Here is a 56,755-nt window from a genome sequence, read left to right as displayed (position 1 = left end):
GCCTTTGGGTTCAGCGCATTGGCGGCAAAGCCGAGGCCGAATGCCTTGGCAAAGCTCTGCTGCTTGCGCGGTTCCTTCGGCGTTGCGTCCACGTCGATCTTTGTGGTTCCAGCCCGCAGCGCCTTGATGCCGATATAGAACAGATAGGCCACACCGCACCATTTGACGATATTGAACAGATAGATCGACTTGGAAATGATGAGCCCGAGGCCCAAAACCGTGTAAGTCACATGCATCATCAGGGCGGCGCCGATGCCGAAGCTCGTGATGATCGCCTCGCGGCGGCCATGCAGCAGCGATTGCCGGATGACCATGGCGAGATCGGCGCCGGGGGAAACAATGGCAAAGACGAAAATCGCCATCAGGGATGCAAGTTCGAACAGATAGGGATGCATCGTGTTTCCTTCATTGCGCGTGTTTCACGCGCAGGCTGTCATCACAGAACCAAAGCCAGAAGCATGATACCGAGCCCCACCAGACTAATGAGCCAGACGAAGGAACGGAAATAGGGAATGCCCGCCAGATAAAGCGGGATATAGACGATGCGACCGAAAAACCAGAGCCACGCCCCGAGAATACCCCAGCCGGACGGATCGCCTTTCAGCACGAGCGCCAGCGCCAGACCGATGAAAGCCGGATAGGTCTCGCGAAAATTGGCGGAGGCCCGTTCCGCGCGCCCGGCAAATTTGCCGGAGGGTTTCAAACCCTCGTCGCGCGGACCGGCATTCCATCGAGAGCCAAGTTCCTTCGTCGCCGCAAAGCCCTGCAGGAGGATATGAACCACCAGCAGGACAACGCTCAAGCCGACCAACGGCAGAAACGGGGATGCGGAGAAGACGCCCTGCTCCATCGTTCGTCCTTAGAGATCGAGAACCAGACGTTCCGGATCTTCCAGGCTTTCCTTGACGCGCACGAGGAATGTCACCGCTTCCTTGCCGTCCACAATGCGGTGATCGTAGGAAAGCGCCAGATACATCATCGGACGGATGACAATCTGACCGCCCACGACAACCGGACGTTCCTGAATCTTGTGCATGCCGAGGATACCCGACTGCGGAGCGTTCAGGATCGGTGAGGACATCAGCGAACCGTACACACCGCCATTGGTGATGGTGAACGTGCCGCCCTGCATGTCAGCGACCGAAAGCGTGCCGTCGCGTGCTGCCTTGGCAAGACGTCCCAGTTCCTTTTCAACGCCTGCAATCGAAAGCTGGTCGGCGTCACGGATGACCGGAACCACAAGGCCCTTGTCCGTGCCGACGGCCATGCCGACATGGGCGAAGTTCTTGTAGATGATGTCTGTACCGTCGATCTCGGCATTAACAGCCGGGATTTCCTTCAGCGCATGGGTTACGGCCTTGGTGAAAAAGCCCATGAAGCCGAGCTTCACGCCATGCTTCTTTTCGAAGACGTCCTTGTACTTGGTGCGCAGTTCCATCACCGCAGACATGTCGACTTCGTTATAAGTCGTCAGCATGGCGGCGGTGTTCTGGGCATCCTTCAGACGCTTGGCGATGGTCTGGCGCAAACGGGTCATCTTCACGCGTTCTTCGCGCGATACGTCGCCAGCCGACGATGCCGGACGGGCAGCGGCCGGTGCGGCCGGAGCCGGAGCAGCGGAAACACCCTTGGCGATAGCGTCGAGCACGTCGCCCTTCAGCACCTGACCGCGCTTGCCGGAACCGTCCACCTGATCGGCGGAGAGGTTATTTTCAGCAAGCAGCTTGGAGGCAGCCGGGGCAGGCTGCATAGCCGGGCCCGACGAAGCCGAAGCGACAGGTGCTGCTGCCGGTGCGGCAGCAGGCTTGGCTTCTTCCTTCTTCGCAGCAGGAGCCGCAGCGACGGCAGCGCCATCGGTGGAAATCTGGCCGAGAAGCGCATTGACCTCGACAGTGTCGCCTTCCTTGGCCGTGATTTCAGCCAATACGCCAGCAGCAGCAGCCGGAACTTCCACTGTCACCTTGTCGGTTTCCAGTTCCACCAGCGGTTCATCGATGGCGATGGCGTCGCCGACCTTCTTGAACCATTTTCCGATGGTTGCCTCAGTAACGGACTCCCCAAGCGTGGGAACGCGAATTTCGGTGGCCATGGTTTCTTCTTCCGTTGATCTTCAAACTTTAGATTTTGTGTTCAATTCAGGTTGGAGCAGTTCCGAAAAACTGCTCCAGAACTCTAACCCGGATCAGTTACCGAGCGCATCCTCAAGGAAAGCGGCGAGCTGCGCAAGATGCTTCGACATCAGACCCGTTGCAGGCGATGCTGCCGCCGGACGGCCTGCATAGCGCACGCGCTGATGCTTGGCGTCGATATGAGCCAGCACCCATTCCAGATACGGGTCGATGAACGACCATGCGCCCATGTTCTTCGGCTCTTCCTGACACCAGACCATTTCCGCATGGCGGAAGCGTGACAGCTCATTGATGAGTGCCTTGGCCGGAAACGGATAAAGCTGTTCGACACGCAGCAGGTAGACGTCATCGATGCCACGCTTTTCACGCTCTTCGTAAAGATCGTAATAGACCTTGCCCGAGCAGAGAACGACGCGACGGATCTTTGCATCCTTCTGGAGCTTGATGCCTTCGTCCTTGTTGTACTGCGCATCGTCCCACAGCAGACGGTGGAACGAGGATTCGCCCGACAGTTCGTTGAGGGTCGAAACGGCACGCTTGTGACGCAGCAGCGACTTCGGCGTCATCATGATGAGCGGCTTGCGGAAGTCGCGCTTCATCTGGCGGCGCAGAATATGGAAGTAGTTAGCCGGCGTCGTAACGTTGGCCACCTGCATGTTGTCTTCCGCACACATCTGCAACCAGCGTTCCAGACGAGCCGAGGAGTGTTCCGGACCCTGACCTTCATAGCCGTGCGGCAGAAGGCAGACGAGACCGGACATGCGCAGCCACTTGCGTTCGCCCGACGAGATGAACTGGTCGAACACGACCTGTGCACCATTGGCGAAATCGCCGAACTGGGCTTCCCACAGAACCAGAGCGCGCGGGTCGGACAGCGAATAGCCGTATTCGTAGCCCAGCACTGCTTCTTCCGAGAGCATCGAGTTGATGGCCTCGTAGATCGCCTGACCCTTCTGGATATTGTTGAGCGGAATGTAGCGGTTCTGGGTTTCCTGATCGTAGAGAACCGTGTGACGCTGCGAGAAGGTGCCGCGTTCGACGTCCTGACCGGACAGGCGGATCGGGCTGCCTTCAGCAACCAGCGAACCGAATGCCAGCGATTCAGCCGTCGCCCAATCGATCCCTTCGCCCGTTTCCATCATCTTGGCACGGTTGTCGAGGAAGCGCTGGATCGTGCGATGGACGTGGAAGTCCTTCGGTACTTCAACCAGCTTCTTGCCGATTTCCTTGAGCGTCTTCATCGGTACGGCAGTCTTGCCGCGACGCTGTTCGTCGGCATTGTCCGCGGTGCGCAGGCCAGCCCAAGCGCCGTCCAGCCAGTCGGCCTTGTTTGGCTTGTAGCTCTGTCCGGCGTCGAATTCGGTTTCCAGATTTTCGCGCCACTGCGCTTTCATCTGGTCGATTTCTTCCTGCTTGATCAGGCCTTCAGCAATCAGCTTGTCGCTGTAGAGCTGAACCGTGGTCTTGTGTGCACGGATCGCCTTGTACATCAACGGCTGGGTGAAGGACGGCTCGTCGCCTTCGTTGTGACCGAAGCGGCGATAGCAGAACATGTCGATGACCACCGGCTTGTGGAAGGTCATGCGGAATTCGGTCGCAACCTTGGCAGCGAACACCACGGCTTCCGGATCGTCGCCATTGACGTGGAAGATCGGCGCTTCGATCATCTTCGCAACATCCGACGGATAAGGCGACGAACGCGAGAAGGCCGGATTGGTGGTGAAACCGATCTGGTTGTTGATGATGAAATGCAGCGTACCGGCGACGCGGTGCCCCTTCAGGCCCGAAAGGCCAAGGCACTCGGCCACAACACCCTGACCGGCAAAGGCAGCATCGCCATGCAGGAGCAGCGGCAAAACCTTGGCGCGCGTTGCAAGCGGAACCATGTCGTCACGGGTGCGACCAGCCAGCAGGTCCTGCTTGGCACGGGCCTTGCCCATCACGACGGGGTTGACGATTTCGAGGTGCGACGGGTTGGCGGTCAGCGACAGGTGGACCTTGTTGCCGTCGAATTCACGGTCCGACGAAGCGCCCAGATGATACTTCACGTCGCCCGAGCCTTCCACGTCGTCCGGTGCATAGGAGCCGCCCTTGAATTCGTGGAAGATGGCGCGGTGCGGCTTGCCCATGACCTGGCTAAGCACGTTCAGACGGCCACGATGGGCCATGCCGAAGATGATTTCCTTGACGCCCATGGCGCCGCCGCGCTTGACGATCTGCTCAAGGGCCGGGATCAGCGATTCACCGCCATCGAGGCCGAAACGCTTGGTGCCCTTGTATTTGACGTCGATGAACTGCTCGAAGCCTTCCGCTTCGATCAGCTTCGACAGGATGGCCTTCTTGCCTTCCGGCGTGAAAGCAACCTTTTTATCCGGACCTTCGATGCGTTCCTGAATCCAGGCTTTTTCAGCCGGATCGGAGATATGCATGAATTCGACGCCGATCGTGCCACAGTAGGTACGCTTCAGAATGTCGAGCATTTCCGGCACGGTCGCATATTCGAGGCCGAGCACGTTGTCGATAAAGATCTTGCGGTTGTAGTCGGCAGGCGTGAAACCGTAGTTTTCCGGCTCCAGCTCATTATAGTCGTTCGGCTTTTCGGAGAGACCGAGCGGATCGAGATTGGCGTGCAGATGGCCACGCATGCGGTAGGCGCGGATCATCATGATGGCGCGAACGCTGTCGCGTGCAGCCTGCGTAATCTCTTCGCTGGTAAGAGCCGCGCCGGTAGCACCCTTCGCTTCGCCCTTTGCAGCCTTACCTTTCAGCTTGTCGGTGACGTGCTTTTCAACTTCAGCCCAGTTGCCATCGAGCGCGGAAATCAGTTCGCCATTGGCTGCAATCGGCCAGTTTTTCCTGGTCCAGGACGCGCCTTCAGCGTTTTTCTTCACATCGTCGGCATTGTCGCCCAGCTTCGCGAAGAAATCGCGCCACTGCGGATCGACCGAATTCGGATCGTCCTCATACTTGGCGTACAGCTCCTCAATATAGTCGGCATTGCCGCCATAGAGGAATGAGGTAAGGGCGAAAACGTCGTTGGCTTGTTCTTGCCTTGCCATAGCCTATCCGGAGCAGCGCTCCGTCTCCTTGTCAGTGGCTCATCTTGCGCGGGCCGGAAGTTCGAAACTTCATCCCTCACGCCGCCGGGGAGGAACCGCTACAGACCCCGGCATGACTAAACTCTACGCGTCGGAACGGATATCCGTCCCTCTAAGCCGGATCACATGACCCGTTGTTATGCTAAACCCGGCAGCGGCTTTCGCCGCCGCCGGGATATTCAGACCGATACGCGATCTCAGCCCTTGAGGACTTCGACCAGCGTCTTGCCGAGCTGCGCCGGCGACGGCGACACGCGAATGCCGGCCGATTCCATGGCAGCAATCTTGTCTTCCGCGCCGCCCTTGCCGCCGGAGATCACGGCGCCAGCATGGCCCATGGTGCGTCCGGCAGGAGCTGTACGGCCAGCGATGAAGCCGACCATCGGCTTCTTGCGACCGCGCTTGGCTTCGTCCTTGAGGAACTGGGCCGCATCTTCTTCAGCCGAACCACCGATTTCACCGATCATGACGATCGACTTGGTTTCGTCGTCAGCCAGGAACATTTCCAGCACGTCGATGAACTCGGTGCCCTTCACCGGATCACCGCCGATACCGACAGCAGTGGTCTGGCCGAGGCCTTCGTTCGAGGTCTGGAACACTGCTTCATAGGTAAGCGTGCCGGAGCGGGAAACAACACCCACCGAACCCTTCTTGAAGATATTGCCCGGCATGATGCCGATCTTGCATTCTTCAGGGGTCAGGATGCCCGGGCAGTTCGGTCCGAGCAGGCGCGACTTCGAGCGTTCCAGACGCTCCTTGACGCGAACCATGTCCATGACCGGAATGCCTTCGGTGATGCAGACGATGAACGGGATTTCAGCTTCGATGGCTTCGATGATCGCATCGGCAGCACCTGCTGGCGGAACGTAGATCACCGATGCGTCTGCACCTGTGCGTTCCTTGGCTTCGGCAACGGTTGCGAAGATCGGAAGCTTTTCGCCCTTCTGGCCTTCCCAGGTTTCGCCACCCTTCTTCGGATGGATACCGCCGACCATCTGCGTGCCGTAGTAGGCAAGCGCCTGTTCGGTGTGGAAGGTGCCGGTCTTGCCGGTCAGGCCCTGTACGAGAACCTTGGTGTCCTTGTTGACGAGAATGGACATGCCTTAATTCCCCTTCACTGCAGCGACGATCTTCTGCGCCGCATCGTCGAGATCGTCGGCCGAAATGACGTTCAGGCCGCTCTCGTTGATGATCTTCTTGCCGAGTTCGACATTGGTGCCTTCGAGACGGACAACCAGAGGAACCTTGAGGCCGACTTCCTTGACCGCAGCGATCACGCCTTCGGCAATGACGTCGCACTTCATGATGCCACCGAAGATGTTGACCAGAATGCCCTGGACAGCCGGATCAGCGGTGATGATCTTGAACGCAGCCGTCACCTTCTCCTTGGAAGCGCCGCCACCAACGTCGAGGAAGTTGGCAGGTTCTGCACCGTAGAGCTTGATGATGTCCATCGTTGCCATGGCAAGGCCTGCGCCGTTGACCATGCAGCCGATATTGCCGTCGAGAGCCACGTAAGCGAGATCGTACTTGGAAGCTTCGATCTCTTTTTCGTCTTCTTCCGACAGATCGCGCAGTTCCTGAATGTCAGGATGACGGAACAGCGCATTGCCGTCGAACGATACCTTGGCGTCGAGAACGCGCACGCGGCCATCGGTCATGACGATCAGCGGGTTGATCTCGAGAAGGCTCATGTCCTTTTCGGTGAACGCCTTGTAGAGGATCGGGAACAGCTTGACGCCGTCTTCGCGAGCCTGACCTTCAAGCTTCAGCGCGTCGGCGAGCTTGCTGGCGTCTTCGTCCGTTACGCCCTTGGCCGGATCGATGGCGACAGTCACGATCTTTTCAGGGGTTTCTTCGGCAACGGCTTCGATGTCCATGCCGCCTTCGGTCGAAACGACGAAAGCCGGACGACCAACGGTGCGGTCGATCAGGATCGAGAGATAGAGTTCGCGATCGATGTCGGCGCCGTCCTCGATGTAAAGACGGTTGACCTGCTTGCCGGCAGGGCCGGTCTGCTTGGTGACGAGCGTGTTGCCGAGCATTTCCTTCGCATTGGCAACCACTTCCTCAACCGACTTGGCGAGGCGCACGCCGCCCTTTGCATCGGCTGGCAGTTCCTTGAACTTGCCCTTGCCGCGTCCACCAGCATGGATCTGGCTCTTGACGACATAAAGCGGTCCGGGAAGCGTCTTTGCCCATTCTTCCGCCTGTTCGACGGAATAGACAGCCACACCATTGGCGATCGGTGCGCCGTAGGTGTGAAGCAGGCGCTTGGCCTGGTATTCGTGAATATTCATCTGGTTGTCCTCTACGGATTCCCGACCGATTCAGCGAGCCGGTACGACCCGAATCTTCGACCGATAATTGACAGCCGGAAAAGGCCGGAGCCGCACAAATGCGACAATCCGGCCTTGCCTGGAATTTTACTTCAGCGACGGAGCGATGCCGATGCAGGCTTCGCAAAGACCGGCGACCGAAGCCACCGACTTGTCGAATTCAGCCTTTTCGTTCTTGTCGAGATCAATTTCAATGATGCGCTCGACGCCATTGGCACCGATCACGGTCGGCACGCCGACATACATGTCCTTGACGCCGTACTGGCCCGTAAGCTGGGCAGCAACCGGCAGGACGCGCTTCTTGTCCTTGAGGTAGGATTCAGCCATCTGGATGGCCGATGCAGCCGGAGCGTAGAAAGCCGAGCCGGTCTTGAGCAGGCCGACGATTTCCGCGCCGCCGTCACGGGTGCGCTGGATGATCTTGTCGAGCTTGTCCTGGCTGGTCCAGCCCATCTTGACGAGATCCGGCAGCGGGATACCGGCAACGGTCGAGTAACGGGCCAGCGGAACCATGCTGTCGCCGTGGCCGCCCAGCACGAATGCCGTGACGTCTTCAACCGAAACGTTGAACTCTTCCGAGAGGAAATAACGGAAGCGGGCGCTGTCGAGAACGCCAGCCATGCCGACAACCTTGTGCGCCGGAAGACCGGAGAACTTCTGCAGCGCCCAGACCATGGCGTCCAGCGGGTTGGTGATGCAGATGACGAAAGCTTCAGGGGCGTATTTCTTGATACCTGCGCCAACCTGTTCCATCACCTTGAGGTTGATGCCCAGAAGGTCGTCGCGGCTCATGCCCGGCTTGCGCGGCACGCCTGCGGTCACGATGACAACGTCTGCGCCTTCAATTGCTGCGTAGTCGTTGGCGCCGGTGTATTTCGCATCAAAACCGTCAACCGGAGAAGATTCGGCGATATCCAGTCCCTTACCCTGCGGGATGCCTTCCGCAATGTCGAAAAGGACGACGTCGCCGAGTTCCTTCAGACCAGCCAGATGGGCGAGCGTGCCGCCGATCATGCCGGAGCCGATGAGGGCAATCTTGTTGCGTGCCATGATTGTTTCTTTCCTCACTTTTGATCCAGAGACGCATCAAGCCATCCGGAATCCTCGCCGGAAACGCTCAAGCGTTGGAACTGCGAGATAGGACTCTTTGGCGATAAACTCAACTCATTATTTTGCGACTAATGTTTTCAATCGGTTAGAATTAATAGTTCTTACGTAAACGTAAGATAATTTGTCAATATCAAGGCAAAACCACCCTCTCCTACCGCCGCGAACCATCCCCGGCGAAGCGGTGAAGGAGCGACTGGCAAGCTGCCAATTCCAACAACGTTGTGCACCTGTTCAAAACCGGCCCCGATTTAAAACTGATGCCGTATCAGAAGTCCGGCACGAACGCGCCACCGCCTTCCGCATGAATTGCGTGAGCAACATAGCCCACCGGGCTTATAAGTCCAGTCTGTGGCAGTCTGATGATGGGGCAGTCTGATGATGATAGCGGGAAGGGTCGACTTCAACCGGCCTTGCCGGGTGGCTCCGCCAGATAGTCCGCGCTCTGCATCTCGAAAAGACGGGAAGCGGTACGATCGAACTCGAAGGCCTCCGTGCCCTTGCTGGCGAGATAGAGCTTTTCCGGTTGGGCTTCAGCCGAAATGAACACCCGCGCGTGGTGATCGTAGAGTACGTCGACCAGCAGAATGAAGCGCTTGGCCTCGTTGCGGCGTGAATAGTCCAACACCGGAACATCATCGATGAACAAGGTCGGATAGTGCTTCACGATGGCGATATAGTCCGAGGCACCAAGCGGCTTCGAACAGAGCGCATCGAAAGTGAAGCGCGCCGCACCATGCACGGCACGGGCGACCTCGATGTCGCGTCCCTTGATGCGGATGACATCCGGCTTTTCATGCGCACCGTCCTTTTGCGCCACCCAAGCCGCCTCCATGCGCTTGGTCGTCTCAGAACCCAGCGGTGACAGATAGACCGGCTGGCGGTCGAGCTTTTCGAGGCGGTAATCGGTGCGCGAATCGAGATTGATCACATCGACATGCTGCTTGAGAATATCGATGAAGGGCAGGAAAAGCTGCCGGTTCAGTCCGTCGCGATAAAGATTGTCCGGCGCAACGTTGGACGTCGCCACCAACACCACTCCACGCGCGAACAAGGCACTGAACAGGCGCGACAGGATCATCGCATCGGCAATATCCGTCACGGTGAATTCGTCGAAACACAGCACCCACGCCTGTTGGCTCAAGGCATCGGCGACCGGCGGGATCGGATCGTCATGCTTGGTCTCGCCACGCTTCAACGCCTGACGATGCGCATAGATGCGCTCGTGCACATCGGCCATAAAATCATTGAAATGTGCACGGCGTTTGCGTTCCACCGGAAGAAGCGAAAAGAACATGTCCATCAGCATGGTCTTGCCGCGCCCGACCTCGCCGTGCACGTAAAGCCCCTTGATGACGCTCGTTGCCTCCTTGCGCTTGCCAAACAGCCAGCCGAGCGCGCTCGACTTGCGTGACAGGCGTTTGGTGCAGATTTCCTCGATCAGCCGGTCATAACGGACGGTGAGTTCGAGTTGAGCAGGATCGGCTTCCACATCACCCGCCACGACCATCGCATCGTAATGTTCGCGGACGGAGGGGAAGGCTTTCAGATTACCGTCGAAAGACATGATTGCTTCCGTTCAACCTTTCAATTGCAAAAACGGCGGACCATCTCGCGATGATCCGCCTGTCTTTAAGCGAAAGAATGTCTTAGCGCGAAAGCGACACGGCCTGCCCGCCTGAAGTCTGTCCGTCGAAGCGGCTCTGTCCCGAAGAATAGAGCGACGCGACGGTGCCGCCATTCGCATCATAGAGAACGAGTTGCTTGCCGTTGACGGCCCAGGAAGCGAGATTGCCGAGTTCGCCCGGGCAACGCAGCGGACCAGCGCGATAGCCCTGACCATACTTGGTCTGCGGCGTCGCGATCTTGCAGCTCTGGCCGCCAAGCGATGCGTTCCAGACACCGGCGACGGAGCCTGGCGTCAGATCAGGCGCGGATGCCGGCGGCAGGCTTGCAACCTGTGTGCCGGGCTGTGCATTCGGGTCCGTGGTCGGAGCCGTCGGGAACTGCGAAGCATTAGGAGAATTAAGGTTGCCCTTCTGCACCGAGCCTGCCGGAGCCGCATTCACGGGCGGCGGTGGCGGTGGTGGCGAAACCGTATCGAGATTGCCGAACCGGGAGCTCTGGCACCCGGCCAGGACAATGCCAGCCGCCGCGAGGCTGAGCAGACTTGCTTTCGAAATTCCCATCTGGTTCTCCATTTCCGCATTTCTCATCAGGGGTGGGGATGCCCCGGACTTCCTACCGAAGCCCTGCAATGTGACAATATTGGACCGATAAAATGGCTATATGGTTAAAAAAGCAACACCGGCACCTGTCATTTTTGCCCCCCAAACCCTTCAAGAATGCTTGAAACCGCTTAATAATCTTGAAACTGGGACAGGAAGGCCACAGTTTCTCCGATATTGGCGCCTGTCCTGCACGAACATCCGAGCCGCAACTTTTCGCAATCTGTCGCGGGTACTGGCAATTTGCGGGCTTTTCCGCCATATAGACGCTAATTGTCCCATAGGCTTTATCGACCAAAGCCACAGGAAAACGGAACCACGATAGTTATGGCCACCAAGGCAGCCTTCGCCAAGATGAACGGGCTCGGCAATCAGATCATCGTTGCCGACATGCGCGGTCGCGCGGACCGGATAACGCCTGAAGCTGCGATCCGTCTTGCAGGCGACAGCGAAACCGCCTTCGATCAGATCATGGCGATCCACGATCCGCGCACGGCGGGAACCGACAACTATATTGCGATCATCAATTGCGACGGCACGGAAGCGCAGGCTTGCGGCAACGGCACACGCTGCGTCGTTCAGGCGCTGGCGGCCGAGACCGGTCGGCAGGCCTTTACTTTTGAGACCCGCGCCGGAATTCTGACCGCGACCGAACACGAAGACGGCCTGATTTCAGTCGATATGGGCAAGCCGCGCTTCGATTGGCAGGACATTCCGCTTGCCGAGGAATTTCGCGATACGCGCATGATCGAACTGCAGGTCGGCCCCATCGACGCGCCGGTTCTGCATTCGCCGTCGGTTGCATCCATGGGCAACCCGCATGCAATCTTCTGGGTCGACCGTGATGTCTGGTCCTATGAGCTGGAAAAATTCGGACCGCTTCTGGAACATCATCCGATCTTTCCGGAGCGCGCCAATATCTCCATAGCCCATGTCACCTCGCCCGAGACAATCGATCTGCGCACATGGGAGCGCGGTGCAGGTCTGACCCGCGCCTGTGGTTCCGCCGCCTGCGCCGCCGCCGTATCGGCAGTGCGCACGCGCCGCACCGGGCGCACAGTCACCGTCAATGTTCCCGGTGGCCCGCTCAGGATCGAATGGCGCGACGACGATCATGTCATGATGACCGGCCCCGCCGAATGGGAATTTTCAGGCACTTTCGATCCTGCGTCCGGCGAATGGAGCCGCGACGCCCAGAATGACAAGCCAACTGACAGGGGTGCAGCCTGATGTCGGTGGAAGTCGTAACATTCGGATGCCGTCTCAACACCTATGAATCAGAGGTGATGAAACGCGAAGCCGATGCCGCCGGACTTGGCGAATTGAAGGATGGCGCGATCATCTTCAACACCTGCGCCGTGACGGCAGAAGCCGTGCGACAGGCGCGTCAGGCGATCCGCAAGGCCCGCCGTGAAAACCCGGAAGCCCGCATCATCGTCACCGGATGCGCAGCACAGACCGAAGCGGACAATTTTGCCGCCATGGACGAAGTCGACCTCATTCTTGGCAATGAGGAAAAACTGAAATCCAATTCCTACCGGATGCTGCCGGATTTCGGCGTCAACCAGTTCGAGAAAGTGCGTGTCAACGACATTATGGAAGTGCGCGAAACCGCAAGCCATATGGTCGATGCCATCGAAGGTCGCGCGCGCGCTTTCGTGCAGGTGCAGAATGGCTGCGATCATCGCTGCACCTTCTGCATTATTCCCTATGGTCGTGGTAATTCCCGCTCCGTTCCGATGGGCGCGGTGGTGGATCAAGTCAAGCGCCTTGTCGGCAACGGTTATGCCGAAGTGGTGCTGACCGGCGTGGACATGACCTCCTACGGTCCCGATCTTCCGGGAAGCCTGCGTCTCGGCAAGCTGGTGAAGACTGTTCTCAACCAAGTGCCGGATTTGCGGCGCCTGCGTCTTTCCTCCATCGATTCCATCGAAGCCGATGACGATCTGATGGATGCGATTGCCAATGAAAAGCGCCTGATGCCGCATCTGCACCTGTCGCTGCAGGCGGGCGACGACATGATCCTGAAGCGCATGAAGCGTCGCCACTTACGCGACGATTCGATCCGCTTCTGCGAAACAGTACGTGGGCTTCGTCCTGACATCGTCTTCGGCGCGGACATCATCGCCGGTTTCCCCACCGAAACCGAAGACATGTTCCGGAATTCGCTGAAGATCGTCGAGGAATGCGGACTGTCCCACCTGCACGTCTTCCCCTACAGCGCACGCGAAGGCACCCCCGCCGCCCGTATGCCGCAGGTGCGGCGCGAAATCGTCAAGGAACGTGCGGCACGCCTGCGCGCGGAAGGCGACCGCGCTTATGAAAAACACCTCGGCGCGCTGAATGGCACCTTGCAGCGCCTTCTCGTCGAGAAGGAAGGTATTGCGCGCACCGAAGGCTTTACACTGGCATCGGTGGACAGCGGTGCACCGGGCGAAATCATCGAACGTATCGTGACAGGGCATGACGGTGAAAAACTCCTCACCCGTCAGGCAGAGCCGCAAGCGGCTTAAAGCTTAAGGGCATCAGATTTCATGGCAATGGGTTTCATCAAGAAAATGTTCTCCTTCGGCAAGAAGGAGGTCGAAGAAAAACCAGTCGAACAACCGGCTCCCGATGCCGTGGAAACGGCTTTAGAAACGCAACTTCCTGAAACCGTCGAAGCGCCCAAAGAAATCGAAACAGCCGTCGTTGAAGTGGTCGTTTCCGAACCGGAAGTGCCAGTGATCGCCAGCGAGCCTGAGCCGATTGAAGCGCCTGCGTCTGAAACGGTTGAGGAAGAAAAGACTGAACCGGAGCATCCGGTTGCCGAGATCGAAATCCCGATTGAACAGCCTCCGGTGATGGAACCAATCGCGGTCGAAGCACCTGCGCCAGAGCCTGTTATTGAACCCGTTGTCGAGCCTGTTGTCGAGCCCGAGGCGGAACCCGCTGTCGAACTCGAACAGCCCGAAGTCGCAAAAGCTCCTGACGCACCTGTAGTAGAGGAAGCGGTCGAACCAACACCTCAGCCGGAGCCGGTGAAGCCCAAGAAGGTGAAAGTCGCCAAGGCCGTCGAGGAACATAAGGAAGAAGCGCCGGTTGAGGCAGCGCCTGAGCCAAAGCTGTCCTGGTTCGAGCGTCTGCGTCGCGGCCTGCTCCGTTCATCGAATTCATTGAGCGAATCCATCGGCGGCATTTTCACCAAGCGCAAGCTCGATGATGACACGCTGCAGGATCTCGAAGACGTGCTGATCCAGGCTGATCTCGGTCTTGAAACCGCCATGCGCGTGACCGATGCACTTGCCTCGGGTCGCTACGGCAAGGACGTGACGGGCGAGGAAGTGCGCACCATCATGGGCGCGGAAATCGAAAAGGTTCTAGGCCCGGTGGCAAAGCCGCTGGAGCTTGACCTGTCACACAAGCCGCATGTCATCCTCGTGGTCGGCGTCAACGGCACCGGCAAGACCACCACCATCGGCAAGCTTGCCGCAAAGCTTACCGCAGGTGGCCTCAAGGTCATGCTGGCGGCAGGCGACACATTCCGCGCAGCAGCCATCGAGCAGTTGCACATCTGGGGCGAACGCACCGGTTCGCCGGTCGTGTCCTCCAAGCTCGGCGCCGATGCGGCAGGGCTTGCCTATGATGCATGGGAAAAGGCCAAGGAAGCCGGCAGCGACGTTCTCATCATCGATACGGCAGGGCGGTTGCAGAACAAGGCCGAACTGATGGACGAGCTTGCAAAAATCGTGCGCGTGCTGGGCAAGCATGATCCGGAAGCGCCGCATACGGTGCTGCAGACACTTGATGCCACCACCGGCCAGAATGCCCTTAATCAGGTCGAAATCTTCAAGAATATTGCCGGTGTCAACGGTCTGGTCATGACCAAGCTTGACGGCACGGCACGGGGCGGCATTCTTGTCGCCATCTCGGCCAAGCATAAACTGCCGATCTATTTCATCGGTGTCGGCGAAGGTGTCGACGATCTGGAACCCTTTGCGGCCAAGGATTTTGCCCGCGCCATCGCAGGAGTTGCCTGATGGAGCATCCCGTTTTCGAACGCGATCCGTCACAGAAAAGCGAAGCCGAACGCCGGGAAGTCCCGCCGCTGCTCAAGCTGGCGCTGGAACTGGGACCGCTTCTGGTGTTCTTCTTTGCCAATGCGCGTGGCGAAATGCTGATCGAGCGTTTTCCGGTGCTGGCGTCCATCGGCGCACCGATCTTTCTGGCAACGGCACTATTCATGGGCGCGACCGTAATCGCGCTCGCCATTTCATGGACAATGACGCGCACCCTGCCCATCATGCCGCTTGTCTCCGGCATCGTCGTGCTGGTGTTCGGAGCGCTGACGCTCTGGCTGCACAACGACACCTTCATCAAGATGAAGCCCACCATCGTCAACACGCTGTTTGGTGCGATCCTGCTCGGCGGGCTCTTCTTCGGCAAGTCCCTGCTCGGCTATGTGTTTGATTCGGCCTTCCGTCTCGATGCCGAAGGCTGGCGAAAACTGACGCTGCGCTGGGGGCTGTTCTTCATCTTCCTCGCCGTGGTCAACGAGGTTGTCTGGCGGAATTTCACGACCGATGCCTGGGTATCGTTCAAGGTGTGGGGCATTATGCCCATCACCATTGTCTTCACGCTTTTACAAATGCCGCTTATCCAGAAGCATTCACTGACGGAAGACAACAAGACCGCATCATAACGGGAGGACGGACACCATGAACGGGATCGCAGCACGGCTTGAAATCGAACAGTTCATCTGCCGCAGCGACAATTACGGCGTCCTCATCCACGATCCCCAAAGTGCACTGACAGCATCCATCGATGCGCCCGATGCAGCGGCGATCGAGGCCGCGCTGAAACGGCGCGGCTGGACGCTCGATTTCATCTTCACAACGCATCACCATCTCGATCACGTCGAGGGCAATGATGCGCTGAAGGCGAAATACGGCGTCAGCATCATCGGCCCCAAGGCCGAAGAAACAAAGATTCCCGGCATCGACCGCACGGTGAAGGACGGCGACGAATTCACCTTCGGGCTCTTCCGCGTCAAGACCATCGCGACGCCCGGCCATACGGCGGGCGAAGTGTCCTATTACCTTCCCGATGCGAAAGCCGTCTTCACGGGCGATACGCTGTTCGCGCTTGGTTGCGGGCGGCTTTTCGAGGGAACGCCGCTCACCATGTTCCAGTCGTTGCAGAAGCTGGTTGCGCTTCCCGGCGACACGGCGGTTTATTGCGGTCATGAATATACCGAAAGCAATGCCCGATTTGCGCTGACCATCGACCCCGCCAATTCCGCCCTCAAGGAGCGTGCCGCCGAGATTGCGCGGCTTCGCGCCGCCGATCGCATGACATTGCCATCAAGCATTGCGCTTGAAATGGCGACCAATCCCTTCCTGCGCTGGCATGATGCAGGCATTCGCAGCCGCCTCGGCCTGCAGGATGCACCCGACGAAGCCGTGTTTGCCGAAATCCGCAAGCGCAAGGATATGTTCTGACATATGCTATTGCTATTTGAGAGCGCGAATCGTTCCACAGTTCGAGGATAGAAGAATGACGGTGTTTTCCCGTTTCCAGATTGCAGGCTGCGCCGTTTTCCTCGGCCTTTTCCCCATTGGCCTTTCTCTTGTCGCCCTGCCCGTTTCCACAAGCGTCGCGTTTGCCGACGACCTGCTTGATGTCGCACCGAAGCAGACGCCTGCCGAAATCAACAATTTCAAGCTGAGCGAAGATTTCCTGTCGCGCATGGAAAAAGTGCAGGAACAGCTGGGTGGCATGGAACTTTCAGCGACCGAAGAGGAAGGACAGGATGCCACGCCTTCCTTCGACAAGATGGTGAAGAGCGTCGAATCCCGTCCGCAGGTCGTGGAAGTACTCAAGGCCCAGAACATCACGCCGTCCGATTATATTCTCGGCTATTTCGCCCTGATGAGCAGCCTTGCAGCAGCTGATGCCGAAAGCGAGCCGCAGTTGGTGGATGAGTTGAAGGACATCAATCCCGAACATCTTGCTTTCGGCAAGCAATATAGTGAACGCATCCGCGTTCTGATCGGCGAGTAACACGGCTCGAAGGAAGAGACGCGAACCGGCGGTTTCGCCGGTTCTTTTGTTTTATCGCACCGGTTGTCTAAGAAGCCGTAACGCATTGATCGTCACGAGAACGGTGGCACCTGTATCGGCCAGAATTGCGGGCCAGAGGCCTGTAATACCCAGCACGGTGGTCACCAGAAAGACAGCCTTCAATCCGAGCGCTATGGCAATATTCTGATGGATATTGCGCATGGTTCGCTTGGAAAGGTCCACCATCGCTGCCACATCGCCAACCCGGCCATGCAGAACCGCAGCGTCGGCCGTTTCCAGCGCCACATCCGTGCCGCCACCCATGGCGATGCCGACATCGGCTGCAGCAAGGGCTGGCGCATCGTTGATGCCGTCACCAACCTTGGCGACGATCAGACCTTCTTTACGCAACTCGCCGACAATACGCTGCTTGTCTTCCGGCAGAAGCTCAGCCCGCACTTCGATCCCGAGATCGCGTCCGATTGCTTCCGCCGTGCGGCGATTGTCACCGGTCAGCATGACGGTGCGAATATTGGCCGCTTTCAATTCCTGCAAACCGGCAATGGCATCAGCGCGCGGTTCATCACGCATGGCGATTGCACCGGCAATCTTGCCATTGGCGACAAGGACAGAAACGGTCTTGCCTTCGTCGTTGCAGGCAGCGATGCGGCTCGCCAGTGCATCCGGAATGGCCGCAATATCATTGGCGGCGCGGCGCGACCCCAGAAACAGGTCCATTTCGCCAACCGCCCCAGACACACCCTTGCCGCCATGGGCCTTGCCCTGCGTGATGGCAGACAGTTTCAGGCTGCGCTGTTCTGCAGCACCGACAATCGCCAGCGCCAGCGGATGGCTTGAGCCCGCATCCAGGGACGCGGCAAGACGCAGCACTTCATCCTCGGACAAGTCGCCTGCAAGAACATCTGTCACCTTCGGCTTGCCTTCGGTCAGCGTGCCGGTCTTGTCGAAACAGGCCGCCGTGATCTTGCCGATGGTTTCCAGCACAGCGCCGCCCTTCATGAGAAGGCCGCGCCGGGCACCCGACGACAGAGCCGCTGCAATTGCAGCAGGCGTGGAAATGACCAGCGCACAGGGGCAACCGATCAGAAGGATCGCAAGACCCTTGTAAACCCATTCATTCCAGTCACCACCCGCAACAAGCGGCGGCAGAATGGCGACGAGCGCCGCCACAACCACAACGCCCGGCGTGTAATAGGTCGAGAAACGATTGATGAAACGTTCGGTCGGCGCCTTGGCTTCCTGCGCTTCCTCGACCAGCCGCACAACCCGGGCGATGGTGTTGTCCTGCGCGGCAGCCGTGACCCGGACCCGCAACACACCATCACCATTGATCGTGCCAGCAAAAACCGTGTCGCCTTCGGCCTTCCCGACCGGGGTGCTTTCACCGGTGACCGGCGCTTCATCGACAGCGCTCTCGCCCGTCAGGATTTCACCATCCGCAGGCATACGGTCGCCGGGGCGCACGGAAATCACATCGCCGACCGCCAGACTGTCGGCGGCAACTTCCGTGGTCGCACCATTTCTCTCAAGGAAGGCAGTCTTCGGCACCAGCGCAGTCAGGGATTGAATGCTGGCACGCGCCTTACCTGCAGCAACGCCTTCCAGAAGCTCACCGACCAGAAACAGAAAAACGACGGCTGCAGCTTCCTCGGTTGCGCCGATAAACATTGCGCCGATGGCGGCAATCGTCATCAGCATCTCGATGGAGAATGGCGTGCCGTTGATGGCCGCCATATAGGCACGCTTGGCAATCGGCACGAGACCGATCAGCATCGCAGCCGTGAAGGCCCAAAGCGCGATGGACGGATAAAGATGTCCGACAATATAGGCCGCGACCAGCCCGCCGCCACAGGCCAGCATCATCTGGCCCTTTTTCGAACGCCACCACGGCTGTGGCTTTGTCAGCCCGGTCGCCTTTGGTGCAGAACCGGCACCGGGGACAACGGTTTTGGCAAGGGCAGTCTTGTAGCCCAGTGCCGTCACTTTGCCGGCGATTTCGTCGCTCTTCGCCGTTCCATCATGATTGACGGTCATTGCGCCATTGGTCACGGAAACGGACACATCCGTCACGCCGGACAGGCGCCGTACGGCAGTATCGATCTTGGCCGCACAGGATGCACAATCCATGCCATCGACCTGAAAGCGGAAACTGTTGGAGGTTACGGCAATAACCTCGTCGTGGGCTTCATGATTGTGTTCATGGGCGTGATCGTGATGATCATGATGGCCGCCGCACGCACTGTGGTCGTGGTCGTGGTCGTGGTCGTGGTCGTGGTCGTGGTCGTGGTCGTGGTCGTGGTCGTGGTCGTGGTCGTGGTGAGAATGATCGTGCGAATGCTCATGCTTCGCCAGTGCTTTTTCCTTGACGGTTTTTTCGGGAGCCATCGGCTCCACACTATAGCCGAGGCTACGCACCTTGCTTGCGATCTTGTCAAGATCGCCTGTTCCATCATGGCTGACGGTCATCGTGCCTGCCGTGACAGAGACGGACACATCCTCGATACCGCGCACGCGCCGCACGGCAGTATCGATCTTGGCTGCGCAGGATGCGCAATCCATACCGTCGATGCGAAAGCGAATCTGGTTCAATGTTTCACTCATGATCTGCTCTTTTCAGCACTGCTCTTGAATTGTGTTGAGCAAGGTCTACATCCTCTAGTGACTAGAGGAGCAAGCGGAAAATGATCATGAATGTATCGATCGGAGAAGCATCGAAAGCGAGCGGCGTCAAAGTGCCGACGATTCGTTATTACGAGCAGATCGGCCTGCTACCCTCACCGCCGCGCACTGATGGCAATCGCCGCCTCTATGACCGGCAGGATGTCCAGCGGCTGCTTTTCATTCGCCACGCACGCGATCTGGGTTTCGAGGTGGATGCGATCCGCACGCTTCTTGATCTTCAGGATAATCCCGACCAGTCATGTTCGGCGGCCGATGCCATTGCACGCGCACGCTTGAGCGATGTCGAACACCGCATCGCAAAACTGCTATCGCTTAAAACCGAACTGCAGCGCATGCTGGAATGCACTGCACATGGCCGCATCGACCAGTGCCGCGTGATCGAAATCCTCGGCAACCATGAGGAATGCGTGCACCCGAAACATTAACTGGGACCGGCTGCCGGTCAGTTCACCTTGGAAAAACGGGTGGCTTCGATCTTGAGCGTGCCGATCTGCGTGCCGATTCGCGCCACGACGGGCGCATAGATGCCCGAATTGCCGAGCGATGCGAAGGAAATCGTGATCCGGCTGCGATTGCTCAGATAATCGATAGCCTTCTTGCCCTTCTGATATCCGGAAATCGGAACGAACTTTGCCGAGCAGACGACCGATTCGCCGGTAAAGCCGTCGGTCGTGAACGATTCGGTGCCATTGAAGGAAAGCTTGATCTCCGCGCGGGTCTGACCGTCGAAAACGCTCAGCGACCGGTCACAGACCGCCCGACCGCTCTTTGCAGGTATCATGAGCGCGCTCAGCGGATCGCTCACATTGAGAAGGTCCTGCGGTGATGTTTCCACCCACGGGTCGCGCTTTTTCACCGGAGGCTGGTTTTCCGCCGCGACGACATCGCCATTGGCGAAGCGGATCGTCGTGCTCTTGTTCTTGCGGCCATGCTTATAGGCGAGATCGAAGCTCTTCGGCACGACCTTGCCCCCAACGGCGCTCCCGGTAACGTGCACGGTGCCGTCCGTATCGTCGAACACACGCGCCAGACCGGAAGTCAGAAAACGGCCATTGAGATTGTAATTGGCGCCATTGACCGTGGTTTCTATGGCAGACCGCGCAATCGAAAGTCCGAAAATGGAAATATCGTATTCGGTCCGATAAAGATCGTTGGCCCTGGCCGGCCCGCTAGCAATCGTTAATCCCGCAAGGATCAGGCCCGCAAAGGTCAACACACCATAATGCGCCAGCCGCTGCCAGACGGGCTTCAACTCATGCGACGGTTCGATCATGCGCGCATTCCTTTCGCTAAAGCACGTCGTGGAAGAGAGAGACCGTTTTCCATAAAGACATGCGTAAAGACAAAAACTCAAAGCAAATTCGCTTTATCCTATCTTGCGACCTGTTTTTCGCCTGGTCGTCTCCTGATGGTTTTCAACCACATTGAAACGCCCAAAAGTTGCGTGGGATTCTTCGATACAGTATCTGTGTAAGCCAAGCAAAACTGGCGAAGTTATGATCGCAAGCTTTCGTGAAGACCGTGCGAAAGCCGGAAAACCGCGTCTTTGCGCGATGGATACGGAATCTCACTTGACTGCAACGGCTGCTGTCACTATAGAAACGCGACTTTCCCAATAGGCCGCCTGTCCGAGATCGCGCGCCAGCAGCATCAAACTGCGTTGATTGCTTGAATTCGGACATTCGGGTCGGGGCCTGAAGAACGTAATTGAAGGTGAGACCAAAATGTCCCGCGCTTGTGAATTGACCGGCAAGTCGGTCCAGTACGGCAACAATGTCAGCCACGCGAACAACAAGACGCGTCGCCGCTTTCTGCCGAACCTCTGCAATGTTACGCTGATGTCCGAAACGCTCGGCCAGAGCTATCGCCTGCGCGTTTCCGCCAACGCTCTGCGTTCGGTTGAACATCGCGGCGGTCTCGATGCGTTCCTCGTCAAGTCTGACGACAAGGAACTTTCGCAGCGCGCTCGCCTGCTGAAGCGTCAGATCGCAAAGAAGCAGGCTGAAGCAGCAGTCGCTGCCTAAGCTTCCGGCCAAAAATTTCGACAAAAAAGGCCGGCTTTTGTCGGCCTTTTTTGCTGGTTCCATCACCCAGGATAAAAAAATGTCAATCAAGACACCTTCTTATTCCCGGCTTATGCCTGCGATACTGGCAATGTGCGTGGCGGTTGCCGCGTCGAACATACTTGTCCAATATCCATTCCAGCATTTTGGCCTCGGTGAAGTGCTGACCTACGGCGCCTTCACCTACCCCATCGCCTTTCTGGTCAATGACCTGACGAATCGCCGCTTCGGCCCCGCTGCCGCGCGCAAGGTCGTCTATGCCGGTTTCGTGCTTGGCGTCATCATGTCGGTCTGGCTCGCCACGCCGCGTATCGCGATTGCCTCCGGCTCCGCTTTCCTTCTCGCACAGCTGATGGACATCACAGTCTTCGACCGCCTGCGTCGCAAGACCTGGTGGAAGGCTCCCTTTGCTGCCGCCATGTTCGGTTCGGTGCTCGATACAATCCTGTTCTTCTCGATTGCCTTCGCAGCCGGCTTCGCCTGGATCGACAAGCTGACCGGAATGCCCGATTCGTCGCTTGCCGAACCAGCATCCTTCCTCGGCCTTGGCGTGCCGCTCTGGGCCTCGCTTGCTTTCGGCGACTTCTTCGTGAAAGTCATTATGGGAACGCTGATGCTGATCCCCTATGGCGCAATCCTCGCCGTCTTTGCCCCGACGCTTTACGCGCCAAACCGGACAAACGCTGGCTGATATTCTCGAGGATTCACGATCCGTTGAACGCAACGAAAACCGGTTTTCCTCAATAAATATCCCCTGTATGAACCGCTCTCCGACAGACCGCAGGTTTTTCCTGCGGTCTTTCTTTATCGGAACGGATTTCTATATTACGTATAGAAAGCAAAAGACGCCTGAAATTATTCAAGCGTCGGCTTTCCTCTTTCGGTTTGACTATATTTATATTTAGGTAAGGATTGATTAGATGTCCTTGAATAAGGAAAAACTTCCACTCGTCATTATTACCGGCGCAAGCTCGGGCATTGGCCTTGCCACTGCAAAAATGTTTGCCCATCGCGGTCATCCATTGTTGCTTCTGGCGCGCCGCCTGGACGCGATGGAAAAGCTCAACCTGCCAGACACGCTCTGCAAATCCGTCGACGTCACTGACCGGAAGGCGCTTGTGGCAGCCGTCCGGGAAGCCGAAGCCAAGTTCGGTCCTGCCGATGCTATCATCAATAATGCCGGTGTGATGTTGCTGGGTGAAGTGAACAAGCAGAACCCGGATGAATGGGACCGGATGCTGGAGGTCAATGTCAAAGGCCTTCTCAACGGCATTCATGCTGTCTCGGCTGGCATGGCTGCGCGCAAGCACGGCACAATCATCAACATCAGCTCGGTGGCTGGCCGCAAGACCTTCGCCAATCATGTCGCCTATGTTGGCACGAAGTTCGCCGTGCACGGCATGTCGGAAAACCTGCGCGAAGAACTTTCGCCACATAATGTCCGTGTCGTGACGATCGCGCCGGGTGCCGTGGAAACGGAACTTCTGAGCCATACCAGCGACGCCGGTATCAAGGCCGGTTACGAAGCATGGAAGAAAGAAATGGGCGCGCCTGTGCTTTCAGCCGACGATGTGGCTCGCGCCATTCTCTATGCCTATGAACAGCCCCAGGGCGTGTGCATACGCGAAATCGTTCTGGCTGCAACCAAACAGCAGGCATGAAAAAGGGCGCTTCAAGCGCCCTTTTTCATGCCTGATTTTTATCGTCCGCCAGCGCGGCGCTGTCGCCCGCCCGAGGCTACAGCACCCTGCTCCTCGAACAGCGAGGCGAGCTGCTCCGTCATCGCGCCTGCCAGTTCTTCCGCATCAACGATGGTGACAGCACGCTGATAATAGCGCGTGACATCATGGCCGATACCGATTGCAATCAACTCCACCGGAGAGCGTGTTTCGATCTCTTCAATCACGGCGCGCAGATGGCGTTCGAGATAGTTGCCCGGATTGACGGAAAGTGTCGAATCGTCGACGGGGGCGCCGTCCGAGATCATCATCAGGATCTTGCGTTGCTCGGGACGCGCCAGCAGCCGCTGATGCGCCCAGATCAGCGCCTCACCGTCGATATTTTCCTTGAGCAGGCCTTCGCGCATCATCAGGCCGAGATTGCGCCGTGCCCGCCGCCAGGGCGCATCGGCGCTCTTGTAGACGATATGGCGCAGATCATTGAGGCGACCCGGATTGGCAGGCTTGCCGCGTCCAAGCCACGCTTCGCGTGACTGGCCACCCTTCCACGCCTTGGTGGTGAAACCGAGAATCTCCACCTTCACACCGCAACGCTCCAGCGTGCGGGCCAGAATGTCCGCACAGGTCGCGGCGACCGTGATCGGACGACCACGCATGGAGCCGGAATTGTCCAGAACCAGCGTCACGACCGTATCGCGAAAATCCGTATCGCGCTCCTGCTTGTAGGAAAGCGGCTGCGTCGGATCAATGACGATGCGCACCAGACGGGCCGAATCGAGATAGCCCTCTTCCAGATCGAAATCCCAGGAGCGATTCTGCTGCGCCATCAGGCGGCGCTGCAAGCGGTTGGCCAGACGCCCCACCACACCTTGCAGATTGGCAAGCTGCTTGTCGAGGAAGCTGCGAAGGCGGTCTAGTTCCGCCTCGTCGCAAAGATCAACCGCTTCAACCTCTTCATCGAACTCTCGCGTGAAGACCTTGTAGTCGACATGTTCGGCAAAATTGGCGAAAGGCTGGTTCGGACGGCGTGTATCGCCCGGCGTTTCCGCGTCGATATCGTCGCTGTCATCCATGTCGTCGGCAGAAGCATCGGCGGCGTCCATTTCGCCCTGCTCGCCTTCATCGCTCGAACTGTCGGATTCTTCGCTTTCAGCGGAATCGGAACCTTCCTGGCTCTCGTCGCCACCTTCCTCGTTCTCGTCGGAATCCGGCGTCTGCTCGTCGTTCTGCTCTTCTTCGTCGCTCGGTTCTTCCTGCGACAGCTCCTCCGCCATATCCATGGAGGCGAGCATGTCACGCACCGTGCGCGCAAAGGCCTGCTGGTCTTCGAGATTGTCGCCAAGCCGCGCAATGTCGGCTGCGGCCTTCTGCTCGATCCACTCCCGCCACAGCTCGAGCACCTGTCCGGCTTCCGCAGGTGCGGACCGTCCGGTCAGCTTTTCACGCAGCAGAAGCGATACGGCTTCCTCAAGCGGCGCATCTTCCTTGGCGGTAACTGCGGAGAAATTGGCTTTCGAATATTTGTCCGCAAGCATGGTGGTGAGATTATCCGCCATGCCTGCCATGGCGCGGGCGCCGATGGCTTCCACACGCGCCTGCTCGACAGCGTCGTAAATCGCGCGCGCCTGCTTTCCTTCCGGGGCAAGGGCCGCGTGAATGCGCGGATTGTGACGTGCCTGACGCAGCGCCATGGAATCGCCGAGGCCACGGGTGACGGCGATATCGTGCGCAGTCGGGCGCTTCGGCAGATCGGGAAGACGGGCGCGATTTGCGCTCAACGCCGGGCGGTCGTTGGTGAACGCCACTTCCAGCTCATGCTCACCGGAAATGGCACGGACGCAAGCCGTTAGAGCGCGCTTGAATGGTTCGGAATCCACCGGCCCCGGTTTACGCTCGCGCGAATTATCGCCTATTCCTGACTTCTGGCCCGACATATGCCTATCCTGACTTCGCTTTCAAGCAAGGGCGAAGCTCATCGCCCCCGCATCAGACAGTGCGCTGCCGCCGGACACGCTCAGGCGGCAGGCTTCTTCCGCATCAAGCGAGAACGATATTCGCTGCCGATTCGGGCAGCTCAACGCCGAAAGCGCGCTGATAGAACTCGGCCACAATCGGGCGTTCCAGTTCGTCGCACTTGTTGAGGAAGGTCAGGCGGAAGGCAAAGCCGACATCGTTGAAGATCGCGGCATTTTCGGACCATGTGATGACCGTACGCGGGCTCATGACGGTCGAGAGATCGCCATTGATGAAGGCCTGACGGGTCATGTCGGCCACGCGCACCATCTTGTTCACGATCTCGCGGCCTTCGGCATTCTGGTAATGCTTGGCCTTGGCGAGAACGATGTTCACTTCATTGTCGTGCGGCAGATAGTTCAGCGTCGTCACGATGGACCAGCGGTCCATCTGCGCCTGGTTGATCTGCTGGGTGCCGTGATAGAGGCCGGTCGTGTCACCGAGGCCAACGGTGTTGGCGGTGGCGAACAGACGGAAAGCCGGATGCGGATGGATAACGCGGCTCTGGTCGAGCAGGGTCAGACGGCCCGAAGTTTCCAGAATGCGCTGGATCACGAACATCACGTCCGGACGACCCGCATCATATTCGTCGAAAACGAGAGCCACATTGTGCTGATAGGCCCAGGGCAGGATGCCGTCCTTGAATTCGGTGACCTGCATGCCGTCTTTCACGACGATGGCATCCTTGCCGACGAGATCGATACGGCTGACATGGCTGTCGAGGTTGACGCGCACGCAAGGCCAGTTGAGGCGGGCTGCGACCTGTTCAATATGGGTCGACTTACCGGTGCCGTGATAACCGGAAACCATCACGCGGCGGTTATAGGCAAAGCCTGCAAGGATCGCGAGCGTCGTCTGACGGTCGAAAAGATAATCCGGATCAAGCTCCGGCACATAGGAATCGCCTGCCGCATAGGCTGGCACCGTCATGTCGGAATCGATCCCGAACACTTCGCGCACCGAAACCGTTGTATCCGGCAAATTGGCTATATCCCGCTCAACCTTGTTCATCATGCCTCCAGAGCGGCAGGCAGCGACCGGCCGCGAATTAATACCGGCAAGCTACCGACCGGCAACTTTCACCCGTGGGCATGTTTTTCCGGCGAGCCGGACGGTATGCCCCTTCCGTAATTCGTTGCGGGCATCCGTGCTTGCGTCCACGCAATCGCGCGGCAGAAGAATGTCCGTCGGAGCTGTCGGCGACAGCCCCATAGTCGGCCTTTCAGACCCAAACAGGCTTTAGCAAAAACCTGCCTGCTTGAGCAATTGATAAGCCTGAATAACATCGCGAAATCTTTCTTCCGATCCGCGATCACCACCATTCGCATCGGGATGGTGCTGTTTTACCAGCTCTTTATAGCGCGCCTTGATCTTATCGCCAGTCGAATTTGGTTCAAGACCGAGTGTCGCCAGCGCCTTTATCTCGAGCGTACGCGGCTTGCGCTGCGCTTTCTGGCCCGGCGCATGTCCCTTGGCTTCCTTGAAAAGGTTGAAGGGATCGCGGATGCGGTTGTGATAGGAAGCCGAACCGGAACGTACCTTCGCCATGTCCGGCGACGTGCGCGGCTTGGCGGTGGAGTTCGCCGTCGTCGACCATGTCGGCCTATGACCCGTGATCGCATCCTTCTGGAATTTCGCGATGTCGCCATCCGAAAGACCAGAGAAGTAATTGAAATTCTTGTTATATTCCCGCACGTGATCAACACAGAAGCGGAAATATTCACCTTCGCGCATGCGTCCGACAGGCGCGCGATGCGTGCCTGGCTTGTCGCACCCGTCCCACTGGCAGCAAGGCCCCGAAGCCTTCGCTTCCGCGGTCTTCTTGGGCTTGATGCGGATACTGTCGAAAAATTTTGAGTTCGTTGTCATCGAATCGAATTATGCGGATTATGAGTTGCTGAACAAGAATTGACATTTCGTCCGGTCTGGCTTTTGGCCATTTCAACTGGGCGAAATTTTGAAGCAGGTTGCTTTCCTGTGCGGATTTGCCCCACCTTTTGCTGCCGAAGCAACGTTATATGAGGCACAGCGTCTATATGGGGAGAAGTGGTCCAAATGTCCATTCACAATAGCAAACAAAGCGCGATGGAAGCGAAACTGACCACGGCTTTCGCTCCCGAACGGCTTGAAGTCATTAATGAAAGCCATCTCCACGCCGGACATCATCACGAAGAGCGCGGCCATCATGAAGTCTATGACGGCACCGGCGAAACACACTTTCGCATCCGTATCGTTGCCCAAGCTTTTGCCGGAATGAGTCGCATTCAGCGCCACCGCGCCATTAACGAACTTTTGAAGGAAGAACTGGATAGCGGCGTCCATGCACTTGCACTGGAGCCTTCCGCTCCTGGCGAAGCAACGCGGCGCTGAGCAGCTTCACGACTACCCATCACTTGGCATCCGAACTCGACATGCCGTCCCAGACGGGAACGTCTCTTCCCCTGATCAGATCCGGCGTAAACCCTGGTCTATATTACAAAGGCGCCCTTTCGGGCGCCTTTGTAATATAGACCAGATAGATCGAACTTTGCGGAGAAAAGAAATTCCAGGATAGTATCTAGTGCAAGTACCAATAGACCAAGACTGTATTTCTCTAATTATAAAGTAGGTCGTAGGCGATTTTCTCCGTAGTTTTCGTATCCAAACATAAGTCATATATAATGTATGCTACCGGATTATTAGTAGCCTTATTGTTGCGAAAAACAATGTTATAGAAGCGTATATTCTCAATAATTTCAAATGAATTTTTTTCTATTACTAGTAGTTGCATCCGAGATATATTAGACTAGAATAATATCATAATATTATGTCGTTTTATTATTACTTATATTTAATACTGAAACGCGCACAAGAAACCGGAAAAGACAACGCCAGCCCGGCCAGATTTTCCGGCCGAAAACTGGCTTTAGTCTGGGATTAAAATATTCAGAAACAAAGTGTTAGGTGGAAACTGCTCCCGCGATAGCTTTCAGCGCGGCAGCGCGGCAACTATGGGCGCAGGCTTTCCATCGGCATCAAGTGGCACGATGCGCAGCCGTGTCAGGCGATTCTTTTCCTTCTTCAGGACGGAAAAGCGCTTCCCGTAAAAGGTGAAAGCCTGTTTCACTTCGGGAATGGTCTGGGTCTCATGAATGACCAGACCGGCAATCGTTGTCGCTTCCTCATCCGGCAAAGACCAGTCAAGCGCGCGGTTAATATCGCGAATCGGCAGCGATCCGTCGACAATCACCGAACCATCCGGCTGCAGGCGGACACCCTGGATTTCGATGTCGTGTTCGTCGGCAATATCGCCGACGATTTCTTCCAGAATATCCTCAAGCGTCACCAGCCCCTGCACGTCACCATACTCGTCGACGACGATGGCAATATGCGCCTTCCGGCGGAGAAACGCGTCGAGCTGGTCCTGCAACGTGGTCGTGTCGGGCACGAACCACGGCTTGCGCGCAACCTTCATGATGTCGATGCGCTTGAAATCATTGTCGACGTCGTAAAGCGCGCGCAGCAGGTCCTTGGTGTGGATAATGCCGACAATATTATCGATATCGTCGCGCCAGAGCGGCATACGTGTATGCGGGCTGGCCAGAATATCGCGCACGATCTCATCCGCCGGAGCATCGGCATTGACGGTGCCCATCGAGGTCCGGTGCACCATGACGTCGCTGACTTCCAGCTCCTTGAGGTCGAGCAGGCCGCCCAGCTGGTCACGATCTTCCTTGATGAGCGACTTGTCGCGATGCAGCACCTCGACCGCACCGCGCAATTCCTCCTGCGGGCTCAACATGGACCGACCGGCGGCAAGATTGATGCCGCAAAGCTTCAGGATCGCGCGCACAATGCGGTTCACCGCACTGGAAATCGGGCCGAGGATCAGGACGACCAGCGACACGCCGCGTGCAACGGCAAGCGAAAACCGGTCTGGACCGGAAATCGCCCAGGATTTCGGCAGCACTTCCGCGAAGATGACCAGAATGACCGTCATTGCCAGCGTGGCATAAGCAACGCCCGCATCGCCGAACAGGTTCAAAAAGATGCTGGTGGCAATGGAGGACGCCAGAATATTGGCGAGGTTGTTGCCGATCAGAAGCGCACCGATCAGCCGGTCGCGGCGACTGATGAGGCGCTGGACCAGCCCTGCGCGCTCATCGCCATTATGTTCGAGCGTGTGCATCCGGGCTCGAGACGCCGCCGTCAGCGCCGTTTCGGATCCGGAAAAGAATGCTGAGAGAATGACGCAGAGCAGGATGATGCCGCACATAACCCAGAGCTCGAAAGCCATCCGCCTTATCCTCTTATTTCGTTTCCAGACGTTCTTTCAAAAATTCCAGCACGGCGGCCGGTGGCACGTCCTTGGCAATAAAGGACTGGCCGATGCCGCGCGTCAGGATGAAGGTGAGCGCACCACGCGCCACTTTCTTGTCCTGCGCAATATAATCCATCAGCTTTTCCGCCGGTGGCAACCCGCCCGGAACATCCGACAGCCTGTATGGCAGCCCGACGGCTTTCAGATGCGCCTCAACGCGCTCCGCATCCTCAATGCCGCACAGGTTCATCTTGACCGAGAAGCGATGGGCCAGCGCCATACCGATAGCGACACCTTCACCATGCACAAGACGGGTCGAATCGTAGCCCGTTGCCGTTTCCAGCGCGTGGCCGAAAGTATGGCCGAGATTGAGAAGCGCCCGGTCACCGGTTTCGCGCTCGTCGCGCGCAACAACGGCTGCCTTGCAGCGGCAGGATTCAGCGATGGCTTGCGTCCGTGCCGCCCCGCCGGAGAAGACCTCCTGCCAGTTCTGTTCCAGCCATTCAAAAAAGTCCGGACGGTCGATCAGACCATATTTTGCAACTTCGGCATAACCGGCGCGGAATTCACGCGGGCTCAGCGTGTCGAGAACCTCCGTATCGGCCAGAACCAGCTGCGGCTGATAAAAGACACCGACGAGATTTTTACCGTGTGCCGTGTTGATCCCGGTCTTGCCACCGACCGAGGAATCCACCTGCGACAGGAGCGAGGTCGGCATCTGAACGAAATTCATACCACGCCGCACGATACCGGCGACGAAGCCCGAAAGATCGCCAACCACACCGCCGCCAAATGCCACGACCGCGTCGCCGCGCTCCAGCCGCGCCGCCAGTACGGCATTGGTGACGGTTTCCAGCGTACCGAAGGATTTGGACTTTTCGCCCGGCGCAACAATCACCGGCGTCACATCGATACTGGCCTTGGCGAAGCTTGCTGTCAGGCGCTCCAGATGAGCCTTGGCAACATTTTCGTCCGTCACCACCGCCACGCGCACGCCTTTCAGACGCTTCGCCAACTCCTCGCCTGCACGATCCACCAGCCCCTTGCCGATCAGAATATCGTAGGAGCGGTCGCCAAGCGACACGGGAACAGTCGTAACATCCTGGGCGATGGAAGGCGCGTTCATGCGTAGTCTCCAATACATGCGGCGAAGACATCGGCGGCTTGTTCTACCGGACCGATTATGCCTCTAATCTTTCAAGATGATCCGCCAGAACATCGAGCAGTTCCGCAGCGATCACTTCCTTCTTGTCATCCCGCGTCATCAGCTGAAGGTCGGCCAGTGCATAGACAGGATAACGTTCATTCATCAGCCGCAGCATGACGCCGCGCGGATCGCTGTTTTTCAGCAGCGGGCGGTTCTGGCGGCGCGATACGCGCTCCATCAGAATATCGATTTCCGCATTGAGCCAGACGGAAACACCTGCACGACCGATTGCCGCGCGTGTTTCGGCATTCATATAGGCCCCGCCGCCGGTGGCCAGAACCATCGGTCCGTCTTCGAGCAGGCGCATGATGACCCGACGTTCGAGATCGCGGAACTCGACCTCGCCATATGCTTCAAACAATTCAGGAATGGTCATGCGGGAAACCGCTTCGATCTCCGTATCGGCATCGCGAAACGGCAGGCCGAGCAAGGCTGCAGCCTTGCGTCCGACGGTGGATTTGCCTGCACCCATCAGCCCCACGAGTACCACGACTTTCGAACCGAGAAGATCGCGGATCAGCTCCGCTTTCTCATGTAGATTGTTTTGTTTTGTCGTGCTGCTCATTGACCTCGTCCATTTGTTCCGGTTCCACATGAAAAACAGGACGACGTCAATTGCTTTGATTGGTTTTCAGGGCGTGCATGGCCGCAAGCAAGGCTTTTTTGCATGATTGGGCTCTTGTCTCCTCTTTCATTCCTTCTCCTTGCTTTCATTCCTCCTCCTTGCTTTCGTCCCCCCTCCTTGCTTTCGTCCCAATGCCACAGCATAAAAGATGGATGCCTACGCTAACGCGCCTCGTTCTCTTTCTCGCCCTTGTCGCCGCCGTCGTTTATGGCGCGATGTATACACTTGCCAATTTCGTTGAGCCGGACACACGCGAGATCACCGTCGAAATACCGGCTTCGAAGCTGAAACCGGTCACGATTGCGCCTCCGCCAGCTCCCGCAGCCGAGCTTGCCCCTGCGGAGACCGCCGATACGGCGCCCCAATCGCCGCAGACACCGCAGGAATGACAATGCGCGCATCGCTGGCGATCGAGAACTTTCTGGAAATGATGAGTGCCGAACGCGGCGCGGCGGAAAACACGCTTGAATCCTACCGGCGCGATCTTGAGGCGGTGGCAGAGGCGCTGTCGGCCCGAGGCGTCAATCTTGCCGAAGCGGGTGCGGACCATATTCGCAGCGCCATCGATGCCATGGCAACGGAAGGTTTTGCCGCGACATCGCAAGCCCGGCGTCTGTCGGCGCTACGCCAGTTCTTCCGCTTTCTCTATTCGGAAGGTTATCGGCAGGACGATCCAACCGGTACGGTCGATGCGCCGAAAAAGCAGAAGCCTTTGCCGAAAATCATGAGCGTTGAGAACGTCACAAAACTGCTCGACCGCGCAGCACTTGAAACCAGCGAAGAAGCGGAACCGGCCGAGCGCTTCAAGGCGCTGCGTCTTCACGCTCTCATTGAAACACTTTATGCCACCGGCATGCGCGTTTCCGAACTTGTCGGTCTGCCGGTCGGCGTCGCGCGCACCGACCACCGCTTCCTACTGGTTCGCGGCAAGGGCTCCAAGGAACGCATGGTCCCGCTTTCGCCCAAGGCCCGTGAGGCGTTGCAGCGCTTTCTCGCCTTGCGGGATTCCCTGCCTGGCAGCGATGACAATCCGTGGCTTTTTCCGGCTTTTTCGGAAAGCGGCCACCTGGCGCGCCAGGTTTTTGCACGCGAACTGAAAGGGCTTGCCGCGCGGGCGGGATTGTCGGCGGCAGCCGTTTCACCGCACGTGCTCCGCCATGCCTTTGCCAGCCATCTGCTGCAGAACGGTGCCGATCTGCGTACCGTGCAGCAATTGCTCGGCCACGCCGACATTTCAACGACGCAAATCTATACGCATGTGCTGGAGGAAAGACTGCATAAGCTTGTCAGCGAGCATCATCCGCTTGCCGATTAGCCTCTGTCCGGTTATGAGAAAGTCGAAAATTTGCAAGATGAGCCAGTAGTGAATATGTAAAGCGCCGTAAAACAGCCTTTTTCAGGCTCGCAATAGCGCTAATCCCTTTGGAAAAAGCACGAACAGTCAGGCCCGATGTACAACTATCTCGACTTTGAAAAACCCGTCGCCGACCTTGAAGGCCAGATTCTTGAGCTCAAGAAGCTCGCGCAGGAACAAGGCAGCGTCGAGATGAGCGACGAGATTCGTCGCCTCGAGAAGCGTTCGGCCGATGCGCTGAAGGACATCTATCGCAAGCTGACCCCGTGGCAGAAGACGCAGATCGCCCGCCATCCGGACCGTCCGCATTGCCTGGAATATATTGACCGGCTGTTCACCGAATTCACTCCGCTCGCCGGTGACCGCAAGTTTGCCAATGACGAAGCTCTCCAGACTGGTTTTGGCCGCTTCAACGGTCAGGCCGTTGCGATCATCGGGCAGGAAAAAGGCTCTGACACCAAGACGCGCCTGAAGCACAATTTCGGCTCGGCCCGTCCGGAAGGCTATCGCAAGGCCGTCCGCATCATGGAAATGGCAGACCGTTTCCAACTGCCGCTCATCACTTTCGTCGACACGGCAGGCGCCTATCCGGGTGTCAGCGCCGAAGAACGCGGCCAGGCTGAAGCCATTGCGCGCTCGACGGCAGAATGCCTCCGGCTGCGCGTCCCGGTCATCTCGATCATCATCGGTGAAGGCGGTTCGGGTGGCGCAATCGCCATCGCCGTTGCAAACCGCGTCTATATGCTTGAGCATTCAATCTATTCGGTGATCTCGCCCGAAGGTGCTGCGTCGATCCTCTGGCACGATTCCACCCGCGCCAAGGATGCCGCCTCAAGCATGCGTATCACCGCACAGGACCTGTTTGACCTGAAGGTCATTGACGGTGTCATTCCTGAACCTATGGGTGGTGCGCATCGCGGCAAGGAAGCCGTCATCGATGCAGCTGGCGATATCATCACAGCATCGCTGCGCTCGATGAAGGATATCGACGGCGAAACGCTGAAGCAGGAACGCCGCCAGAAATTCCTCGAAATCGGCCGCAACATCTGATTTTCACCGCAAATTGGAGCGCATCCCGAAAAGTGTAATACGGTTTTCGGAATAAGATGCGCGGTTCAGAACAAAGAAGAAGACCCGTCCGGGAGGCCTCGCGCCTCCCGGATTTGCATCATGCTGCAAATTCGGCCATATTGCCGACGCGCTGGATTTTAGCTATCTGAGCAAGGATTTATAAACGATACCGTAAGGTTTCAGTTTTAAAATTCGACGTTCAGGAAATTGGCTTTTGCTCATAAAGTCTCTGGCGTAGCTCTAACAGACTCGATGCGACATGAAGATCAGAACCGCAATTCTAGGCTCCGTAATGGCAACCGCGCTCCTCGCCGGCTGTCAGGGTTCGTCCGTATCCGATCTAAGCCTCCGGGCCGAGAAGCCGCTTCCCGAGAAAGTCGTTGCCAAGATGAAGGCGAAGGGCATGACCCGCACCTCGCCAATCATGGTACGCATTTTCAAGGAAGAAGGCACACTCGAGGTCTGGAAGCAGAAGAACAACGGCAAGTACGACCAGATCGCGTCCTACGACATCTGCAAATGGTCGGGCAAGCTCGGGCCGAAATATATCGAGGGTGACCGTCAGGCGCCGGAAGGTTTCTACAACGTCCGCCCCGCCCAGATGAACCCGAATTCGAGCTATTATCTCTCGTTCAACATCGGTTTCCCCAACGCCTATGACCGCGCCAATGGCCGCACGGGCCAGCACCTGATGGTGCATGGCGCATGCTCGTCGTCGGGCTGTTACTCGATGACCGACGAACAGGTTGCCGAGATTTACGCCTTCGGTCGCGACGCCTTCAAGGGCGGCCAGCGCGACTTCCAGATTCAGGCATTTCCGTTCCGTATGACGGCTGCCAACATGGCGCGATACAAGAGCGACCCGAACTATTCCTTCTGGAAGATGCTGAAGCAGGGCTACGACTCTTTCGAGGTCACCAAGGTGCCACCAAAGGTCGATGTTTGCGAAAAGCGCTATGTGTTCAACGTCGCGACACCCGACGGCCAGCCTCTGTCCGCAACGGACGCCTGCCCGCCTTCGGCTGGCGGCGAGGCCATGTCCTATGCGTCTTACGAAAAGACCTATCAGTCGGCATTCAGCGCCAGCCAGAAGGCACCGGCACCGTCTATTCAGGGCATCGCCGAAGCCAAGCTCGTCTCCGCCTGGAGCGCTGCGCGTGCACGCGGTGAAAAGGTAACGCGGGAACCGCCGTCACTCACCGCTTCTTCCGCTGAAAAGGCGGGCGCACCGGACATTCGCCCGGCAACGCCAGCCGCACAGCCGACAGCCATTGCTGCAACGCCGCAACCGGCTGCTGTTCCGGCTCAGCCGACGACACAGACCGCAGCTGTGCCCGCACCACAGCCAAACCCGGCTGCAGCGCAGGCTGCTCAGTCTGTTTCACCCCAGGTCTCTCCAATGACGACCGCCAGCACGGTGGCGCAGAATGTCGAACAGCCGGCAGCTGTCGCAGCCCCCGAGCCGAAGAAGCCATGGTGGAAGATCATCGGGAACTGATGGCCTGGCAGGATGACATTCCTGTTTACGACCTGAGGGGGCTTAAATGCCCCCTTCCGGTTTTGAAAACCCGCAATCGTCTGGAAAAAATGCCGAGCGAAGCGCTTCTCTGGGTGGAAGCGACCGATCCGCTGTCCGGCATCGACATCCCGCATTTCTGCACGCAGGAAGGCCACGCCCTGGTCGCGCAGGAGCACCAAGGGACGTTGCATCGCTTCCTTATTCGCAAGAAATAAGTATCAGCTCCGGGGCGAAAAACCCGGAATAGCCAGCGGATTTTCCATCAGCGCGGCACGGTCTGGCCTATCGAGCGCAGGGCGCCCCAAAAACGCATCGAACAGCTCACGCACATAGGTTTCCGGCAGATCCTTCACGATCATCACCAGAAGCGTTTCCCGCTTATCCTGCGGCCATTGCGGCAGGCGCGCTGGCGGATGGAAAATCTTCTGCACCCCGTGAATGACAACCGGACGATCCGGGTCTTCGGCAATCTGCACGATCCCTTTCACACGCAGAAGCTTCTCCCCATGCGTTGAACGCAGAAGATCCAGGAACATGTCGAAGGTCGATAGCGGGATCGGCGCATCGTGACGAAGCGAAAAGGACCGGATCGCATCGTCGTGGTGATGATGATGCGCATGGCCATGATCGTGATGGTGTTCGTGGTGATGATGATGGTCGTGATCGCAATTCGGCCCGCAAGCATGGTCAGGCCCATGAGAACGCCCATGATGGGAGTGGTCATGATGACCGTCCTCATAGGCTTCCGCCTTGAGCCAGCGCTGCACGTCCGCCGATTTCGTTTCCGGATTATAGAGACCGCATTCAAAAAGCGCCGCATAACCCGTGCGCTGTTCACCGGCTTCCAGAATGTCTGCGCCGGGATGGAGCGCATGAAGACGCGCCTTCAATGCTGCCAGTCCTGACTGCGCTTCCGGCAGATCGGTTTTGGTCAGCACGATGCGGTCGGCCATTGCCGCCTGCTTGACGGCTTCCTCGTGATTGTCGAGCGTCGCCATGCCGTTAACGGCATCCACGGTCGCCAGAACACCGTCCAGCCTGAAAGCCTGCATGAGCACCGGATGCCCCATGATCGAATGCAGCACCGGCGCCGGATCGGCGAGCCCGGTGGTTTCGATGATGACGCGCTTCAACGCCTTGATGCGCCCGGTCTGGAGCCGGTCGATCAGGTCGGCCAGCGTATCCACCAGCTCGCCGCGCACCGTGCAGCACAGGCAGCCGTCGGAAAGCTCGATCACGCCCTCGCTCGCCTGCTCAACCAGCAGATGATCAATGCTGATCTCGCCGAACTCGTTGATGATAACCGCCGTATCGCTCAGCGCCGGATCTTTCAGAAGCCGGTTGAGAAGCGTCGTCTTGCCTGAACCAAGAAAACCGGTCAGCACGGAAACGGGAATGGGATTCGGCATATCAGTTGATCGCGGTGGTATTGGCACCGGCGGAACGCTGCGGACGCGGCATTGGCACCGGAATCTGCGAAATGTCGAGCTGGCTCGGGCGGGTCGTCGGACCCGGTTCGGAAACCAGACCGACGCGAACCGGAACCGGATCGCGATCCATCGCATGGATATAAGGCGAATTGATTTTCAACTTGCCCTCGACATCGCGACCGTCCCAGCGATCGGCCATGGCCTGCTGGCTGCAGATAGCCTTGCGCATATCGACGGCCTGATTGAGATTTCCGCCGGCTGCGGGGCGCAAGGTCGCCAATGTAGCACCACCGCTCGCATTTGCCCTGAAAGCGTCAGTCATCAGCTGTGCTGCCTGAACCGCGCGCGCTTCCTGCCGGTCCGCACCGAGAACAATCGCCAGCACCGTCCGACCGTTGCGCGTGGCCGAACTTGCAAGATTGAAGCCGGATGCACAGACGAAGCCGGTCTTCATCCCGTCCGCCCCGTCATAGCGGCCAAGCAGGATGTTGTAATTGGCCTGAACTTTCTTGCCCGCGCCCGGATCGATCGCCTCGGTCGCAAAATAATGCGCATATTGCGGAAATTCGCGGCGCAGCTGCACGGCCAGAACCGCCAGATCGCGTGCCGTTGTGTAGTTATTGGGATTATGCAAGCCGTTCGGATTGGCGAAATGCGAGCCGACCATACCGATACGCTGCGCTTCCGCATTCATGCGCTGCACGAAACCGGATTCCGTTCCGCCCACGGCCTCGGCAACGGCCACAGCAACATCATTGGCCGACTTAACCAGCATGATCTTCAACGCCGTATCGAGCGTCATGACCGATCCCGGCTTGTAACCCATCTTGCTCGGCGGTTCCTTGGCGGCGTTCACCGTCATGCGCACCGGCGAATCCAGCGTCATCTGGCCCGACTGAAGCGCACGGAATGCCACATAGGCCGTCATCATCTTGGTCAGGGAAGCGGGATACCAGCGCTGAAAAGCTTCCTGCTGCTGGTAGACCTTGCCGGTTGCCACATCCACTGCGATCGAGGGATTAGCGGCGGCGGACGCCAGTGCGGTCGCGGACAAGCCAACAGCTGCAAACCAGATTTTCAATGATTTCGACATCATTCCGTAGTTCCAATCGAAATAGCCTGCAACTTCTGCGGGTTCGAATTGCTCTATAATGGGAGATTAACGCTTTCTTTATCTATGCCATGTGGCGATGAAAAGGCAAACAGGGATTGCCCGCTTTCACCGAAACGTCATATCCTGTTTCCTTCAAATCACGCCCAATCCGGGGAGCCATCAGAAAATGCCAGTGTTGAATCGTGCCGTTGAAACGCAAGCGAAAATTGCCGCATGGCGCCGAAAACTGCACCAGAATCCTGAACTTCTCTATGACGTGCACGAAACTGCACAATTTGTCGAAGACAAGCTGAAATCCTTCGGTTGCGATCTTGTGGAAACAGGCGTCGGACGCACAGGCGTGGTCGGCATCATCAAGGGTCGCCATGGTGATGGGCCGGCAATTGGCCTGCGCGCCGACATGGATGCCCTGCCCATCACCGAAACGAGCGGTGTCGAATGGGTCTCGCAAAATCCCGGCAAGGCGCATTCCTGCGGCCATGACGGACACACCTCAATGCTACTGGGCGCAGCGCAATACCTCGCGGAGACCCGCAATTTCCGCGGCTCGGTCGCGCTTCTGTTCCAGCCTGCCGAAGAAGGCGGCGCCGGTGGCCTCGCCATGGTCGAGGACGGCGTGATGGACCGTTTCAACATTTCGGAAGTCTACGGCATCCACAATATGCCGGGCCTGCCGGTCGGACAGTTCGCGATGCGAAAAGGCCCGATCATGGCAGCGACGGATGAATTCGATCTCTTCATCACAGGTCGCGGCGGCCACGCAGCGCAGCCGCATCGCACCATCGATCCGATTCTGGCAGGTTCCCAGCTGATGATCGCCCTTCAGGGCATTGTTTCGCGCAATGTCGATCCGCTCGATTCACTTGTGATCTCGGTGACGAAGTTCATTGCAGGCGAGGCTTATAATGTAATCCCGGAAAAGGCGACGCTGTCGGGCACTGTCCGCACGCTCAAGAAGGAAACCCGCGCCTTTGCCGAACGCCGTATCCGTGAAGCTGCCGCCGGTATCGCAGCCGCCACCGGTGCGGAAATCACCGTGCGCTACAAGAACAATTATCCGGTCACCTTCAACCACGATGCACAGACGGAGTTTGCCGCCCGCGTCGCCAGCGCTGTGGCGGGCGAAGGCAAAGTGGATGAGAGTGTCGAGCCGATGATGGCGGCGGAAGATTTTTCCTACATGCTGGAAGCGCGTCCCGGCGCCTATATCTTCCTCGGCAATGGCGATACGCCCGGCCTTCACCATCCGGCCTATGACTTCAATGACGATGCCATTCCCTATGGCGTCAGCTATTTTGTAGCGGTAGCGGAAACGGCGCTTGCCGCCTGATAGCTGAATAAATCCGCCTGCCCCGCTTTTTGCGGGGTTGGCGACAGCTATGAAAACCAGTATGTGTCTGAAAGCATTCGCAATGCCGGAATCACCGGCGAATGCTCATCGGTTGGTCCCGTAGCTCAGTAGGATAGAGCGACAGATTCCTAATCTGTAGGTCACAGGTTCGATTCCTGTCGGGATCACCACCGCATTTCACCCCTCATACGGCCAGTTGGCCTGCGAGAAGACACCACCATCGACCCAGATCGTCTGGCCGGTAACAAAACGCGCCGCATCGGAAGCAAAGAACAGGACCGGGCCGGAAATGTCCTCCGCTGTTCCCACCCTGCGCAGCGGCGTGATGCGTGCCCAGGTGTCGGCATAGTCGGGCTGTTCTTCTGCCGTGCGTTCATTGAGGATCGCGCCGGGGGCCACGCAATTCACCCGGATGCCGTGCGGCCCAAGCTCCACCGCCGAAGCCTTGGTGAACTGCTCTATGCCGCCCTTCGATGCTGTGTAGGAAACCAGTTTCGGAAAGGCGAGCTTGTTGCAGCCTGATCCGATATTGACGATGGCGCCGCCCTTGTCGGCCTCCACCATGCGCTTCGCGGCAGCCTGCGTATTGAGGAAGCAGCCTTTCAGATTGGTGCGGATGACATCGTCCCAACCATCCTCGGAAAGTTCCAGCAAGGGTGCCCAGGTCTGGATGCCTGCATTGTTGACCAGCACATCGGGCGCATCACCGAACCAGTCGCAGACCTCATCGAAGAAGGCTTCGACCTCGACACGTCTCCCGACATCGCAGCCAAGCCCCAGCGCCTGACCGCCCGCCTCTTCGATGGCTTCGACGAGCGATTGTGCAGCTTCGTCATCGTGCTTGTAGCTGAAGGCCACCGTGTAGCCCGCATCGGCAAAAGCACAAACGAGATGCCTTCCGATGCCGGTACTCCCGCCCGTGACGACTGCAAACTCACCCATGCCAAATCCCTCCCGGAAGTATTCCCGGTCACGAATTTAATAGGTTTTCAGCGATGGTAAACCGGCAAAAAACAAAATAGCTTCCGTATAAATGCGAGGAGAGAAAATGAACCCTGACATCAAGGAAGCCAATGGCGCGTGCCACTGCGGAACGGTGCGCTTTCGTGTTAAACTTTCGGATGGCCTTAACACTGCGCGGCGCTGCACCTGCTCCTATTGCCGGATGCGCGGGGCCGTCGCCGTTTCTGCAGAACTGGACGGACTGGAAGTGCTTGAAGGTGAAGATGCGCTGACGCTCTACCAATTCAATACCGGCGTGGCGAAACATTATTTCTGCTCGAAATGCGGAATTTACACCTTCCACCAGCGCCGTTCCAATCCGCGCCAGTTCGGCGTGAATGCGGCTTGTCTGGAGGGCGTATCACCATTCGATTTTGCGGTCGTCGAGGTGAATGACGGCGTGAACCACCCCTCCGACAATCCGAGGCGAAAAGGCTCGGATGTCGTGGGCTATCTGCGTTTTGAACCGGTCGTTGACGGGGACTAAATCCGCGCGCGCTGCTTGTGCTCGTTCTTCTCCCATGAAAACAGAACTGGCGGCAGCGGATCAAGGCCACGAATAATATCCGCACCCTTTTCGCCGATCATGATGGTCGGCGCATTGGTGTTGCAGGACGGAACGCGCGGCATGATCGAGCTGTCGCATACCCGCAAGCCTTCGAGCCCCCGCACTTTCAGATCGAGATCTACAACCGCCATTGCACCGGTTCCCATCTTGCAGGTGCCGACCGGATGATGATCAGTCTTGGCATTGGCACAGGCATAATCGAACAGGTCATCGTCACTGACGACCTTCGCGCCCGGCAGGCGTTCGGCCATAACATAGGGCTTCAACGCATCCTGCTGCATGATTTCGCGCGCGATCTTCAAACCCTCAAGGGACATTTTGCGATCATGCGGATCGCTCCAGTAATTGGGGTCGATCAGCGGTGCCGCAGCCGGGTCGCTGGAAGCGAGCCGCACCGTTCCACGCGAGCGCGGATGCAGATAGGCGGAATTGAGTGTCACACCCGCATTTTTGAGCTTTTCGACACCTGCCTCGATCCCCGAACCAAGCCCCAGATGGAACTGGATATCCGGCGAACGGGCATCCGGATCGGCATACCAGAAACCGCCGGTTTCAAAGAGGCTCGACGCCACCGGGCCAGAGCGCAGCAGAATATATTGCAGCCCCGCTCCCAGTGTCCGATGGAGCTTTGCCACGCCATCATAGGTGTGATCGCCGGTGCATTCGGCAATGACAAAGAGATCAAGATGATCCTGCAAGTTTTCGCCCACACCCGGCAGATCATGCTTCACGTTTACGCCGAGTTTTTTCAGATGGTCGGCAGGGCCGATGCCCGATTGCAGCAGGAGTTTCGGTGAGCCGATGGCGCCGGAAGAGACAATCACCTCGCGGTTTGCGCGCAAGACCTCGCCGCTCATCAGCGTGACCCCGGTTACGCGGGTCTTTTCCAGCTCGATGTTGCGCACCGGCGCATTCATGCGCACGGTGAGGTTCTTGCGATCTTTGATCAGCGCGAGATAGGCAAGCGATGCGGAGGAACGGCGGCGATTGCGTTGCGTGAGCTGATAAAAGCCGACGCCCGCCTGTTCGCGACCGTTGAAATCCGGATTATACGGGATGCCCAGTTCCTGCCCAGCACGGATATAGGCGTCGCAGATCGGCAGTGGTGCGGATGGCATCGAAACACCAAGCGGCCCGCCATAGGAATGAAAATCATCGTTGAAGCGCTGATTGTCTTCGGCGCGTTTGAAATAGGGCAGCACATGGCGATAATCCCAGCCGGTGCAGCCATCCTCGCCAGCCCATAGATCATAATCAGCCGCATTGCCGCGCGTATAAATCTGCGCATTGATGCTGGAGCCACCGCCGATGACTTTCGCCTGCGTGTAGCGGAGCACGCGGTTTTTCAGGTGCTTCTGTGGAACGGTTTCCCAGCCCCAGCTCGCCACGCCCTTGGTCATCCTGGCAAAGCCTGCAGGCATGTGAAACAGTGGATTCCAGTCGCTTCCTCCGGCTTCCAGCAGCAAGACTTTCACCGAAGCATCTTCGCTCAGACGATTGGCGAGAACACAACCGGCAGGCCCGCCGCCAACGATGATATAATCGTAATTCATTTGTTTCTCCTCCCGAGAAACTAAAGCTTCGCGATAGACAGGCCGCCATCGGCGTTGATCACCGACCCAGTGGCAAAGATGAAATTTCCGCCCGCAAGCCCGGCCACGATGGCGCCGACATCACCCACCTCGCCCCAGCGCTTCATCGGCACCAGACCGCCTTCGATCAGCCCGTCGTAACGCTCGGAGACTTTCGCCGTCATATCGGTGCGGATAATGCCGGGGCGCACCTCGAACACGCCGATGCGCGCCTCGGCAAGCCGCAACGCCAGCCCTTGCACGAAGGCCGTCAATCCGGCTTTGCTGATGCAGTAATCAAGCCGCTCCGGCGAAGTCATCACTGACGAAACCGAACTGATCGTCACGATACTGCGTGAGAAACGCACTTCGGTTGCGGCAAGCATGGCCTTCACCACAGCCTGGGTGAAAAACACCGTGCCACGCAGGTTCACATCCATGATCGTGTCGAAGTTTTCCGGCTTCAGACCCAGAAAATCCCCGCGTTCGACCGAACCCATGCCTGCATTGTTGACCAGACAATCGATGCCGCCAAATTCCTTCAGCACCGCGGAGACAGTTGCCTCATGCATTCCAACGGCAGCCAGATCGCTTTCAAAGAAAACCACCTTTCCGCCAAGCGCGCGTAATTCATGGATGACAGCATCGTCATGCTCGCGATCAGTAATCGCCAGATCGAACCCTTTGGCGGCCAATGTGCGGGCAATGCCAAGCCCGATGCCACGCCGCCCACCGGTTACCAGTGCAACAGGTCGTTGATGGTTCATGCCAGCACCTCCCGGTTAAGACTGTCCGCCACGCGCAACGCCTGTGCGGCGATGGTCAGCGCCGGGTTGACCGCCGCCGATGTCGGCAGGAACGACGCATCCACCACATGAAGATTGGGATGATCGTAAGCGCGGCAATATGGATCAAGCGGCGCCGTCGCCGGATCGTTGCCGATGCGCACAGTGCCGCATTGATGCGATGGCGTGCGCCGGTCGAAGGCGCGCGACAGCACCACTGGAAAACCTGCCTGCCTGAGTGCTGATTTGAGCTTATCGACCAGCATCAGATGCGCTTTCCAGTTGCTGCGCACCCAATGCAGAATGATGCGGTCGCTATCCACTGTCACGCGGCTATCCGGCGATGGCAGGTCTTCGCTCATCGCATAAAAATCGATCGTATGACGTGCAATGCGGTTCAGCAGCCATTCCGGCACGCGGGGCATATTGGCTTTCAGGATTTCGCCCGACACTCGGCCAAGCAGTTGCACATTGCCAAGCGGCGGTCCGCCTGCTCCATCCGACAGATAGTAATCATTGAAACCGAAAGTCTTCTGGTGGATGGAATCGTTGCGATAGCGCGGGTCGAAAGCAATCACCGCGCTGGAATTGTGGTTCATGAAATTGCGGCCCACCTGATCCGAGCGATTGGCAAGGCCGGAGCGTAGCAGAAGCGCTGCTGACTGAACTGCGCCAGCGGATAGAATAACGAGCTTGGGGCGCAGAACCAGCGTTTCGCCATTCTTCACATAATGAACTGCGGTGATCGCCTTGCCATCCGGCCCGGTTTCCAGCCGCGTCACCCTCGCTTGAGTTTCAAGCCGCACATCAGGATGTTTGAGGGCAGCCGCAAGCGAACAGGATTCCGCATCCATCTTGCCGTCATCGCTATTGGGAAATGCATCCCATGGCGTTTTAGCCTTTGCCAGCCAACGGTCGATATCGACACCCAACGGCAAGGAAGCCGGGTGCAGTCCCGCTTTCTTTAATCGGGCACGCACATCGGCCATTGGCCGTTCGTCACGGATCGCCGGATAGGGATAGGACTTTGAATGTTCCGGTTCGGTCGGATCATCGCCCAGTTCACCCCGCACCTGAAAAAGCTGCTCAGCACGGCTATACCACGGCTCCAGCTCCTCATAGGCGAATGGCCATGCCGGAGACACACCTTCCAGATGCGTCATCTCGGCAAAATCCTCGCGGCGATAACGGATCAGCACCGCGCCAAAGAACTTGGAATTACCGCCAACATTATAATAATTTCCGGGATTAAACGGCGTGCCATCCGTCTCGTACCAGAACTCTTTCGGGCGAAAGAAACCGCGCTGGAAAATTGCCCGTGCATCGCGGTTTTCCGGTCGGTCCGGCAAGCGCTCTCCTGCCTCAAGAATAAGAATGTCCGCACCTGACGCGGCAAGACCGGCAGCCATTGTCGCGCCGCCGATACCAGATCCGATGATGACGATATCCGGCTGTCCTCCCAAAGCCGTCACTCCTTACTTGCCTTGTGGCATCCACCAGCCGGTGCGCGCACCGATATGCATGTTGAGCGTCTTGGTTTCGGTGTAATCCTCCACCGCATGACGGCCCAGCTCGCGGCCCAGACCCGATTGACGATAACCGCCAAACGGCAGTTCCGGCGTGCCGTCCATGAAGGTGTTCATCCAGACTGTGCCAGCGCGCACCTTGCGACCAATGCTCATGCAGGTATCGAAATCGCGGCTCCACACGCCTGCCGAAAGTCCGTAATCGACCGCATTGGCAATCGAGATTGCTTCATCCAGCGTATCGAAGGAAAGTACCGACAGAACCGGGCCGAACACTTCCTCACGCGCCACAGCCATGTCGGCCTTCACGCCTGCAATGATGGTTGGCCCCATATATTGGCCAAGGCCGAGATCCAGTACATCGCCGCCATGAGCAATTGCGGCACCCGCCTTTTTGGCCTGATCGACATAGGTGCCAACCTTTGTCAAATGCTGCGGCGTGATGATCGCGCCAACCTGCGTACTGACATCGAGCGGATCGCCGACGATGACTTTCTTCGACAGATCAGCCACGCGCTCGACAATCTCATCGACAATCGAGCGATGCACGATCAGCCGCGAACCGGCATTGCAGCACTCGCCTGCATTGAACCATGCGCCAAAAACGGCAGCATCGATAAAGGCATCCATATCCGCATCAGGAAACAGGATTTGCGGGTTCTTGCCGCCAAGCTCAAGCGATACTTTTTTCAGCGTTTGTGCAGCGTTGGCCATGGTCAGCTTGCCCACACCGGTTGAGCCGGTGAACGACACCATATCAACATCTGGATGCATGCTCATATGCTGGCCAACATCAGCGCCCGTTCCGGTGATGATGTTGACAACACCGTCCGGCACGCCTGCTTCAGCCAGAATTTCGCCGAGCAACAATGTCGATCCGGACGTCAGCTCCGAAGGCTTTACGACTGCCGTGCAGCCCGCTGCCAAAGCAAATGGCAGCTTCTGACCCACGATCAGGAACGGGAAATTCCAAGGCGTAATGATGGAAACAACGCCAATTGCCTCGCGCAGCACGACACCAAGGGTGCCATCACCCAGCGTATTATAGCTTTCACCATGCAGATCGCGTGCGAGCGCTGCCGCATAGCGCCAGATATCCACGGAACCAGCAATTTCGCCGCGCACCTGAGAAATTGGTTTGCCGGCTTCAATTGCGTCAAGATAGGCAAGCTCTTCGGCCCGCGCTTCAATCAGATCGGCGGCCTTTAGCAAAATCAACGAACGCTGCGATGCGGTTTTAGACGACCAGCGCCCGTCATCGAAAGCCTTACGAGCGCTCGCAACCGCGCGTTCCACATCGGCCTTGTTGCCGGCCGGATAGCGGCTCACCGTCACTCCATGGCCGGGCGCCACACGTTCAATCGTTTGGCCACTTTCACTGCCCACCCATTTTCCATCGATCAGCATGGAGAATTCGCGGACTTCCAGCCCGGTCAACGGCTGCGGTTTTACGACTACGCTCATCACCATTTTCCTTCAAAATTTGCTTCGCGCTTTTCGGTAAACGAGCGCACGCCTTCTTTCAGATCGCCGGTCTTGGCGACAAGGATGGACCCCAGCGCCTCGACTGCCGTGCCACTATCCTCGCCATTGGCGACCGACAGCATCAGTTTGGAAATTTCCAGCGCAGCCGGTCCGCGCTTGGCCACCCGCGCCGCATAGTCCTGCGCCGCCTGCAAGGCTGCACCCGTCTCCACCACATGATCCACCAGCCCATGCGACAGCGCTTCTTCTGCGGTGAACATTTCGCCACCCAACACCATGCGGCGCACGATCTGCGCACCAAAACGGCGCACAAGACGCTGTGTGCCCGACCAGCCGGGGATCATGCCGAGCGAGGTTTCCGGCAGGCCGATCTTGGCCTGTCGTTCGACAATGCGAATATCGGCGGCACCGGCCAGTTCCAGACCACCACCCAAGGCATGGCCGTTCATCGCTGCGATCAGTGGCACACGCAAGGTCGCAAGCCGCTCGAACACACGATGACCGTAGCGCACCCAGGCATGGCCGAATTCCTGCGGTTCCATGCCGCCCCATGCCTTGATGTCACCACCGGCGGAAAAGGCTTTGCCCTCGCCCGTCAGGATCGCAACTCGTACACTGCTATCCGCTTCAACCCGATCACAGGCGGCAGACAATTCCTGCAGAAGCTCGATATCAAACGCATTGAGCTTTTCGGGCCGCTTGATGGTCATGACCGCGATGTGGTTCTCAATCGAGATGTCTATCCGTTGAGCCATTTAAGCCTCCAGCTTTCGCGCAGGCTTTTGCGGCAATTCAAGGCCGATCGGCTCGTCGCGGAACAGCGCCTCATCCATGAGCTTGAGCTGATCCGAAACGATCAGTGGAAACTCAGCCTGATCAAGAATATGCGTCTGCAAATCCACACCCGGCGCAATCTCGGTAAGCACAATGCCTTCTGGCGTGAGCTTCAGAACCGCACGTTCGGTGACATAGGTAATGTCCTGTCCCTGTTCGACACCGCGCGGACCGGAGAAGGTGACATGCTCAACCTCATTGACGAGCTTTTTAAGCTTGCCTTCCTTCTCGATCACCAGCTTACCGTCAGCGACCGACAATTTCGCCCCGGCATTGAACATGCCTGAAAAGACGATCTTTTTGGCTCTTGCGGTAATATCGACAAAGCCGCCAGCGCCCGCCGTTACATGCGGACGGAATGACAGCTTCGACACATTGACCGAACCGTCACGTCCGATCTCAAGGAAGGACAACAGCGAGGCATCGAATCCCGCGCCCTGAAAATAGGTGAACTGATAGGGCGACGGCATATAAGCGTCTGCATTGGACGCACAGCCAAAAGCAAAATCGAGAAGCGGCACACCGCCGACAGCACCCTGCTCGATCACCCATGTCACCGCGCCATGCAGGCCCTCTTCCAGCAGAATGCGCGGCACATTGGCGGAAATGCCAAAGCCCAAATTGACCGTACTTCCCGCCTGCAATTCCTGTGCGACACGCCGCGCAATCGCCTTCTGAATATTGAATTCCGCCAAACGGAACGTATCGAGCGGACGGAAAATCTCGCCGGAAATTGCCGGATCATAAAGCGTCTGTGTTGTCTGCTTCTGGTCGGGATCAACCACGATATAATCGACCAAAACGCCCGGCACCCGCACATCATGCGGTTTCAGCGTGCCTTCCTTGGCAATGCGTTTGACCTGCGCAATGACGATACCGCCATTGTTGCGTGCAGCCAGCGCCTGATCAAGACCGCCAAGATAAGCACCCTCATGTTCATAGGTGAGGTTGCCGCGTTCATCAGCGGTCGTTGCCCGGATAATCGTGACAAGCGGCACGATATTGGGGAAATAGAGCCAGTCCTCACCTTCAAAACTGACCTGTTTAACGACCGGCTCCTCACGCGCCTTGTCGTTCATCGCCGTACCCTGACGCTTGGGATCAACGAAGGTATCAAGCCCCACCTTGGTCAGCACGCCGGGGCGTTTGGCGGCGGCTTCGCGATGCATGTCGAATAGAATGCCCGACGGAACATTATAGGCCGGAATCTCATTATTGGTGATCATCTGCCAGATCAGCGGCGGCTCGGCGCTCGACGGTCCGGAAGGATATGAGCCGCCGATGATCTTTTTGAGAAGCCCCTTTTTGGCGATGTAATCGACACCCTTGATGCCACTCATATCGCCAGCCGCAATCGGATGCAGCGTGGTTATATTCTGGGGATGACCGGTTTCATCAAACCGCTCGCCAATGGCTTTCAGCATCATATCCGGACAGCCGAGGCCACTCGATGAAGAAACCGAAACGACAGCGTTGTCGGGAATGAGTGATGCTGCTTCCGCAAATGAAATATGTTTGCTCATAATGTTCAAAGTCCTGAATGAACAGCGGTTGCCTTACCGGTCTTTGCAGCCTCAAGCACGGCAAGCCCGGTCGCAAGCGACCAGATGCCATCCTCCAATGTTGCCGAAGGCTGTCCTTTGCCTGCGATGGCATTATGGAAAGCCTGTAAGGCGGTTTCGTAGAGATTCTTCTGGTCGAGCGGCAATTCGTACTCGCCATCCTTGTCACGCAGAATGACGGTCCCGACCGGCTTTTGCGTCATGACATTGCGTGCAATAAGCGAGCCTTCGCTGCCATGTATCTCGAAGCCGGTTTCCGCATATTTGGTGGTGAAAGCATCGTGGAACTGAGCGATAACGCCGGAGGAGAAGCGCAAAACGCCCATCACGCCATCTTCCAGTCCTTCGCCGCTGAGGCCCCCTTGCTGGCTGAAAGCCAAGGCCTCGACTGGGTTTTCACCCAGCACAAAGCGCAATGTATCGGCATCATGCACGGTAATATCGAGGATCACACCGCCGCCCGCATCGGGCCGTTCAATACGCCACCCCTGCAAATGAGGCGGCAGATAAACCGCATGGAAAACCCGCGCACCCAACACTTTGCCGATCCTGCCACTGGCAATGGCATCACGCATGGCACCGTGGCTTGCGGCATTGCGCAAGTGATGATTGGTACCCGCAACCACGCCCGCCTCGCGAACCGCTTTCAACATCTGGTGCGCGTCAGAAAGCGTCAGTGCCAGTGGCTTTTCGCAGAGAATATGCTTACCTGCTTTGGCGGCAGCAATCGCCTGATCACGATGCAATTCATTGGTGGTGGAGATATAAACAGCGTCGATTTCCGGATCGGATAACAGCGCATCAAGGCTTGTCACAGAGCAGGCAATCCCGTTCTCGCGGGCATAAGTTTCGCCACGTGCAGCATTGGTGCTGTAGACGGACACTACTTCGCCACCGGTGGCGCGAATAGCTCCGATCACCCATTCTTTTGCAATGGTGCTTGCGCCTATAAGGCCCCACTTTGCCATGCGAATTTCTCCTCATTTTTGAACGGCGCACCACAACTTGCACGCACCGCAAGACGCACCGACAAGCGCTGCGCCTCCGCCTCCACCCGTTCCGAATTGATCTGCTTCAGCAAAAGCTGCGCCGCACGTTCTCCCAAACCTTGCGGATCGACAGCCACAGTCGTCAGCGCTGGAACAGCAGTCTTGGCTTCGATCACATCGTCAAAACCAACCACGCCAAAATCACGGCCCGGCTCCAGTTGCGCACCGCGCAAACCATCGCAGACACCGAAAGCAACCGCATCGTTGAAGCACACCGCTGCCGTCGGCTTCATACCTTGCCGCAGCATCTGCTCCACCGCTTCAACACCGCCAGCGCGTGAAGGCGCTGCGGTAAAGACCAGCGCATCATCAAACACGATGCCTGCCTGCTCAAGTCCCGCACGATAGCCCGCAACTCTCTCGGCAAAAACAGCGGTATCCGCATAGCCGCCCATGAAAGCGATTACGCGATGCCCTAGCGACACCAGATGCTCAACCGCCTTTGCCACGCCGCCGCGGTTATCCGAAACGATGGAAGAAACGCCCGATCCCGGCACATCGCGCACCATCTGCACAACCGGCAGGCCACTTTTTGCCAGCGGTTTCAGATCATTAGCCTCGGTTCCACGCGCTGGCGAAACGATCAGCCCGGCAATGCCATGTTCACGCATCGAGGCAATCACCTCGCGCTGACGGTCAATGCTTTCCGCCGTGTTGGCTAGAAACTGCACATAGCCCGCCGACTGCATGACACGGTCCACGCCTACGGCCAGTTCGGCAAAGAAACTGTTGGTCAGGTCATTGACCACAAGGCCGATGATCTTCGACTTCGCCTGGCGGAGATTGGCAGCCGAGCGATTATAAACATAACCGAGTTTCTCGATTGCCTCCTGCACCTTGGCGCGGGTTTCGGCATGAACAAGCGGACTGTCACGCAGCACCAGCGAGACAGTCGATTTCGACACGCCTGCCTCGCGCGCAATGTCGATAACGGTGACGCTGTTCTTGCTCATGCCCTGCTCCGGTTTCGATTGCTGATTTAATTGGAACGTTCCAATACTGTCAAGAGCGGAGGCGGAAGCCGCTATTTTCTCTTGCTTCGCCACAATTGAAAGCCGGTTTTTAGGCGCATTTTCTGCGAAAGCGTGTACTTTTCACCTAAAATCACGCAAATCACATTTCTGCCTTAATTTTTGACCGGATTGTCATTTGGAACGTTCTAAACTAACAATCAGATATTCAGGCGGAGGAACGATAAGGGCATGAGCAACCATCAAGTGACATTGCCGGATAGCAAGGGAAGCCTGCATTCCTACACGCTGACCGGGACACCAACCTCACGTCCAGCAAACCCGCCGCAGTTCAATCGCATTGCCTATGCAGCAGCGCATGTGGTTTCCGATCCGCTGAAAGATGCCCGTCCATGGAACGACCCGGCGATCGACTGGGATGCGACCATGGCTTTCCGGCATCATCTGTGGAGCCTCGGCTTCAACATCGCGGAAGCGATGGATACGTCACAGCGCGGCATGGGACTGAACTGGGCAGGTGCGCAGGAACTGATCCGCCGTTCGCTGGCAGACAGCAAGACCGTAGCGGGCGCCGATCTCGCGAGCGGTGCAGGCACTGATCATCTTGATCCCGCCGATGCGAAAAGCCTCGATGACGTCATCAAGGCCTATGAAACACAGGCCGACTTCATCGAGAAACATGGCGGGCGTTTCATCCTGATGGCAAGCCGCGCACTGGCGCGCATCGCCAGGTCCCCCGACGATTACGCCAAGGTCTATGGCCGGATTCTCGGTCAAGCCCGCGACAAAGTCGTGCTGCACTGGCTGGGCGATATGTTCGACCCGCAGCTTAAAGGCTATTGGGGTTCGGAAAATTTCGACAATGCGCTTGATACGGTGATCGGCATCATTGAAGCCAATCGCGACAAGGTGGAAGGCATCAAAATCTCGCTGCTGGAGGAGCGCTACGAAATCGCACTGCGCGACCGCCTGCCGGAAGGTGTTCTGTGTTTCACAGGTGATGATTTCAACTATGCGCCGCTGATCGAAGGCGACGGAAACAAGCACAGTCATGCGCTGCTCGGTATCTTTGATGCGGTCGCACCACAGGCGTCCAGCGCGCTCGCGGCACTGGCCGCAGGCGACAATGCCCGCTTCCGTGCCATCATCGAGCCAACCGTGCCGCTATCACGGAAAATCTTTGAGGCACCGACACAATATTACAAGGCTGGCGTCGTGTTCCTGGCCTGGCTGAACGGTCACCAGAACCATTTCACCATGCCAGCCGGAATGCAGTCGGCGCGTGGCATTTCGCATTACGCCGACATATTCCGCCTTGCCGATCAGGCCAATGTTCTCGACCAGCCAGACCTCGCCATCAGCCGCATGAAACAGCTTCTGGCGATTTACCGCATGGAATGAAAACAGGCGGTGGCCTGTTTCTGCGCATATCTTTATCCCGAAACCGGTTTCCACTTTCAGGAGACATGCTTGCACCGCCTGTCTTTAAAAGCACTCAGCGCCAGCCAAGTGCTGGCGCAACATGCTTGAGGATCGACTCGATTACATGCGCATTGTAGTCGACACCAAGCTGGTTCGGCACCGTGAGAAGCAGCGTATCGGCTTCGGCAATCGCTTCATCCTTTTCAAGTTGCTCGATGAGCTTATCCGGTTCAGCCGCATAAGACCGACCAAAGACCGCCCGCAGATCTTCCTCGATATAGCCGATGGAATCCTGCTCGTTGCTTCCGCCACCAAAATAGGCCCGGTCGCGATCATCAACCAGCGCGAAGATGCTGCGGCTTACCGAAACACGCGGCGTGCGCGTATGTCCGGCTTCCTTCCAGGCTTCACGATAGGCGCGGATCTGCTTGGCCTGCTGGATATGCAACGGCTCGCCTGACTCGTCCTTCTTCAGGGTCGAACTTTGCAAATTCATGCCAAGCTTTGCAGCCCAGATCGCTGTCGCATCCGAGGCGGCACCCCACCAGATGCGATCCCGAAGACCTTCCGAATGCGGCTCAATGCGCAGCAGACCGGGAGGATTCGGAAACATCGGGCGCGGATTTGGCTGGGCGAAGCCCTGCCCCTTCAGCGCTTCGAAGAACACCTCGCCATGCTGGCGCCCCATATCGGCATCGGTCTTGCCCTCTTCCGGCGCATAACCGAAATAACGCCAGCCATCGATCACCTGTTCCGGCGAGCCGCGGCTAATGCCGAGCTGCAGACGGCCCTTGGAGATCAGGTCCGCAGCACTGGCATCTTCGACCATATAGAACGGGTTTTCATAACGCATGTCGATGACGGCAGTGCCGATCTCGATCTTGCTCGTCTTGGCGCCAACTGCGGCGAGCAGCGGAAATGGCGAGGCAAGCTGGCGCGCAAAATGATGCACGCGGAAATAGGCGCCATCCGCGCCCAGTTCCTCGGCGGCAACAGCAAGGTCAATCGATTGCAGAAGCGCATCGCTTGCGGAACGGGTTCCCGATTGCGGCGATGGCGACCAATGACCGAAGGAAAGAAAGCCGATTTTCTTCATGATGATGTTCCCTGATTGCGGGCAAAAGATAATTGTTATCGCCAAATATGGCGGCGCGCCGCCATATTGAAAGGGTGCTGAACACAGTGTTCAGCATTTGAACCCCGTCAGAATTCGAGCCGCTTTTAGTTGCGGGCATATCGTGTTCAATCCGGACAGGTTGCCGGACAGGCTGCCTGACAGATTACCCCACACGTTGACAGTCTATCCGGACCCGATTAAGCCTCAAATCTGGCGGATAAACCTTCAATCTGAGGTTATTGGAGAAAAGGTGTTTGCCGATAAGCAACGCACCAAAACAGGGGAGATTTTCATGCGTTCTATGCTTCTGGCCTTGCTGGCCGCAACGGCCATTGCCACCTCGGCACAGGCAAAAGACGTAACCGTCGCCGTAACCGCCATCGTTGAACATCCGGCCCTCGACGCCGCGCGCGACGGCGTGAAGGATGCGCTGGCCGAAGCTGGCTACAAGGAAGGCGAAAATCTCAAATTCGTCTATCAGTCCGCACAGGGCAACCCGGCAACCGCAGCACAGATCGCCCGCCAGTTCGTCGGCGAAGGCCCGGATGTGATCGTTCCGATCTCGACACCTTCGGCACAGGCTGTCGTTTCGGCAACCCGCGATATTCCGGTCGTGTTCACCGCTGTTTCCGATCCGCTCGGCGCGCAGCTCGTCAAGGACATGACAAAGCCGGGCGGCAACGTGACCGGTCTTTCCGATATGTCGCCGGTGGCAGAGCACATCAAGCTCATCAAGGAAGTGATGCCGAACATCAAGAAGCTCGGTTATCTCTACAATTCCGGTGAAACCAATTCCGTGTCGCTTCTGGCCGCACTGAAGGAAGCAGCTTCCGCCGAAGGCATCGAAATCGTTGAATCGGCTGCCACCAAGTCGGCTGAAGTTCAGGGTGCAGCGCGCGCCCTCGTCGGCCGTGCGGACGCCATGTATGTTCCGACCGACAACACCATCGTTTCGGCTCTGGAAAGCGCCGTCGGTGTTGCGGAAGAAAGCAAACTGCCGCTCTTCACTGCAGACACGGATTCGGTCAAGCGTGGTGCACTCGCTGCCCTCGGCTTCAACTATTACGATGTCGGCAAGCAGACCGGCGCCGTCGTGGTGAAGATTCTCAAGGGTGAAAAGCCAGGCGATATCGCTGTCGACATCGCCAAGGGCACCGATCTCGTCATCAATCTTGGCGCTGCCAAGAAGATGGGCGTCGAATTCCCGCAGGCTGTTATCGACCGCGCGACCAGCAAGATCGACTGATCGGCCTCCATATTGTAACTGGAACAGGGCGGGATGAACTCCCGCCCTTTTCTTTGAAATCTCTTTCCAACAGTTGAGCCTTTGAAATGCCCGCCATTCGCATCCTTCCCGCTGATGGCAACACCAATGGCTGGAGCAGGATGTTACAGTTCGCACGCCAAATGCAGCGCTCAAAGGCGATATCAAGGCCGACTGGATCGTACTCGGTGCAGGATATGCAGGCTTAGCCGCCGCGCGACGTCTGGCCGAGAACCGCCCCAACGATCAGATTGCATTGATCAATGCGCAGGAAGTCGGAAAAGGGACATCGGGACGCGCTGCAGGCTTTGCCATTGATCTGCCGCACAATGTCAGCTCGTCGATGGAAGAGCTGGCCAAGTCGCACAGCTACCGTGCGCTGGCGCGCGCAGCCATAGACCATCTCAAACAGCAGATTGACCAGCATGGCATCAACTGCGACTGGCGGCAGGATGGAAAGTTTCACGCGGCCGTTTCGGATCAGGAGATGCGTGAGGTTCTTGAACCAACCGTCAAAGAGCTGAGCGCCTTAAGGAACCATTCGACTGGCTTGAAGGCGACGCTCCCACCAAGCGGCTCGGGACAAGCCATTTCAAGGCCGCCATTTTCACCTATGGCACCTCGCTTTTAAACCCGACAGCTCTGGTGCGTGGCCTTGCCGACAGCGTGCGCGCTTTGCCAGGGAGCTATGGCGCGCACGCGGTGAAGTGTGACCGAAAGCGATCGAACCGAATGTTGTGATAGGCCTATTCAACCATCACGGTTTTCCCGGGCTGAATTGCCTCGACAGCTTCCATGTGAAACTATGCTGCAGTGCGCCGTTGGTCGTTCCAATCTGGGTACTGTAGTCGAGGCCAAGGGACCAGCGCCTGCCGATCTGATTGTCAACGCCTACTCCGATTTTGAAGCTGTCACGGTATGATGCGTCGACTTCAATTGCATAAGGCATAAAGCCGCCTATATCCGCATAACCTATTCTTGCCTGACTGGCGCCGGCAAAATCGTGCGAATATTCCAGGCGTCCGCGCAGTTTCAGTATCCCCCAATCCATGGGAACTGAATATTCGGAACGAATGCCGACCGTCGTAGAGAGGAGATCCACGGCCTGCTTGTCGAATGCGAGATTAAAGATGCCCGCGCCTGTTTCATCAAACGCGCCCAGCATTGTATGTGCCGCGTCGAGACGTGCGTAAGGAGAGAGCAGCCACGCATCATTGCGATACTCGTATCCCAACGTAACGGACCCGAAGACTTGCTTGCCGAGACGCTGGCCGCTTGCGGTTTCACCCGTTGCGGTAACATAGCGATTGCTGTCGAATTGCAGCCAGCCATAACCCAGAACCCCGTCAAGAAACATGTTTCGATACGAACGGAAGCTGCCGTAAAGCGCAGTGCTGAACATATCCCCGTCGTTTCGTGTGCCTCGTTCTCCTATGTCAGTGACGACACGCCCATATCCAAAGCCGATGCCGCCGGTGAATGACGGCGAAAAGCGATAATCGATGCCGCCGCTTATGCTGGTACCGGAATTCTTCTGGTTTGTGCCGTTATCATCGTCATTTTTACCGTAAGCCAGCGCGCCATTCGTCCACACTGAAAATTTACGGCGGAACGACGAGCACGCTTCGTTCGGGTCTGCTTGCCGTAGTTTGTCGAGAACATTCAAATCCGGATGCAATTGCTGGCCATCAAGGCTTAAATTGATTCCAACAGAGTTCGCGCGGCATTCGGCGTCACTGTGCAATTGTTCCAGCCGCTGATTGAAGTTTTCCAATTGCGTCTTGGCCAATTGGTTCGCAGTATCGACCTGTGCGCGCACAAGTCCGATGACTTCCTCGTCCTTGGATGGATCCGGACGCGCAACCACATCAATCGTTACAACTGCCGGGTTAGACGCTCCACGAGCGTTTGCAAGCGAATAGGTCAATTTCGTGCCACCGGAGAACGTTGTGGAAGCAGCGAAATAAAGGAAATACGCTTTTCCTTCACGTTTGATCCAGGTGTGACCTGCAGACTGTTCTGGCGTGGTTATAATTCGTGCATCGGTGAAAGGTCCTTCGGTTGCTCCCTCCGTCAGATTCAGAAACGCCGTGGTACCTGCCATCACTCTCATTGAATGGGATTGCGCAACCGGTAATGCTTCAGCGACAACCAGCGTATAGGTCATATGGCCCTCGTAGCCTTCCTTGTCGGTCGCGGTGACCTTCACGTCAAAACTGCGCGCCTC

General features: G+C 57.6%; 52 protein-coding genes and 1 tRNA gene (1 of these 53 cut by a window edge). 22 read left to right on the top strand and 31 right to left on the bottom strand.

The annotated features are described in order from the left end of the window. From AC1RHM_RS19105 to AC1RHM_RS19065, 9 genes are all read right to left on the bottom strand, one after another. A protein-coding gene (locus AC1RHM_RS19105; RefSeq protein ID WP_010657589.1) for a LysE family translocator crosses the window boundary here: on the bottom strand, positions 1-395 show its 5' portion. 244 nt of this gene lie to the left of the window's left edge; the window shows 395 of its 639 coding nt (coding positions 1-395); it begins with the start codon at positions 393-395; its stop codon lies beyond the left edge, outside the window. A 41-nt stretch (positions 396-436) separates the two neighbouring features. Then, entirely contained in the window at positions 437-850 is a 414-nt protein-coding gene (locus AC1RHM_RS19100) for an MAPEG family protein (RefSeq protein WP_010657590.1), read from the bottom strand. Positions 851-859: 9 nt separating this feature from the next. After that, the gene (gene odhB, locus AC1RHM_RS19095) at positions 860-2,089 is read right to left on the bottom strand and encodes a 2-oxoglutarate dehydrogenase complex dihydrolipoyllysine-residue succinyltransferase (protein WP_010657591.1); all 1,230 of its coding nucleotides are present in this window, start codon (positions 2,087-2,089) and stop codon (positions 860-862) included. Between the two features lie 93 nt (positions 2,090-2,182). Beyond that, the gene (locus tag AC1RHM_RS19090) at positions 2,183-5,188 is read right to left on the bottom strand and encodes a 2-oxoglutarate dehydrogenase E1 component (protein ID WP_010657592.1); all 3,006 of its coding nucleotides are present in this window, start codon (positions 5,186-5,188) and stop codon (positions 2,183-2,185) included. Positions 5,189-5,424: 236 nt separating this feature from the next. Further along, on the bottom strand, positions 5,425-6,327 hold the full coding sequence (gene sucD, locus AC1RHM_RS19085) for a succinate--CoA ligase subunit alpha (RefSeq protein WP_010657593.1): 903 nt from the start codon (positions 6,325-6,327) through the stop codon (positions 5,425-5,427). Between the two features lie 3 nt (positions 6,328-6,330). After that, positions 6,331-7,527, bottom strand: coding sequence for an ADP-forming succinate--CoA ligase subunit beta (gene sucC / locus AC1RHM_RS19080; protein WP_010657594.1), 1,197 nt, complete (start codon positions 7,525-7,527; stop codon positions 6,331-6,333). Positions 7,528-7,653: 126 nt separating this feature from the next. Then, complete coding sequence (gene mdh, locus AC1RHM_RS19075; RefSeq protein WP_010657595.1) at positions 7,654-8,616, bottom strand: malate dehydrogenase; 963 nt, start codon at positions 8,614-8,616, stop codon at positions 7,654-7,656. A gap of 460 nt (positions 8,617-9,076) precedes the next feature. Next, positions 9,077-10,240, bottom strand: a complete 1,164-nt coding sequence (gene zapE, locus AC1RHM_RS19070) for a cell division protein ZapE (RefSeq protein ID WP_010657596.1) — start codon at positions 10,238-10,240, stop codon at positions 9,077-9,079. An 82-nt stretch (positions 10,241-10,322) separates the two neighbouring features. Continuing rightward, positions 10,323-10,862 (bottom strand): protease inhibitor Inh/omp19 family protein, encoded by a 540-nt coding sequence (locus AC1RHM_RS19065; RefSeq protein ID WP_010657597.1) that lies wholly within the window; start codon positions 10,860-10,862, stop codon positions 10,323-10,325. Between the two features lie 366 nt (positions 10,863-11,228). On the opposite strand from AC1RHM_RS19065, the gene dapF reads away from it, so the two are divergent. Genes dapF through AC1RHM_RS19035 form a run of 6 tightly spaced genes read left to right on the top strand, consistent with a single transcriptional unit; the run spans position 11,229 to position 16,943 of the window. Then, positions 11,229-12,131, top strand: a complete 903-nt coding sequence (gene dapF / locus AC1RHM_RS19060; RefSeq protein WP_010657598.1) for a diaminopimelate epimerase — start codon at positions 11,229-11,231, stop codon at positions 12,129-12,131. Beyond that, entirely contained in the window at positions 12,131-13,414 is a 1,284-nt protein-coding gene (gene mtaB / locus AC1RHM_RS19055) for a tRNA (N(6)-L-threonylcarbamoyladenosine(37)-C(2))-methylthiotransferase MtaB (protein WP_010657599.1), read from the top strand. Before dapF ends, mtaB begins: the two co-directional genes overlap by 1 nt. A gap of 21 nt (positions 13,415-13,435) precedes the next feature. Continuing rightward, positions 13,436-14,920 (top strand): signal recognition particle-docking protein FtsY, encoded by a 1,485-nt coding sequence (gene ftsY, locus AC1RHM_RS19050; RefSeq protein ID WP_010657600.1) that lies wholly within the window; start codon positions 13,436-13,438, stop codon positions 14,918-14,920. Further along, positions 14,920-15,582 (top strand): septation protein A, encoded by a 663-nt coding sequence (locus AC1RHM_RS19045; RefSeq protein ID WP_010657601.1) that lies wholly within the window; start codon positions 14,920-14,922, stop codon positions 15,580-15,582. The genes ftsY and AC1RHM_RS19045 overlap by 1 nt, the downstream gene beginning before the upstream one ends. Before the next feature lie 16 nt (positions 15,583-15,598). Next, positions 15,599-16,381, top strand: a complete 783-nt coding sequence (gloB, locus tag AC1RHM_RS19040) for a hydroxyacylglutathione hydrolase (RefSeq protein WP_010657602.1) — start codon at positions 15,599-15,601, stop codon at positions 16,379-16,381. A 55-nt stretch (positions 16,382-16,436) separates the two neighbouring features. Next, complete coding sequence (locus AC1RHM_RS19035; RefSeq protein WP_010657603.1) at positions 16,437-16,943, top strand: hypothetical protein; 507 nt, start codon at positions 16,437-16,439, stop codon at positions 16,941-16,943. A 51-nt stretch (positions 16,944-16,994) separates the two neighbouring features. Here the strand turns inward: AC1RHM_RS19035 and AC1RHM_RS19030 are convergent, their stop codons facing one another. Then, positions 16,995-19,565 (bottom strand): heavy metal translocating P-type ATPase, encoded by a 2,571-nt coding sequence (locus tag AC1RHM_RS19030; RefSeq protein WP_492332609.1) that lies wholly within the window; start codon positions 19,563-19,565, stop codon positions 16,995-16,997. An 80-nt stretch (positions 19,566-19,645) separates the two neighbouring features. On the opposite strand from AC1RHM_RS19030, the gene AC1RHM_RS19025 reads away from it, so the two are divergent. Then, the gene (locus AC1RHM_RS19025) at positions 19,646-20,071 is read left to right on the top strand and encodes a MerR family transcriptional regulator (RefSeq protein WP_012091121.1); all 426 of its coding nucleotides are present in this window, start codon (positions 19,646-19,648) and stop codon (positions 20,069-20,071) included. Positions 20,072-20,088: 17 nt separating this feature from the next. Here AC1RHM_RS19025 and AC1RHM_RS19020 read toward each other — a convergent pair whose 3' ends face one another. Next, a complete protein-coding gene (locus tag AC1RHM_RS19020; RefSeq protein ID WP_010657606.1) occupies positions 20,089-20,919 on the bottom strand; it encodes a DUF3108 domain-containing protein in 831 nt (276 codons plus the stop codon). 451 nt (positions 20,920-21,370) lie between these two features. Between AC1RHM_RS19020 and rpmB the strand changes: the two genes are divergently transcribed. The 3 genes from rpmB (at position 21,371) to AC1RHM_RS19005 (ending at position 23,370) form a co-directional block, all read left to right on the top strand. Next, entirely contained in the window at positions 21,371-21,670 is a 300-nt protein-coding gene (rpmB, locus tag AC1RHM_RS19015) for a 50S ribosomal protein L28 (RefSeq protein WP_010657607.1), read from the top strand. 79 nt (positions 21,671-21,749) lie between these two features. Next, positions 21,750-22,400, top strand: coding sequence for a queuosine precursor transporter (locus AC1RHM_RS19010; protein ID WP_010657608.1), 651 nt, complete (start codon positions 21,750-21,752; stop codon positions 22,398-22,400). A gap of 229 nt (positions 22,401-22,629) precedes the next feature. After that, positions 22,630-23,370, top strand: a complete 741-nt coding sequence (locus AC1RHM_RS19005; protein ID WP_010657609.1) for an SDR family oxidoreductase — start codon at positions 22,630-22,632, stop codon at positions 23,368-23,370. Between the two features lie 38 nt (positions 23,371-23,408). Here AC1RHM_RS19005 and cobT read toward each other — a convergent pair whose 3' ends face one another. The 4 genes from cobT to AC1RHM_RS18985 all read right to left on the bottom strand — a co-directional run bounded on the left by cobT (position 23,409) and on the right by AC1RHM_RS18985 (position 27,464). Next, positions 23,409-25,322: a cobaltochelatase subunit CobT gene (gene cobT, locus AC1RHM_RS19000; RefSeq protein ID WP_010657610.1), complete on the bottom strand. Its 1,914-nt coding sequence runs from the start codon at positions 25,320-25,322 to the stop codon at positions 23,409-23,411. Between the two features lie 103 nt (positions 25,323-25,425). Further along, a complete protein-coding gene (gene cobS / locus AC1RHM_RS18995) occupies positions 25,426-26,412 on the bottom strand; it encodes a cobaltochelatase subunit CobS (protein ID WP_010657611.1) in 987 nt (328 codons plus the stop codon). Positions 26,413-26,640: 228 nt separating this feature from the next. Continuing rightward, positions 26,641-27,270 (bottom strand): J domain-containing protein, encoded by a 630-nt coding sequence (locus tag AC1RHM_RS18990; protein WP_010657612.1) that lies wholly within the window; start codon positions 27,268-27,270, stop codon positions 26,641-26,643. After that, entirely contained in the window at positions 27,267-27,464 is a 198-nt protein-coding gene (locus AC1RHM_RS18985) for a hypothetical protein (RefSeq protein WP_080514313.1), read from the bottom strand. Before AC1RHM_RS18985 ends, AC1RHM_RS18990 begins: the two co-directional genes overlap by 4 nt. On the opposite strand from AC1RHM_RS18985, the gene AC1RHM_RS18980 reads away from it, so the two are divergent. After that, positions 27,457-27,771 carry a BolA family protein gene (locus AC1RHM_RS18980; RefSeq protein WP_010657613.1) on the top strand — a complete coding sequence of 105 codons (315 nt, stop codon included), beginning with the start codon at positions 27,457-27,459 and terminating at the stop codon, positions 27,769-27,771. The two genes, AC1RHM_RS18985 and AC1RHM_RS18980, sit on opposite strands and share 8 nt — an antisense overlap. Before the next feature lie 598 nt (positions 27,772-28,369). Here the strand turns inward: AC1RHM_RS18980 and AC1RHM_RS18975 are convergent. Genes AC1RHM_RS18975 through AC1RHM_RS18965 form a run of 3 tightly spaced genes read right to left on the bottom strand, consistent with a single transcriptional unit; the run spans position 28,370 to position 31,473 of the window. Next, positions 28,370-29,677, bottom strand: a complete 1,308-nt coding sequence (locus AC1RHM_RS18975) for an HlyC/CorC family transporter (protein WP_010657614.1) — start codon at positions 29,675-29,677, stop codon at positions 28,370-28,372. A 13-nt stretch (positions 29,678-29,690) separates the two neighbouring features. Further along, entirely contained in the window at positions 29,691-30,827 is a 1,137-nt protein-coding gene (gene aroB, locus AC1RHM_RS18970) for a 3-dehydroquinate synthase (protein WP_010657615.1), read from the bottom strand. Between the two features lie 55 nt (positions 30,828-30,882). Continuing rightward, positions 30,883-31,473, bottom strand: coding sequence for a shikimate kinase (locus AC1RHM_RS18965; protein WP_010657616.1), 591 nt, complete (start codon positions 31,471-31,473; stop codon positions 30,883-30,885). Between the two features lie 212 nt (positions 31,474-31,685). On the opposite strand from AC1RHM_RS18965, the gene AC1RHM_RS18960 reads away from it, so the two are divergent. From AC1RHM_RS18960 to AC1RHM_RS18940, 5 genes are all read left to right on the top strand, one after another. Then, positions 31,686-31,922, top strand: coding sequence for a hypothetical protein (locus AC1RHM_RS18960; RefSeq protein WP_010657617.1), 237 nt, complete (start codon positions 31,686-31,688; stop codon positions 31,920-31,922). A gap of 2 nt (positions 31,923-31,924) precedes the next feature. Beyond that, positions 31,925-32,848, top strand: coding sequence for a site-specific tyrosine recombinase XerD (gene xerD / locus AC1RHM_RS18955; protein WP_010657618.1), 924 nt, complete (start codon positions 31,925-31,927; stop codon positions 32,846-32,848). Between the two features lie 135 nt (positions 32,849-32,983). Further along, positions 32,984-33,937, top strand: a complete 954-nt coding sequence (locus AC1RHM_RS18950) for an acetyl-CoA carboxylase carboxyltransferase subunit alpha (protein WP_010657619.1) — start codon at positions 32,984-32,986, stop codon at positions 33,935-33,937. A 280-nt stretch (positions 33,938-34,217) separates the two neighbouring features. After that, a complete protein-coding gene (locus AC1RHM_RS18945; protein WP_010657620.1) occupies positions 34,218-35,456 on the top strand; it encodes a L,D-transpeptidase family protein in 1,239 nt (412 codons plus the stop codon). Continuing rightward, positions 35,435-35,692 carry a sulfurtransferase TusA family protein gene (locus AC1RHM_RS18940; protein WP_029375812.1) on the top strand — a complete coding sequence of 86 codons (258 nt, stop codon included), beginning with the start codon at positions 35,435-35,437 and terminating at the stop codon, positions 35,690-35,692. The genes AC1RHM_RS18945 and AC1RHM_RS18940 overlap by 22 nt, the downstream gene beginning before the upstream one ends. 3 nt (positions 35,693-35,695) lie before the next feature. Here the strand turns inward: AC1RHM_RS18940 and AC1RHM_RS18935 are convergent, their stop codons facing one another. Both AC1RHM_RS18935 and AC1RHM_RS18930 read right to left on the bottom strand, forming a co-directional pair. Continuing rightward, positions 35,696-36,886 carry a CobW family GTP-binding protein gene (locus AC1RHM_RS18935; RefSeq protein WP_010657622.1) on the bottom strand — a complete coding sequence of 397 codons (1,191 nt, stop codon included), beginning with the start codon at positions 36,884-36,886 and terminating at the stop codon, positions 35,696-35,698. A gap of 1 nt (position 36,887) precedes the next feature. Further along, positions 36,888-38,003, bottom strand: a complete 1,116-nt coding sequence (locus AC1RHM_RS18930; RefSeq protein ID WP_012091110.1) for a D-alanyl-D-alanine carboxypeptidase family protein — start codon at positions 38,001-38,003, stop codon at positions 36,888-36,890. Positions 38,004-38,187: 184 nt separating this feature from the next. Here AC1RHM_RS18930 and AC1RHM_RS18925 point away from each other — a divergent pair, with 184 nt between their 5' ends. After that, a complete protein-coding gene (locus AC1RHM_RS18925) occupies positions 38,188-39,351 on the top strand; it encodes a M20 aminoacylase family protein (protein WP_010657624.1) in 1,164 nt (387 codons plus the stop codon). 114 nt (positions 39,352-39,465) lie between these two features. Next, positions 39,466-39,542: transfer RNA gene (locus AC1RHM_RS18920), tRNA-Arg, on the top strand. Between the two features lie 7 nt (positions 39,543-39,549). Here the strand turns inward: AC1RHM_RS18920 and AC1RHM_RS18915 are convergent. Then, on the bottom strand, positions 39,550-40,314 hold the full coding sequence (locus tag AC1RHM_RS18915; protein WP_010657625.1) for an SDR family NAD(P)-dependent oxidoreductase: 765 nt from the start codon (positions 40,312-40,314) through the stop codon (positions 39,550-39,552). Positions 40,315-40,420: 106 nt separating this feature from the next. On the opposite strand from AC1RHM_RS18915, the gene AC1RHM_RS18910 reads away from it, so the two are divergent. Further along, positions 40,421-40,861 carry a GFA family protein gene (locus AC1RHM_RS18910; RefSeq protein ID WP_010657626.1) on the top strand — a complete coding sequence of 147 codons (441 nt, stop codon included), beginning with the start codon at positions 40,421-40,423 and terminating at the stop codon, positions 40,859-40,861. Here AC1RHM_RS18910 and AC1RHM_RS18905 read toward each other — a convergent pair. From AC1RHM_RS18905 to AC1RHM_RS18870, 8 genes are read right to left on the bottom strand one after another with little or no spacing between them, the layout of a single operon-like run. Continuing rightward, on the bottom strand, positions 40,858-42,495 hold the full coding sequence (locus AC1RHM_RS18905; RefSeq protein ID WP_010657627.1) for a GMC family oxidoreductase: 1,638 nt from the start codon (positions 42,493-42,495) through the stop codon (positions 40,858-40,860). The genes AC1RHM_RS18910 and AC1RHM_RS18905 overlap by 4 nt on opposite strands. Before the next feature lie 20 nt (positions 42,496-42,515). Then, on the bottom strand, positions 42,516-43,280 hold the full coding sequence (locus AC1RHM_RS18900) for a 3-ketoacyl-ACP reductase (RefSeq protein WP_010657628.1): 765 nt from the start codon (positions 43,278-43,280) through the stop codon (positions 42,516-42,518). Further along, entirely contained in the window at positions 43,277-44,761 is a 1,485-nt protein-coding gene (locus AC1RHM_RS18895; RefSeq protein WP_010657629.1) for an FAD-dependent oxidoreductase, read from the bottom strand. Before AC1RHM_RS18895 ends, AC1RHM_RS18900 begins: the two co-directional genes overlap by 4 nt. Positions 44,762-44,773: 12 nt before the next feature. Beyond that, the gene (locus tag AC1RHM_RS18890; protein ID WP_010657630.1) at positions 44,774-46,294 is read right to left on the bottom strand and encodes an aldehyde dehydrogenase family protein; all 1,521 of its coding nucleotides are present in this window, start codon (positions 46,292-46,294) and stop codon (positions 44,774-44,776) included. Then, a complete protein-coding gene (locus AC1RHM_RS18885) occupies positions 46,288-47,064 on the bottom strand; it encodes an enoyl-CoA hydratase/isomerase family protein (RefSeq protein ID WP_010657631.1) in 777 nt (258 codons plus the stop codon). Before AC1RHM_RS18885 ends, AC1RHM_RS18890 begins: the two co-directional genes overlap by 7 nt. Continuing rightward, entirely contained in the window at positions 47,065-48,666 is a 1,602-nt protein-coding gene (locus tag AC1RHM_RS18880) for an acyl CoA:acetate/3-ketoacid CoA transferase (protein ID WP_010657632.1), read from the bottom strand. A 5-nt stretch (positions 48,667-48,671) separates the two neighbouring features. After that, complete coding sequence (locus AC1RHM_RS18875) at positions 48,672-49,673, bottom strand: Gfo/Idh/MocA family protein (protein WP_010657633.1); 1,002 nt, start codon at positions 49,671-49,673, stop codon at positions 48,672-48,674. After that, a complete protein-coding gene (locus AC1RHM_RS18870) occupies positions 49,652-50,707 on the bottom strand; it encodes a LacI family DNA-binding transcriptional regulator (protein WP_010657634.1) in 1,056 nt (351 codons plus the stop codon). The genes AC1RHM_RS18875 and AC1RHM_RS18870 overlap by 22 nt, the downstream gene beginning before the upstream one ends. 249 nt (positions 50,708-50,956) lie before the next feature. On the opposite strand from AC1RHM_RS18870, the gene AC1RHM_RS18865 reads away from it, so the two are divergent. After that, positions 50,957-52,126, top strand: a complete 1,170-nt coding sequence (locus tag AC1RHM_RS18865) for a dihydrodipicolinate synthase family protein (RefSeq protein ID WP_010657635.1) — start codon at positions 50,957-50,959, stop codon at positions 52,124-52,126. A 94-nt stretch (positions 52,127-52,220) separates the two neighbouring features. On the opposite strand, the gene AC1RHM_RS18860 is transcribed toward AC1RHM_RS18865, so the two are convergent. Continuing rightward, a complete protein-coding gene (locus AC1RHM_RS18860) occupies positions 52,221-53,243 on the bottom strand; it encodes an LLM class flavin-dependent oxidoreductase (RefSeq protein WP_010657636.1) in 1,023 nt (340 codons plus the stop codon). A gap of 313 nt (positions 53,244-53,556) precedes the next feature. On the opposite strand from AC1RHM_RS18860, the gene AC1RHM_RS18855 reads away from it, so the two are divergent. Then, the gene (locus AC1RHM_RS18855) at positions 53,557-54,510 is read left to right on the top strand and encodes an ABC transporter substrate-binding protein (protein WP_010657637.1); all 954 of its coding nucleotides are present in this window, start codon (positions 53,557-53,559) and stop codon (positions 54,508-54,510) included. A gap of 130 nt (positions 54,511-54,640) precedes the next feature. Then, entirely contained in the window at positions 54,641-55,159 is a 519-nt protein-coding gene (locus tag AC1RHM_RS18850; RefSeq protein ID WP_312195442.1) for an FAD-dependent oxidoreductase, read from the top strand. Positions 55,160-55,285: 126 nt separating this feature from the next. Here the strand turns inward: AC1RHM_RS18850 and AC1RHM_RS18845 are convergent. Next, on the bottom strand, positions 55,286-56,755 hold a 1,470-nt coding region (locus tag AC1RHM_RS18845), incomplete at its 5' end, for an autotransporter outer membrane beta-barrel domain-containing protein (RefSeq protein ID WP_454503070.1).

The sequence above is a fragment of the Brucella sp. GW823-FHT04E01 genome (assembly GCF_058796175.1).
The sequence above is the reverse complement of the archived record's forward strand: the minus strand, read 5'-3'. Positions and strand labels throughout refer to the sequence as shown.

Bases quoted from the DNA above. Each gene is read 5' to 3' on its own strand.
- AC1RHM_RS19100 (WP_010657590.1), bottom strand. From the start codon at position 850: ATGGAGCAGGGCGTCTTCTCCGCATCCCCGTTTCTGCCGTTGGTCGGC.
- odhB (WP_010657591.1), bottom strand. From the start codon at position 2,089: ATGGCCACCGAAATTCGCGTTCCCACGCTTGGGGAGTCCGTTACTGAG.
- AC1RHM_RS19090 (WP_010657592.1), bottom strand. From the start codon at position 5,188: ATGGCAAGGCAAGAACAAGCCAACGACGTTTTCGCCCTTACCTCATTC.
- sucD (WP_010657593.1), bottom strand. From the start codon at position 6,327: ATGTCCATTCTCGTCAACAAGGACACCAAGGTTCTCGTACAGGGCCTG.
- sucC (WP_010657594.1), bottom strand. From the start codon at position 7,527: ATGAATATTCACGAATACCAGGCCAAGCGCCTGCTTCACACCTACGGC.
- mdh (WP_010657595.1), bottom strand. From the start codon at position 8,616: ATGGCACGCAACAAGATTGCCCTCATCGGCTCCGGCATGATCGGCGGC.
- zapE (WP_010657596.1), bottom strand. From the start codon at position 10,240: ATGTCTTTCGACGGTAATCTGAAAGCCTTCCCCTCCGTCCGCGAACAT.
- AC1RHM_RS19065 (WP_010657597.1), bottom strand. From the start codon at position 10,862: ATGGGAATTTCGAAAGCAAGTCTGCTCAGCCTCGCGGCGGCTGGCATT.
- dapF (WP_010657598.1), top strand. From the start codon at position 11,229: ATGGCCACCAAGGCAGCCTTCGCCAAGATGAACGGGCTCGGCAATCAG.
- mtaB (WP_010657599.1), top strand. From the start codon at position 12,131: ATGTCGGTGGAAGTCGTAACATTCGGATGCCGTCTCAACACCTATGAA.
- ftsY (WP_010657600.1), top strand. From the start codon at position 13,436: ATGGCAATGGGTTTCATCAAGAAAATGTTCTCCTTCGGCAAGAAGGAG.
- AC1RHM_RS19045 (WP_010657601.1), top strand. From the start codon at position 14,920: ATGGAGCATCCCGTTTTCGAACGCGATCCGTCACAGAAAAGCGAAGCC.
- gloB (WP_010657602.1), top strand. From the start codon at position 15,599: ATGAACGGGATCGCAGCACGGCTTGAAATCGAACAGTTCATCTGCCGC.
- AC1RHM_RS19035 (WP_010657603.1), top strand. From the start codon at position 16,437: ATGACGGTGTTTTCCCGTTTCCAGATTGCAGGCTGCGCCGTTTTCCTC.
- AC1RHM_RS19030 (WP_492332609.1), bottom strand. From the start codon at position 19,565: ATGAGTGAAACATTGAACCAGATTCGCTTTCGCATCGACGGTATGGAT.
- AC1RHM_RS19025 (WP_012091121.1), top strand. From the start codon at position 19,646: ATGATCATGAATGTATCGATCGGAGAAGCATCGAAAGCGAGCGGCGTC.
- AC1RHM_RS19020 (WP_010657606.1), bottom strand. From the start codon at position 20,919: ATGATCGAACCGTCGCATGAGTTGAAGCCCGTCTGGCAGCGGCTGGCG.
- rpmB (WP_010657607.1), top strand. From the start codon at position 21,371: ATGTCCCGCGCTTGTGAATTGACCGGCAAGTCGGTCCAGTACGGCAAC.
- AC1RHM_RS19010 (WP_010657608.1), top strand. From the start codon at position 21,750: ATGTCAATCAAGACACCTTCTTATTCCCGGCTTATGCCTGCGATACTG.
- AC1RHM_RS19005 (WP_010657609.1), top strand. From the start codon at position 22,630: ATGTCCTTGAATAAGGAAAAACTTCCACTCGTCATTATTACCGGCGCA.
- cobT (WP_010657610.1), bottom strand. From the start codon at position 25,322: ATGTCGGGCCAGAAGTCAGGAATAGGCGATAATTCGCGCGAGCGTAAA.
- cobS (WP_010657611.1), bottom strand. From the start codon at position 26,412: ATGAACAAGGTTGAGCGGGATATAGCCAATTTGCCGGATACAACGGTT.
- AC1RHM_RS18990 (WP_010657612.1), bottom strand. From the start codon at position 27,270: ATGACAACGAACTCAAAATTTTTCGACAGTATCCGCATCAAGCCCAAG.
- AC1RHM_RS18980 (WP_010657613.1), top strand. From the start codon at position 27,457: ATGTCCATTCACAATAGCAAACAAAGCGCGATGGAAGCGAAACTGACC.
- AC1RHM_RS18985 (WP_080514313.1), bottom strand. From the start codon at position 27,464: ATGGACATTTGGACCACTTCTCCCCATATAGACGCTGTGCCTCATATA.
- AC1RHM_RS18975 (WP_010657614.1), bottom strand. From the start codon at position 29,677: ATGGCTTTCGAGCTCTGGGTTATGTGCGGCATCATCCTGCTCTGCGTC.
- aroB (WP_010657615.1), bottom strand. From the start codon at position 30,827: ATGAACGCGCCTTCCATCGCCCAGGATGTTACGACTGTTCCCGTGTCG.
- AC1RHM_RS18965 (WP_010657616.1), bottom strand. From the start codon at position 31,473: ATGAGCAGCACGACAAAACAAAACAATCTACATGAGAAAGCGGAGCTG.
- AC1RHM_RS18960 (WP_010657617.1), top strand. From the start codon at position 31,686: ATGCCTACGCTAACGCGCCTCGTTCTCTTTCTCGCCCTTGTCGCCGCC.
- xerD (WP_010657618.1), top strand. From the start codon at position 31,925: ATGCGCGCATCGCTGGCGATCGAGAACTTTCTGGAAATGATGAGTGCC.
- AC1RHM_RS18950 (WP_010657619.1), top strand. From the start codon at position 32,984: ATGTACAACTATCTCGACTTTGAAAAACCCGTCGCCGACCTTGAAGGC.
- AC1RHM_RS18945 (WP_010657620.1), top strand. From the start codon at position 34,218: ATGAAGATCAGAACCGCAATTCTAGGCTCCGTAATGGCAACCGCGCTC.
- AC1RHM_RS18935 (WP_010657622.1), bottom strand. From the start codon at position 36,886: ATGCCGAATCCCATTCCCGTTTCCGTGCTGACCGGTTTTCTTGGTTCA.
- AC1RHM_RS18930 (WP_012091110.1), bottom strand. From the start codon at position 38,003: ATGATGTCGAAATCATTGAAAATCTGGTTTGCAGCTGTTGGCTTGTCC.
- AC1RHM_RS18925 (WP_010657624.1), top strand. From the start codon at position 38,188: ATGCCAGTGTTGAATCGTGCCGTTGAAACGCAAGCGAAAATTGCCGCA.
- AC1RHM_RS18915 (WP_010657625.1), bottom strand. From the start codon at position 40,314: ATGGGTGAGTTTGCAGTCGTCACGGGCGGGAGTACCGGCATCGGAAGG.
- AC1RHM_RS18910 (WP_010657626.1), top strand. From the start codon at position 40,421: ATGAACCCTGACATCAAGGAAGCCAATGGCGCGTGCCACTGCGGAACG.
- AC1RHM_RS18905 (WP_010657627.1), bottom strand. From the start codon at position 42,495: ATGAATTACGATTATATCATCGTTGGCGGCGGGCCTGCCGGTTGTGTT.
- AC1RHM_RS18900 (WP_010657628.1), bottom strand. From the start codon at position 43,280: ATGAACCATCAACGACCTGTTGCACTGGTAACCGGTGGGCGGCGTGGC.
- AC1RHM_RS18890 (WP_010657630.1), bottom strand. From the start codon at position 46,294: ATGGTGATGAGCGTAGTCGTAAAACCGCAGCCGTTGACCGGGCTGGAA.
- AC1RHM_RS18885 (WP_010657631.1), bottom strand. From the start codon at position 47,064: ATGGCTCAACGGATAGACATCTCGATTGAGAACCACATCGCGGTCATG.
- AC1RHM_RS18880 (WP_010657632.1), bottom strand. From the start codon at position 48,666: ATGAGCAAACATATTTCATTTGCGGAAGCAGCATCACTCATTCCCGAC.
- AC1RHM_RS18875 (WP_010657633.1), bottom strand. From the start codon at position 49,673: ATGGCAAAGTGGGGCCTTATAGGCGCAAGCACCATTGCAAAAGAATGG.
- AC1RHM_RS18870 (WP_010657634.1), bottom strand. From the start codon at position 50,707: ATGAGCAAGAACAGCGTCACCGTTATCGACATTGCGCGCGAGGCAGGC.
- AC1RHM_RS18865 (WP_010657635.1), top strand. From the start codon at position 50,957: ATGAGCAACCATCAAGTGACATTGCCGGATAGCAAGGGAAGCCTGCAT.
- AC1RHM_RS18860 (WP_010657636.1), bottom strand. From the start codon at position 53,243: ATGAAGAAAATCGGCTTTCTTTCCTTCGGTCATTGGTCGCCATCGCCG.
- AC1RHM_RS18855 (WP_010657637.1), top strand. From the start codon at position 53,557: ATGCGTTCTATGCTTCTGGCCTTGCTGGCCGCAACGGCCATTGCCACC.